The sequence below is a fragment of the Isoptericola maris genome (assembly GCF_048065335.1).
In the GTDB taxonomy this organism is placed as follows: Bacteria; Actinomycetota; Actinomycetes; order Actinomycetales; family Cellulomonadaceae; genus Isoptericola; species Isoptericola rhizosphaerae.
Genome location: NZ_JBLUNY010000011.1, coordinates 1 through 54,952, shown reverse-complemented (window position 1 = coordinate 54,952; position 54,952 = coordinate 1). Strand labels below are relative to the sequence as shown.

The 54,952-nt window shown below is 71.4% G+C and carries 53 protein-coding genes, 1 tRNA gene, 2 pseudogenes and 1 riboswitch (1 of these 57 cut by a window edge); of the genes and pseudogenes, 27 read left to right on the top strand and 29 right to left on the bottom strand.

Annotation, left to right across the window (positions count from 1 at the left end):
• Nucleotides 1–364, top strand: partial view of a 5-methylcytosine restriction system specificity protein McrC gene (locus ACH5HR_RS14870; RefSeq protein ID WP_416478570.1) — the end only. It extends 917 nt beyond the left edge of the window; 364 of the gene's 1,281 nt are visible here — the last part of the coding sequence; its start codon lies beyond the left edge, outside the window; the stop codon is at nucleotides 362–364.
• A 31-nt stretch (nucleotides 365–395) separates the two neighbouring features.
• Here the strand turns inward: ACH5HR_RS14870 and ACH5HR_RS14865 are convergent.
• Nucleotides 396–917, bottom strand: a pseudogene (locus ACH5HR_RS14865) (ISL3 family transposase); the annotation flags it as partial.
• Between the two features lie 91 nt (nucleotides 918–1,008).
• Between ACH5HR_RS14865 and ACH5HR_RS14860 the strand changes: the two are divergent.
• Nucleotides 1,009–1,263: a hypothetical protein gene (locus ACH5HR_RS14860; RefSeq protein ID WP_416478568.1), complete on the top strand. Its 255-nt coding sequence runs from the start codon at nucleotides 1,009–1,011 to the stop codon at nucleotides 1,261–1,263.
• Nucleotides 1,264–1,782: 519 nt separating this feature from the next.
• On the opposite strand, the gene ACH5HR_RS14855 is transcribed toward ACH5HR_RS14860, so the two are convergent.
• The 3 genes from ACH5HR_RS14855 to ACH5HR_RS14845 form a co-directional block, all read right to left on the bottom strand.
• A complete protein-coding gene (locus ACH5HR_RS14855; RefSeq protein ID WP_416478567.1) occupies nucleotides 1,783–2,286 on the bottom strand; it encodes a hypothetical protein in 504 nt (167 codons plus the stop codon).
• Nucleotides 2,287–2,469: 183 nt separating this feature from the next.
• Nucleotides 2,470–5,061 (bottom strand): rhamnogalacturonan lyase family protein, encoded by a 2,592-nt coding sequence (locus tag ACH5HR_RS14850; protein WP_416478565.1) that lies wholly within the window; start codon nucleotides 5,059–5,061, stop codon nucleotides 2,470–2,472.
• Nucleotides 5,062–5,325: 264 nt separating this feature from the next.
• Nucleotides 5,326–6,009: a haloacid dehalogenase type II gene (locus ACH5HR_RS14845; RefSeq protein WP_416478564.1), complete on the bottom strand. Its 684-nt coding sequence runs from the start codon at nucleotides 6,007–6,009 to the stop codon at nucleotides 5,326–5,328.
• A gap of 84 nt (nucleotides 6,010–6,093) precedes the next feature.
• On the opposite strand from ACH5HR_RS14845, the gene ACH5HR_RS14840 reads away from it, so the two are divergent.
• Nucleotides 6,094–6,615 (top strand): CGNR zinc finger domain-containing protein, encoded by a 522-nt coding sequence (locus tag ACH5HR_RS14840; protein ID WP_416478639.1) that lies wholly within the window; start codon nucleotides 6,094–6,096, stop codon nucleotides 6,613–6,615.
• Nucleotides 6,616–6,691: 76 nt separating this feature from the next.
• Here the strand turns inward: ACH5HR_RS14840 and ACH5HR_RS14835 are convergent, their stop codons facing one another.
• Entirely contained in the window at nucleotides 6,692–7,573 is an 882-nt protein-coding gene (locus tag ACH5HR_RS14835; protein WP_402374872.1) for a hypothetical protein, read from the bottom strand.
• 86 nt (nucleotides 7,574–7,659) lie between these two features.
• Between ACH5HR_RS14835 and ACH5HR_RS14830 the strand changes: the two genes are divergently transcribed.
• Both ACH5HR_RS14830 and ACH5HR_RS14825 read left to right on the top strand, forming a co-directional pair.
• Nucleotides 7,660–8,199, top strand: coding sequence for a peptidylprolyl isomerase (locus ACH5HR_RS14830; protein ID WP_402374870.1), 540 nt, complete (start codon nucleotides 7,660–7,662; stop codon nucleotides 8,197–8,199).
• A gap of 250 nt (nucleotides 8,200–8,449) precedes the next feature.
• Entirely contained in the window at nucleotides 8,450–9,088 is a 639-nt protein-coding gene (locus ACH5HR_RS14825; RefSeq protein ID WP_416478562.1) for a rhomboid family intramembrane serine protease, read from the top strand.
• A 77-nt stretch (nucleotides 9,089–9,165) separates the two neighbouring features.
• On the opposite strand, the gene ACH5HR_RS14820 is transcribed toward ACH5HR_RS14825, so the two are convergent.
• Complete coding sequence (locus ACH5HR_RS14820) at nucleotides 9,166–9,405, bottom strand: cell division protein CrgA (RefSeq protein ID WP_416478561.1); 240 nt, start codon at nucleotides 9,403–9,405, stop codon at nucleotides 9,166–9,168.
• A gap of 126 nt (nucleotides 9,406–9,531) precedes the next feature.
• Here ACH5HR_RS14820 and ACH5HR_RS14815 point away from each other — a divergent pair, with 126 nt between their 5' ends.
• From ACH5HR_RS14815 to ACH5HR_RS14800, 4 genes are read left to right on the top strand one after another with little or no spacing between them, the layout of a single operon-like run.
• Nucleotides 9,532–10,263 carry a DUF881 domain-containing protein gene (locus ACH5HR_RS14815; RefSeq protein WP_416478559.1) on the top strand — a complete coding sequence of 244 codons (732 nt, stop codon included), beginning with the start codon at nucleotides 9,532–9,534 and terminating at the stop codon, nucleotides 10,261–10,263.
• On the top strand, nucleotides 10,260–11,042 hold the full coding sequence (locus ACH5HR_RS14810) for a class E sortase (protein WP_402374862.1): 783 nt from the start codon (nucleotides 10,260–10,262) through the stop codon (nucleotides 11,040–11,042). Before ACH5HR_RS14815 ends, ACH5HR_RS14810 begins: the two co-directional genes overlap by 4 nt.
• Nucleotides 11,042–11,206: a hypothetical protein gene (locus tag ACH5HR_RS14805; protein WP_402374860.1), complete on the top strand. Its 165-nt coding sequence runs from the start codon at nucleotides 11,042–11,044 to the stop codon at nucleotides 11,204–11,206. Before ACH5HR_RS14810 ends, ACH5HR_RS14805 begins: the two co-directional genes overlap by 1 nt.
• Nucleotides 11,203–11,856: an aminodeoxychorismate/anthranilate synthase component II gene (locus ACH5HR_RS14800; protein WP_402374858.1), complete on the top strand. Its 654-nt coding sequence runs from the start codon at nucleotides 11,203–11,205 to the stop codon at nucleotides 11,854–11,856. The genes ACH5HR_RS14805 and ACH5HR_RS14800 overlap by 4 nt, the downstream gene beginning before the upstream one ends.
• Before the next feature lie 32 nt (nucleotides 11,857–11,888).
• Here ACH5HR_RS14800 and pknB read toward each other — a convergent pair whose 3' ends face one another.
• From pknB to ACH5HR_RS14765, 7 genes are read right to left on the bottom strand one after another with little or no spacing between them, the layout of a single operon-like run.
• A complete protein-coding gene (pknB, locus tag ACH5HR_RS14795) occupies nucleotides 11,889–13,946 on the bottom strand; it encodes a Stk1 family PASTA domain-containing Ser/Thr kinase (RefSeq protein ID WP_416478557.1) in 2,058 nt (685 codons plus the stop codon).
• On the bottom strand, nucleotides 13,947–15,398 hold the full coding sequence (locus tag ACH5HR_RS14790) for a serine/threonine-protein kinase (RefSeq protein WP_416478555.1): 1,452 nt from the start codon (nucleotides 15,396–15,398) through the stop codon (nucleotides 13,947–13,949).
• On the bottom strand, nucleotides 15,395–16,852 hold the full coding sequence (locus tag ACH5HR_RS14785; RefSeq protein ID WP_402374854.1) for a peptidoglycan D,D-transpeptidase FtsI family protein: 1,458 nt from the start codon (nucleotides 16,850–16,852) through the stop codon (nucleotides 15,395–15,397). The genes ACH5HR_RS14790 and ACH5HR_RS14785 overlap by 4 nt, the downstream gene beginning before the upstream one ends.
• Nucleotides 16,849–18,414 (bottom strand): FtsW/RodA/SpoVE family cell cycle protein, encoded by a 1,566-nt coding sequence (locus ACH5HR_RS14780; protein ID WP_416478553.1) that lies wholly within the window; start codon nucleotides 18,412–18,414, stop codon nucleotides 16,849–16,851. Before ACH5HR_RS14780 ends, ACH5HR_RS14785 begins: the two co-directional genes overlap by 4 nt.
• Before the next feature lie 17 nt (nucleotides 18,415–18,431).
• Nucleotides 18,432–19,760 (bottom strand): PP2C family protein-serine/threonine phosphatase, encoded by a 1,329-nt coding sequence (locus ACH5HR_RS14775; RefSeq protein ID WP_416478551.1) that lies wholly within the window; start codon nucleotides 19,758–19,760, stop codon nucleotides 18,432–18,434.
• 7 nt (nucleotides 19,761–19,767) lie between these two features.
• Entirely contained in the window at nucleotides 19,768–20,256 is a 489-nt protein-coding gene (locus tag ACH5HR_RS14770) for an FHA domain-containing protein FhaB/FipA (protein ID WP_416478549.1), read from the bottom strand.
• 10 nt (nucleotides 20,257–20,266) lie between these two features.
• Nucleotides 20,267–20,986: an FHA domain-containing protein gene (locus tag ACH5HR_RS14765; RefSeq protein ID WP_402374849.1), complete on the bottom strand. Its 720-nt coding sequence runs from the start codon at nucleotides 20,984–20,986 to the stop codon at nucleotides 20,267–20,269.
• Nucleotides 20,987–21,262: 276 nt separating this feature from the next.
• Between ACH5HR_RS14765 and ACH5HR_RS14760 the strand changes: the two genes are divergently transcribed.
• Nucleotides 21,263–21,346 (top strand) — tRNA-Leu (locus ACH5HR_RS14760).
• A 225-nt stretch (nucleotides 21,347–21,571) separates the two neighbouring features.
• Here ACH5HR_RS14760 and ACH5HR_RS14755 read toward each other — a convergent pair.
• Complete coding sequence (locus ACH5HR_RS14755; RefSeq protein ID WP_416478547.1) at nucleotides 21,572–22,033, bottom strand: hypothetical protein; 462 nt, start codon at nucleotides 22,031–22,033, stop codon at nucleotides 21,572–21,574.
• Between the two features lie 788 nt (nucleotides 22,034–22,821).
• On the bottom strand, nucleotides 22,822–23,436 hold the full coding sequence (locus ACH5HR_RS14750; protein ID WP_402374845.1) for a hypothetical protein: 615 nt from the start codon (nucleotides 23,434–23,436) through the stop codon (nucleotides 22,822–22,824).
• 678 nt (nucleotides 23,437–24,114) lie between these two features.
• Here ACH5HR_RS14750 and ACH5HR_RS14745 point away from each other — a divergent pair.
• Nucleotides 24,115–25,365: an ATP-binding protein gene (locus ACH5HR_RS14745; RefSeq protein WP_402374843.1), complete on the top strand. Its 1,251-nt coding sequence runs from the start codon at nucleotides 24,115–24,117 to the stop codon at nucleotides 25,363–25,365.
• 171 nt (nucleotides 25,366–25,536) lie between these two features.
• Here ACH5HR_RS14745 and ACH5HR_RS14740 read toward each other — a convergent pair.
• Nucleotides 25,537–26,854: pseudogene (locus tag ACH5HR_RS14740) on the bottom strand (ISL3 family transposase).
• 645 nt (nucleotides 26,855–27,499) lie between these two features.
• Nucleotides 27,500–28,114, bottom strand: coding sequence for a TetR/AcrR family transcriptional regulator (locus tag ACH5HR_RS14735; RefSeq protein WP_416478545.1), 615 nt, complete (start codon nucleotides 28,112–28,114; stop codon nucleotides 27,500–27,502).
• A gap of 117 nt (nucleotides 28,115–28,231) precedes the next feature.
• Between ACH5HR_RS14735 and ACH5HR_RS14730 the strand changes: the two genes are divergently transcribed.
• Nucleotides 28,232–29,176, top strand: coding sequence for an alpha/beta hydrolase family protein (locus tag ACH5HR_RS14730; protein WP_416478544.1), 945 nt, complete (start codon nucleotides 28,232–28,234; stop codon nucleotides 29,174–29,176).
• Nucleotides 29,177–29,224: 48 nt separating this feature from the next.
• Here ACH5HR_RS14730 and ACH5HR_RS14725 read toward each other — a convergent pair whose 3' ends face one another.
• From ACH5HR_RS14725 to ACH5HR_RS14715, 3 genes are read right to left on the bottom strand one after another with little or no spacing between them, the layout of a single operon-like run.
• A complete protein-coding gene (locus ACH5HR_RS14725) occupies nucleotides 29,225–29,767 on the bottom strand; it encodes a hypothetical protein (protein WP_402374831.1) in 543 nt (180 codons plus the stop codon).
• Nucleotides 29,757–30,263, bottom strand: a complete 507-nt coding sequence (locus tag ACH5HR_RS14720) for a pyruvoyl-dependent arginine decarboxylase (RefSeq protein WP_402374829.1) — start codon at nucleotides 30,261–30,263, stop codon at nucleotides 29,757–29,759. The genes ACH5HR_RS14725 and ACH5HR_RS14720 overlap by 11 nt, the downstream gene beginning before the upstream one ends.
• Nucleotides 30,163–33,222, bottom strand: coding sequence for a response regulator (locus ACH5HR_RS14715; protein WP_416478542.1), 3,060 nt, complete (start codon nucleotides 33,220–33,222; stop codon nucleotides 30,163–30,165). Before ACH5HR_RS14715 ends, ACH5HR_RS14720 begins: the two co-directional genes overlap by 101 nt.
• A 154-nt stretch (nucleotides 33,223–33,376) precedes the next feature.
• Between ACH5HR_RS14715 and ACH5HR_RS14710 the strand changes: the two genes are divergently transcribed.
• From ACH5HR_RS14710 to ACH5HR_RS14700, 3 genes are all read left to right on the top strand, one after another.
• Nucleotides 33,377–33,760, top strand: coding sequence for a response regulator (locus ACH5HR_RS14710; RefSeq protein WP_402374825.1), 384 nt, complete (start codon nucleotides 33,377–33,379; stop codon nucleotides 33,758–33,760).
• Nucleotides 33,757–34,086 (top strand): Hpt domain-containing protein, encoded by a 330-nt coding sequence (locus tag ACH5HR_RS14705; RefSeq protein ID WP_402374823.1) that lies wholly within the window; start codon nucleotides 33,757–33,759, stop codon nucleotides 34,084–34,086. Before ACH5HR_RS14710 ends, ACH5HR_RS14705 begins: the two co-directional genes overlap by 4 nt.
• Nucleotides 34,087–34,289: 203 nt before the next feature.
• Entirely contained in the window at nucleotides 34,290–34,676 is a 387-nt protein-coding gene (locus tag ACH5HR_RS14700; protein WP_402374821.1) for a hypothetical protein, read from the top strand.
• Here ACH5HR_RS14700 and ACH5HR_RS14695 read toward each other — a convergent pair.
• On the bottom strand, nucleotides 34,652–35,470 hold the full coding sequence (locus ACH5HR_RS14695) for a response regulator (RefSeq protein ID WP_416478540.1): 819 nt from the start codon (nucleotides 35,468–35,470) through the stop codon (nucleotides 34,652–34,654). The genes ACH5HR_RS14700 and ACH5HR_RS14695 overlap by 25 nt on opposite strands.
• A 341-nt stretch (nucleotides 35,471–35,811) precedes the next feature.
• Here ACH5HR_RS14695 and ACH5HR_RS14690 point away from each other — a divergent pair, with 341 nt between their 5' ends.
• The 3 genes from ACH5HR_RS14690 (at nucleotide 35,812) to ACH5HR_RS14680 (ending at nucleotide 39,845) form a co-directional block, all read left to right on the top strand.
• Nucleotides 35,812–38,535: a pectate lyase family protein gene (locus ACH5HR_RS14690; RefSeq protein WP_416478539.1), complete on the top strand. Its 2,724-nt coding sequence runs from the start codon at nucleotides 35,812–35,814 to the stop codon at nucleotides 38,533–38,535.
• 164 nt (nucleotides 38,536–38,699) lie between these two features.
• On the top strand, nucleotides 38,700–38,987 hold the full coding sequence (locus ACH5HR_RS14685) for a hypothetical protein (RefSeq protein WP_402374815.1): 288 nt from the start codon (nucleotides 38,700–38,702) through the stop codon (nucleotides 38,985–38,987).
• Nucleotides 38,988–39,203: 216 nt separating this feature from the next.
• Entirely contained in the window at nucleotides 39,204–39,845 is a 642-nt protein-coding gene (locus ACH5HR_RS14680; RefSeq protein WP_402374813.1) for a hypothetical protein, read from the top strand.
• A gap of 201 nt (nucleotides 39,846–40,046) precedes the next feature.
• On the opposite strand, the gene ACH5HR_RS14675 is transcribed toward ACH5HR_RS14680, so the two are convergent.
• Nucleotides 40,047–40,985, bottom strand: coding sequence for an SDR family oxidoreductase (locus ACH5HR_RS14675; RefSeq protein WP_402374811.1), 939 nt, complete (start codon nucleotides 40,983–40,985; stop codon nucleotides 40,047–40,049).
• Between the two features lie 126 nt (nucleotides 40,986–41,111).
• Here ACH5HR_RS14675 and ACH5HR_RS14670 point away from each other — a divergent pair, with 126 nt between their 5' ends.
• Nucleotides 41,112–41,627 carry a low molecular weight protein-tyrosine-phosphatase gene (locus ACH5HR_RS14670; protein WP_402375108.1) on the top strand — a complete coding sequence of 172 codons (516 nt, stop codon included), beginning with the start codon at nucleotides 41,112–41,114 and terminating at the stop codon, nucleotides 41,625–41,627.
• Here the strand turns inward: ACH5HR_RS14670 and ACH5HR_RS14665 are convergent, their stop codons facing one another.
• The 3 genes from ACH5HR_RS14665 to ACH5HR_RS14655 are packed head-to-tail and all read right to left on the bottom strand — an operon-like array spanning nucleotide 41,628 to nucleotide 44,081.
• Nucleotides 41,628–42,698: an alpha/beta hydrolase gene (locus tag ACH5HR_RS14665; protein ID WP_402374810.1), complete on the bottom strand. Its 1,071-nt coding sequence runs from the start codon at nucleotides 42,696–42,698 to the stop codon at nucleotides 41,628–41,630. It abuts the gene before it with no gap.
• Nucleotides 42,695–43,498 carry a Nif3-like dinuclear metal center hexameric protein gene (locus ACH5HR_RS14660; protein ID WP_416478537.1) on the bottom strand — a complete coding sequence of 268 codons (804 nt, stop codon included), beginning with the start codon at nucleotides 43,496–43,498 and terminating at the stop codon, nucleotides 42,695–42,697. Before ACH5HR_RS14660 ends, ACH5HR_RS14665 begins: the two co-directional genes overlap by 4 nt.
• Before the next feature lie 10 nt (nucleotides 43,499–43,508).
• Nucleotides 43,509–44,081 (bottom strand): DnaJ family domain-containing protein, encoded by a 573-nt coding sequence (locus ACH5HR_RS14655; protein WP_416478536.1) that lies wholly within the window; start codon nucleotides 44,079–44,081, stop codon nucleotides 43,509–43,511.
• Nucleotides 44,082–44,163: 82 nt separating this feature from the next.
• On the opposite strand from ACH5HR_RS14655, the gene ACH5HR_RS14650 reads away from it, so the two are divergent.
• A complete protein-coding gene (locus ACH5HR_RS14650; RefSeq protein WP_416478535.1) occupies nucleotides 44,164–45,333 on the top strand; it encodes a pyridoxal phosphate-dependent aminotransferase in 1,170 nt (389 codons plus the stop codon).
• Between the two features lie 4 nt (nucleotides 45,334–45,337).
• Here ACH5HR_RS14650 and ACH5HR_RS14645 read toward each other — a convergent pair whose 3' ends face one another.
• Nucleotides 45,338–45,745: a CBU_0592 family membrane protein gene (locus ACH5HR_RS14645; RefSeq protein WP_402374802.1), complete on the bottom strand. Its 408-nt coding sequence runs from the start codon at nucleotides 45,743–45,745 to the stop codon at nucleotides 45,338–45,340.
• Nucleotides 45,746–45,886: 141 nt separating this feature from the next.
• On the opposite strand from ACH5HR_RS14645, the gene ACH5HR_RS14640 reads away from it, so the two are divergent.
• From ACH5HR_RS14640 to ACH5HR_RS14615, 6 genes are all read left to right on the top strand, one after another.
• Nucleotides 45,887–46,795, top strand: a complete 909-nt coding sequence (locus ACH5HR_RS14640; RefSeq protein WP_416478534.1) for a LysR family transcriptional regulator — start codon at nucleotides 45,887–45,889, stop codon at nucleotides 46,793–46,795.
• A gap of 84 nt (nucleotides 46,796–46,879) precedes the next feature.
• Nucleotides 46,880–46,977: riboswitch (glycine riboswitch) on the top strand.
• Nucleotides 46,978–47,075: 98 nt separating this feature from the next.
• Complete coding sequence (gene gcvP, locus ACH5HR_RS14635; protein ID WP_416478532.1) at nucleotides 47,076–50,045, top strand: aminomethyl-transferring glycine dehydrogenase; 2,970 nt, start codon at nucleotides 47,076–47,078, stop codon at nucleotides 50,043–50,045.
• 7 nt (nucleotides 50,046–50,052) lie between these two features.
• Nucleotides 50,053–51,219: a glycine cleavage system aminomethyltransferase GcvT gene (gene gcvT / locus ACH5HR_RS14630; RefSeq protein ID WP_416478530.1), complete on the top strand. Its 1,167-nt coding sequence runs from the start codon at nucleotides 50,053–50,055 to the stop codon at nucleotides 51,217–51,219.
• Between the two features lie 75 nt (nucleotides 51,220–51,294).
• Nucleotides 51,295–51,663 carry a glycine cleavage system protein GcvH gene (gene gcvH, locus ACH5HR_RS14625; RefSeq protein ID WP_402374794.1) on the top strand — a complete coding sequence of 123 codons (369 nt, stop codon included), beginning with the start codon at nucleotides 51,295–51,297 and terminating at the stop codon, nucleotides 51,661–51,663.
• Nucleotides 51,664–51,909: 246 nt separating this feature from the next.
• Entirely contained in the window at nucleotides 51,910–52,143 is a 234-nt protein-coding gene (locus ACH5HR_RS14620; RefSeq protein WP_402374793.1) for a LuxR C-terminal-related transcriptional regulator, read from the top strand.
• A gap of 91 nt (nucleotides 52,144–52,234) precedes the next feature.
• Entirely contained in the window at nucleotides 52,235–52,648 is a 414-nt protein-coding gene (locus tag ACH5HR_RS14615) for a (deoxy)nucleoside triphosphate pyrophosphohydrolase (RefSeq protein ID WP_402374791.1), read from the top strand.
• Here ACH5HR_RS14615 and ACH5HR_RS14610 read toward each other — a convergent pair.
• On the bottom strand, nucleotides 52,645–53,229 hold the full coding sequence (locus ACH5HR_RS14610) for a P-loop NTPase family protein (RefSeq protein ID WP_402374789.1): 585 nt from the start codon (nucleotides 53,227–53,229) through the stop codon (nucleotides 52,645–52,647). The genes ACH5HR_RS14615 and ACH5HR_RS14610 overlap by 4 nt on opposite strands.
• Nucleotides 53,230–53,286: 57 nt before the next feature.
• Here ACH5HR_RS14610 and ACH5HR_RS14605 point away from each other — a divergent pair, with 57 nt between their 5' ends.
• Entirely contained in the window at nucleotides 53,287–53,505 is a 219-nt protein-coding gene (locus ACH5HR_RS14605; protein WP_402374787.1) for a hypothetical protein, read from the top strand.
• Between the two features lie 33 nt (nucleotides 53,506–53,538).
• On the opposite strand, the gene ACH5HR_RS14600 is transcribed toward ACH5HR_RS14605, so the two are convergent.
• Nucleotides 53,539–53,964, bottom strand: coding sequence for an Hsp20/alpha crystallin family protein (locus ACH5HR_RS14600; protein ID WP_402374785.1), 426 nt, complete (start codon nucleotides 53,962–53,964; stop codon nucleotides 53,539–53,541).
• Nucleotides 53,965–54,148: 184 nt separating this feature from the next.
• The gene (locus tag ACH5HR_RS14595; protein WP_416478528.1) at nucleotides 54,149–54,649 is read right to left on the bottom strand and encodes an FBP domain-containing protein; all 501 of its coding nucleotides are present in this window, start codon (nucleotides 54,647–54,649) and stop codon (nucleotides 54,149–54,151) included.
• Nucleotides 54,650–54,952: the final 303 nt, after the last annotated feature.

Below are 54,952 nucleotides of genomic sequence, written 5' to 3'. Positions count from 1 at the left end.
GTTCGGCGACGTCATCGCCGGGGAAGGCTCCCAACTGGAGACCACACCCGACGTCGTCTTCCGCGACACGCAGGGCAACGCAGTCGCTGTCACGGACTCCAAGTACAAGCGCCTCGGTACCCGGCCGAAGGCCGCTGACACCTACCAGGTGCTGACGGCGGGCCACGTCCTGGGCTGCCAGCGGGTCTCGCTCACCTATCCGGTCGCCACGAACCGCGAACCGACTGTGTGGCGAGTCAGCTCGGCGCTGGGCGGTCACGACATCGAGCTCACGGCACTGCCGCTGAACCTGATGTCGCTGAACCGCCCCGAGGGCCCTCAGGAGCTCATCGACACGATCGCCGACTGGCTCGACGGCGAATAGCGACCCACCTGCCCGTGCTGGCTTGTCTGGCTCATGGGACATCCGGTAGGGGCGTGGTGTCGAGTCCGCCGCCGGCGAGCAGCATCCGTAGCCGGTAGTTGTCGCGGTTGCGGTAGCCGCGGGCGAGGCGGCGGTGGAGTTCGATGATGCCGTTCATGGCCTCGGTGCCGCCGTTCGATGAGCGCCCGGTGGCGAAGTAGGCCAGGAACGCGGTGCGCCACTTGCGCAGGGTCCGGCCGAGGCGAGCGACTTCCGGGATCGGGCAAGCTTGGAACGAGGCGAGGGCTCTCTCGGCCAGTCGGCGGCCCTCGGCCAGGTCTCTGGCCTGGTAGGCGGCTCGTAGCTGCTGGGCGCACTGCCAGGCGACGAACACCTCTTCGTGCGCCTCGTCGGCTCCGATCGCGCGAGCCAGACGATCCTGCTGCTTCTCGGTCAGCTTCTCGGCGCCGGCGCGCAAAATGGTCTGGATGCCGAAGAGAGGGTCGCCCTTGCAGCCGCGGTGGCCGGTCGTGTCCTGCTGGACCCGGCGGGGCACCTCGTCCACGACCTGGGTGTACGGCCACCTCGCCCCGGCCGGGCTCGGCCCGCTGATGGCCTCCATCGACAAGTGATGGGCAAGCCGCGACCCGAGTAGTGTTGCGAGCATGACCAGCGACTTCATCTGCCCGCGGCCCGATTGCGGGCACCTCTGGAGCATGGAGGCCGACGAGGACGGTCTGTTCGACGGGTACGGCCTTCCGCCGTGCCCTGTCTGCGGGACCAACGGCTCCGACCCGAGCGATTACCGCGACTGGGAGTGCCCGGACGGCCACACATGGCGCTCGTACGGGAACGGGGGCCTGGTTCTCGGCATGGTGCCGACCTGCCCGGATCACGGGACCGCGCCCGTGAACGCCTAGCTCGGACGCGAGGTCGATGGCGACGTGCTCGTTGTCGGCGAAGAGGAGACCGAGGGTGGCCATGACGCGGTCCAGCGCGGCGATCATCTCCTCGCGGAGCACCTGCCGCCGGTCGACGTAACGCTGCGCGACCTTTGGGTCGCGCAGCGCGAGCAGCTTGAAGTCGAGCTCCATGATGGCGAGGTGCTGATCGGTGACGTTGGTGTGGGACGGGCCAGAACGTACAGACGCCGTCCGACGTCCCGTCGGCCGGCTTCAGCGGCGCGCCGAGGGATGTCGGTGCCTGCGCCATACTCAGCTCATGGCCTTGAAGATGATGAGGAGGGGCTCGGTGACCCGCCTGCCTAGTGTTGGCTTGTCTGGTGGCTTATCGCGTCCGACTTCGGCCGACGCCGAGCGACACTGAGCGTTGATTTTCCGCGGATCGCGCTGCATCGTCGCAGGGCCGATACGTTCGGCCCTGGTCTTTTTTGTGCGTCGAGGGTGCTGATCCTCACCGGGTGATGGTCCCGACGCAGGTCAGCTCTGACGCAGGGCTGACAGGACGATGCCCACCGGCACGCTCACCCCGAGGATCGCGAGGAGCAGCCGGTAGATCGCCAGGTGCCAGGAGTGCGTGCGCGGATGGCGGACCGCTGCCAGGAACAGCGCGAGCGCAAGGAGCAGCAGGGCACCACCAGCGACCACCACGGCCACCGAGCTGATCAGGGTGCCGAGAAGAACTGCGGTGTTGGCGGCGTTGTAGACGACGAGCTGCCAGGCACGGCGTCTTCCGGAGGGAGGGACCGCGGCGAGCAGCGCCTGCCCCACACCGAGACCGACCTGGGAGACGCCGGCGACCAGCACCAGGTACGCCGCGACCCAGGAGCCGTGGGTGAATCCGGTCGGTCCGGTGGCCGCAGCGACGAGCCCACCCGCGATCACGGCGATGACGCCGACGAGCGCGAAGCCGCTCATCGCGTGCCATCGCACGTCAGCGATCCGGCCCGGCATCTCACCCCCGCCGACAGGCGGCCTGGTCATGCTGATTCCTCTCGTCGGTCAGCGCGCGGGACAGGGCGCCGTGATCGCCGGGCTCCGCCCCACCCAGCGATGATCTCATCGCGGCGGCGCGCCGGTCTCGGCCACGCTCACACCCGCCGGCGCACGCGACGAAGGCCGCTGGCCCTCGGGTCAGCGGCCTTCGTCGCGGTGTGCGGTGTCCTGCTACGGGGTGCGCACGTCGGGCCATGGGTAGCTGCTGACCTCGCTCCCGATGTGGAAGCTGGGGTGCGGCGGCTGGTTGTAGGCCGTGTTCTGCCACGCGATCGCGACCCGGTACTGCGGGTCGTGCATGAGCGTGGGAATCCTCAGGTCCGTGGTGTACGGCGTGGCGTAGATGCGGAGCGCAGAGGAGTCGCTCGTCCGCCAGATGACCTCCTCGCGCCAGTCACCGAGCACGTCCCCCGAGAGAGCGGGATTCGACTTGGTGCCGTTGTTCGTTCCCACGCCGGACGCGGTGAGCAGGCGACCGTCGTCGTAGTCGTCGACGTGGGTGCCGTCGAGCAGCTCGCGTTCCCCGTCGTCGTCCCACCACGCCAAGAAGTTCGCCGAGCTCGGCTTGGAGCCGACGGTGTCCCCCGAGGCGTTGCGCAGCCCCGAGACGTTCGACGACCAGAACTCGGCGCCAGGGTTGCTGGTGGTGACGTTGGCGGCGACGCCGCGGCCGTTGTCGCCGTCGGGGCTGGTCTGGAACAGGACGGTGCCGTCCGAGCCGAGCAGGCTGGAGGACGGGGCGCTCCCGCTCTCGTGCGGCATGTACACCTCCTGCCCCGGACGGCCGGGCACGAAGTCGGAGACGTGGAGCGCGTCGCCGTGGCCCATGCGGGAGTTCCACAGCGGGTCGCCGTCCGAGCCGATCGCCATCGCGCCGTAGACGACGTCCTGGCGGCCGTCGCCGTCGAGGTCGGCGATGGAGAGGCTGTGGGCGCCCTGGCCGCGGTACTGGGAGCCGCGGTCGTCGGAGTCGAAGATCCACCGGGTGGACAGGTTCTGCCCGTCGAAGTCGACGGCCCAGATGACCGAGCGGGTGTAGTAGCCCCGCGCGAAGACCATGGAGGGGGTCGCACCGTCGAGATAGGCGGTCCCGGCCAGGAACCGGTCGACGCGGTTCCCGTAGTCGTCGCCCCAGCTCCCCACGTTCCCACGCGGTGGCTGATAGTCGACGGTGTCGATCGCCGCACCGGTGCGGCCGTCGAAGATGGTCAGGAACTCGGGTCCGGACAGGACGTACCCGCCGGAGTTCCGGTGGTCGGCGCTCGCGCTGCCGATCACGGTCCCCTGACCGTCCCGCGTGCCGTCGGCGGTCTTCATCGCGATCTCGGCGTCGCCGTCGCCGTCGTAGTCGAAGACCTGGAACTGCGTGTAGTGGGCGCCCGAGCGGATGTTGCGGCCCAGGTCGATCCGCCAGAGGCGGCTCCCGTCCAGGGTGTAGGCGTCGATGATCGTGTTGTCGGTGTGCCCGGACTGGGAATTGTCCTTCGCGTTGTCGGGGTACCACTTGACGACGTACTCGTAGTCGCCGTCGCCGTCCAGGTCACCGACGCTGGTGTCGTTCGCGGAGTAGTTGCCTCCCGGACGGTCGATCGGGATGTCGAGGTAGCCGCCCGAGGTGAACCGGGCCTCGGTGCCGGACGGCGAAGCCTCGGTCCCGCCGGTCACCGCCGCGACCGAGTACGTCGAGCTCGAGGAGCCACCGGTGTCCCGGTAGTTCGTGGCGCCCGTGATCGGTGAGGAGTTGAGCCTCTGTCCGTCGCGGTAGACGTTGAAGGCCACGTCCTGGTCGTCGGTGCCCAGCAGGCGCCAGCTCACGAGGTTGCCGCCGTCCGCCGGCCGGACGCTCACGCCCCGCGTCAGGGCCTCGACCTCGTAGGTGCCGTCGCCGCCGCCCGGTTCCTCGGAACCGCCGGTCGTGACGTCCAGGTAGTCGATGTTCGCCAGCCCGTCCCCACCGGTGGCCTGCAGGCGGACGGTGTTGACCCCGGACCCGAGCTCGGCGGTAACGGTCTGGGTCGACCAGCTCGTCCAGGCTCCGGTGGCGTAGAACTGCGCGGTCCGCACGGCGACGCCGTTGACGAGAAACTCGCCGGGCCTGCTGCTCGAGCCACCGTTGGCGTAGCCGACGTCGAGGGTCATGGTGCCCGCGGCCTCGGCGTCGACCGAGAACTCGATGCCGGCACCGACGGCGTTGTCCGTGTTGCAGAATCCGGCGCCCGAGTGGCCGGCGTGGTTGGAGTCGATCGTGCCCTCGCAGACGGCCGGGCCGTCCTCGGCCTCGAGGCGGCTCTGCGTCGGCGCGGCGGCGACGTCGGACTCGACGTAGTCGATGTTCGCCAGGCCGCCTCCGCTGGTCGCGGCCAGGCGGATCGTGGTGGAGCCGGCGGTGACAGGGGCGGTGACCGTGCTGGTGGCCCAGGAGTCCCACGCTCCCGTCGGGCCCAGCGGGACGGTGCCGACAGCGGTGCCGCCGACGACGACGTCGGCCGGTCGGTCGGTCGTCCCACCGTTGGCGTACCGGATGCCGACGGTGGCGGTGCCGTCGCTCTCGGCCTCGATCGTGAGGTCGAGCGTGGCGCCGACAGCGTTCTCCGTGTTGCAGAATCCGGTGCCCGAGTGGCCGGCGTGGTTGGAGTCGATCGTGCCGTCGCAGACGGCGGGGGCCGTCTCGGCCTCGTAGCGTGTCGGATCCGCGTGAGCGGTGTTCAGGGCGCCGACGCCCGTGGCGGCGACGGCGAGTCCGGAGACTGCGGCCACGAGCATGGCCCTGGTTCTTCTTTGCCTGGACATTCTTCACTCCTTCGTGAGATGGCACGGCCATGCCGGGCACGGCCGATGGTCTGGCGCGTCGCGGCGATGGCAGGGGGGTCGCACCGTCGCGACGTCCAACCGGCTTGAACCGATACATCCGGTGAGAACCGAGACTAGGGTAAGCGGTTCCCTGCCGTCACCGGCGGGGCCGCGCTTAAACGGTTCATCGGCGTACCGGGCGCGACGCCGCGCCCTACGGACGCGAACGCCCGAAGCTCACAGCGCGGCCACCAGCTGGGCGAGGCTGCCGACCTGCGCATCGAGGACGTCGTCAGGCCGGGGCGGGTCGCCACCCGGTCGGTGGACATACGCGGTGCGCATCCCCGCGGCCTGTGCTCCACGGAGGTCCCACGTGTGCGCCGCCACCATGACGGAGTCCTCAGGGCGGCCGCCCGCGACCTCGACCGCCCGCGCGTAGAGGCGCGGATCCGGCTTGTAGGCGCGAACGTCGTCGCTGGACACGGCGTGATGCCAGCGCAGGCCCGCGTACCGACGCAGAGAATCGAGGTCTGCCGCGCCGGCGTTGGACAGCGCGACGACCGTGACGCGGTGGGCGAGGCGGGTCAGGGCATCGACGGTGTCCGTCCAGGCCGGGAGCCGGCGGCGGGCGGTAGCCAGGCGGTGCACCGCCCGCGGGTCGGCGATCCCGGCCCGCGACGCCACGAGCGCGGCCGCCTCGGCATCCAGAGCACTGGCGTCGATGTAGCTCCGCCGACCTTCGACGACGCGCTGCTGCTGGTCCGTGACGTGCTCCTGCCACGTCGTGGCCAGCCGGGCGACGAACGCCCCGTCCGCCCTCGGCGCGGCGAACGAGATCTCGGCGTGCAGGCCGGTGCGTTCGTCAACCAGGGTGCCGAGCACGTCGACGACCACTGTCCGCGTCCGGTCGAGACCGCGCACCGCGTCTTCCCTTCGTCACTGGTTCAGATACTGACGACCTTGCCATCGCCGTGCGTCACTGGTCAAGATGATGACGTGGAGATCATGTTCGTCAGCGGAAACCCCGCACTCGACCTCACCGGTACCGTGCTCCGGCGGCACGACGACCCGGTCGACCTCTTGACGACCCCGGCTGACCTGGTCCGGTGGACGGCACGGTGCGACGAGGTGCCGACCGTCGACGTCGACGCCGACGCGTTCACCGACGCCCTGTCGCTGCGTGAGGCCGTCTACCGGCTCGCGCAGGACCACTGCCACGACCGGCCGTTCGATCGCCGGAGCCTCGACGTCGTGAACACGGTCGCGGCCGGGCCGACGCCGTCGATCACCCTCGACGACGAGGGCGTGCACCGCGCGGGCGACGTCCGCGCGGTGCTGTCGTTCATCGCGCGCCGCGGGATGGTCGTGCTCGCGGACCGCTCCGCCCGGATCAAGGAGTGCGGGCGGGAGGGTTGCACCCGCCTCTACCTGGACCGGTCCCGCGGGGCACGGAGGACATGGTGCGGCATGGCCGCGTGCGGCAACCGCGTCAACGCCGCGGCGTACCGGGCGCGACGACGTTCCTGACCCCGTCGACAGCACGAGCCCCCGTCCTGATCAGGACGGGGGCTCGTGTCGTTCCGGCGACGCGACGTCGCGCGGACTACTTCTTGTCGTCGTCCGTCTTGTCGACGGCCTCGTCGGCTGCTTCCACAGCCTCGTCGGCCTTCTTCTGGGCGGCGTCGGTGGCCTTCTTGGCGCCGGCTGCGGCGTCGTCCACCGCATCCTTGGTCGTGCTCGCCGCCGACTTGCGGGTCCGGGAGGTCCGGGAAGCCGACTTCTCCTTCGCCTCCTCCTTGGCCTCCGAAGCCCTGCTCGAGAGCTTCTCGGTGGCCTCCTTGCCCTTGGCGACGGCCGCACCGGCGGCCTCGCCCACCGCCTCGGCCGCGTCACCGACGACGTGGCGCGCGTCGCGCGCGACGCCGTCGAAGTCGGGTGCGGTGGACTGTTCCCAGGGCTCGGCCCACGGGTCGTTCTGCGGCTGTGCACGGCGGTAGAACGCGTAGCCCGCGGCGGCGGCACCACCGAGCACCACCGTCCACACGAACGTCTTGCGACGACGCGACCTGCGTTGGGCCTTGCGCGCCGACCTCTCGGCCGCCTTCGCGGCCTTCTTGGCAACCTTGGCCGCCTCCTCGGTCGTCATCGCCGCCCGGCTGGCAGCGTCGTTGAACACGTCGACGAGCTTGGGCAGGTACTCGTCCACGATCTTGTCGTGAGCACTGTCGACGAGCGGGCCGGTCCTGCCGGCGGCCTGCTCGACACGCGGCGCGGCGGCCTGAACACTCTCGTTCCACGCCTGCTCGACGCGTGGCCGGAGCCACTCGACGAACGAGTCCACACGTGGGGAGGCCCATTGTCTGGCCTGGCCCGCGGCGTCCTTGGCGCTGTCCGCGGCACGGGATCCCGCGCCGACGAGCGCGGCCGTGACCTCCGCGGCGGAGTCCTTGACCTTGGCGGAGTCGATCTTCGGGGTCTGCACCATGCGACCACTGTGCCACTCGTCGCGTCGGGTCGCACCGCTACACGCCCGGTGGCGTTCATCGGGGTCACCGGTGCGATGATGGAGCAATGTTCGCAACTCTCCACACCTCTGCCGGTGACATCCGCCTCGAGCTCTTCCCGAACCACGCGCCGAAGACGGTCGCGAACTTCGTCGGCCTGGCCCAGGGCACGAAGGTCTGGACCGACCCGCGCACGGGCGCCGAGCGCACCGACCCGCTCTACGACGGCGTGATCTTCCACCGGGTCATCGACAACTTCATGATCCAGGGCGGCGACCCGCTGGGCACCGGCACGGGCGACCCGGGCTACACCTTCGAGGACGAGATCCACCCCGAGCTCTCCTTCGACCAGAAGTACCTCCTCGCGATGGCGAACGCCGGCAAGCGCCGCAACCCCGTCACCGGCGAGGTCGAGGGCACCAACGGCTCGCAGTTCTTCATCACCACGACGGTCACCTCGTGGCTGAACGGCAAGCACACGATCTTCGGCAAGGTCGCGGACGACGAGTCGCGCGCCGTCGTCGACGCCATCGGTGCGACCAAGGTGCGCCCCGGTGACCGTCCGGTCGAGGACATCGTCATCGAGCACGTCACGATCGAGGACTGAGGGCCCCACCATCAGCACCCCGCAGCAGCCGCCGGACGGGCGGCCGGGCGAGGCACCGCCGGTCTGCCCGCGGCACCCTGACAGGGTCGCGTACGTGCGGTGTCAGCGCTGCGGCCGACCGACCTGCCCGGAGTGCCAACGCCCCGCCCCCGTGGGGGTCCAGTGCGTCGACTGCGTGGCGCAGACGGCGAAGGCCGCTCGGGGCACCAGGACGGTCTTCGGCGGAGCGGTCCGCGGCGGGCGTCCCGTCGTGACCCTGACGATCATGGGGCTGTGCGTCGTGAGCTGGATCCTGCAGCTCACGACGGGTGGCGCCTGGACGCAGCAGTGGGCGTTCTCCGCCGCGATCGGCGAGGTGGAACCGTGGCGCTTCCTCACAGCCGCGTTCCTGCACTCCACGAGCCCGTTGCACATCCTGTTCAACATGTACGCGCTGTGGCTCGTGGGACCGTTCCTCGAGCAGGCCTTCGGGCGCGGCCGGTACCTCGCGCTCTACGTGCTCGCGGCCGTGGGCGGCTCGGTGGGCGTGCTCCTGCTGGCCGACCCGCTGGGCGCGAGCTGGTACACCGCGGCGGTCGGGGCGTCGGGGGCCGTCTTCGGTCTGTTCGGCGCGATCATCCCGGTGCTGCGTCGCATGGGACGCGACGCCGGTCAGATCGTGGTCCTCATCGCGATCAACATGGCGCTGCCGTTGTTCGTGGACAACATCGCCTGGGAGGCACACGTCGGCGGGCTCGTCGTCGGGCTCGCTGTCGGTGCCGGCTACGCCGCTGCGCCGAGGGAACGGCAGAAGCTCGTGGGCTGGGTGCTCCCGGCCGCGGTCGGCGTCGTCCTCGTCGCCCTCACGGTGTGGAAGTACTCGGCCGTCGCGTCCCTGCCGATGCTCTGACGGCAGGGACCGTACGAGTTATCCCCAGAGATATGCACAGGTGTGGAATCACACCTGTGGAACTTGTACAGCCCAGGTCACTTCCAGCGTGTGGTCAGGGAGAACCCGGCGATGATGAGGGCGAAGCCGACCAGGAGGTTCCAGTTGCCGAGCTGCGGCACCGGCAGCCCGAGGTTCTGGCTCGTCAGGTAGTAGGTGACGATCCACACGAGTCCGGCGAGCATCAGTCCGAGCATCGTGGGGACGAGCCAGCGGGGATTGGCCGAAGACTTCCGGGGCACGGGATCGAACTTCTTCTCGGGCTTGGGCTCGGACACGGGGTGCACTCCTGTGAGGGTGTTCTGCGACGTTCGAGACGAATTCTCGACCGCCGACGACGGGATTTTCGTCTAGCGTAGTGGCCAGCCGCACCAGGACCGGCAACACGAGGGAGGAGGCCCGCGATGTCACCACGGATCCGCTCCGCGATCTCCGTCGCGGGCGTGCTCGCGCTGTCCGGCGTGCTCTTCACCGCCAGCGCCCAGCTCGCCGACGAGCGGGACAGCCGCCACGGCGACGACCTCGCGTCGGTGATCGCCGCCGAGTCGGCCCGTGTGGAGGAGCTGAGCGAGCAGGCGAGCCGCCTGGACGAGGAGGTGGACCGGCTCGGTGACGCGGTCGACGTCGACGCCCCTCGGCGTGATCCCGCTCTGCGTGCCCAGGAGGCGGTGGTCTCCGGCGCCTGGCCGGTGTCCGGGCGGGGCCTGAGCGTCGCGCTCGAGGACGCGCCGTCGTCGTCCCTGGAGATCCCCGACGTGCGGCCCGACGACCTGGTGGTGCACCAGCAGGACGTGCAGCACGTCGTCAACGCGCTCTGGGCCGGGGGTGCCGAGGCGATGACGCTGCAGGGTGAGCGCGTCACGTCGACCAGCGCCTTCCGGTGCTCGGGCAACATCCTGCTGCTGCACGGCAAGGTCTTCTCCCCGCCGTACGTCATCGAGGTCATCGGCGAGCCGGACGATCTGCGGGCCGCCCTCGAGGCCTCCCCGGGCGTCGCCACCTACAAGCAGTACGTGGACTGGATCGGGCTCGGCTACCGGGTCCAGGAGCTCGACGGCGTCGAGATGCCCGCCTACACCGGGGGCCAGGAGCTGCAGCACGCCACCGTGCCCGAAGGCACGGACGTGTTCTCGTGAGGCACGCGCGCGGGCGCCGGGGCGGCGCCCTCAGCGCGACGATCGGCGTCGTCGGCGAGCTCCTCATCACCGCCGGGGTGTTCCTCGGGCTGTTCGTCGTGTGGCAGCTGTGGTGGACCGACGTCCAGGCCGGGCGCATCCACACCCAGGTGCTCGCCGAGCTCGAGTGGCCCGAGCCGCCCCCGCTCCAGGTCGACGACGGCCCGGCGATCGCGAGCGAGCACCGGGACGAACCGCCCGTCATGGAGGAGCCCGCGGACGAGACGGTCTTCGCCGAGCTGTACGTGCCCCGGTGGGGCGACGACTTCGTGACCCCCGTCGCCCAGGGCGTGGACAAGGCGCGGGTGCTCGACCGGCTCGGGGCGGGCCACTACCCGGGCACGGCGATGCCCGGCGACCTCGGCAACTTCGCCACGGCCGGTCACCGCACCACGTACGGCAAGCCGTACCACCAGGTCGCGGACCTGAAGGAGGGCGACCCGCTCGTCTTCCGCACGGAGGACACCTGGTACGTGTACCGCACGACGACGCACGAGATCGTGTGGCCCCACGAGGTGGAGGTCATCGCACCCGTGCCCGGCCTGCAGGCCGGTGACCCGGTGCCGGAGCTGACCGAGCGCCTCCTCACCCTGACCGCGTGCCACCCGATGTACTCGGCGGCCCAGCGGTACATCGTCCACGCTGAGCTGGACTACTGGGCTCCCGTCGAGGAGGGCACACCCATCGAGCTCGTCGAGGCCGGCGTCCAGGTGCGCGGTATCGATGACGGGGAGGCGTGATGTACGGCGCGTTGTGGCGTATCCTCCCTGGACCCGCGTGGTTCCGGGTGCTGCTGCTGCTCGTGGTGTTCGTGGCCCTCGTGTGGGCCTGCTTCGAGTGGGTCTTCCCCTGGCTGTCCGCGTACGTCCCCATCAACGACAACACCGTCGAGGCGCACCCATGACCTCCATCCTCGTCGTCGACAACTACGACTCCTTCGTCTACACGATCGTCGGCTACCTCGACCAGCTCGGGGCGCGCACCACCGTCGTGCGCAACGACGCCGTGCCGGAGCCCGACGCGGACGGCCGCTTCTGGCACGACGACGGCACGCCCTTCGACGGCGTCCTCGTCTCGCCCGGGCCGGGCACGCCCCAGGAGGCGGGCTCGTCGGAGGACGTGATCCGCGCCTGCGCCCGCTCCCGGACGCCGATGCTGGGTGTCTGCCTGGGCCACCAGGCGCTGGCCGAGGTCTACGGGGCGACCGTGTCGCACGCCGCCGAGCTGATGCACGGCAAGACGAGCGAGGTGGAGCACGAGGGCCACGGGGTGCTCGACGGCCTGGGCTCACCCTTCACCGCGACGCGCTACCACTCCCTCGCGGTGGAGCCGCGCACGGTGCCGGCCGAGCTCGAGGTCACGTGCACGACGGCGACCGGGGTCGTCATGGGCGTGCAGCACCGCGACCTGCCGCTGCACGGGGTGCAGTTCCACCCCGAGTCGGTGCTGACCGAGGGTGGTCACCGCCTGCTCGCCAACTGGCTCGCGGTGTGCGGCGACCCGGCGGCCGTGGAGCGGTCCGCCGGGATGGCGCCGCTCGTCCACCAGGGCTGAGCGGCGCCACCTCCGGTCGCGTCCGGGCTGGGTCAGTCGTCGCCGAGCCCCAGGCCGGGGCCGTCGTCGTCCTCGGGCGGTGCCGGGGTCGCCTCGCCGGCGCTGCAGTCCTGGCCCTCGGCGCCCGTCGAGACGATGATCGTCACGTCGGACCCCACCTCCCGCTCGGTCCCGGCCGGCGGGTCCTGGTTGGCCACGAAGCCCGGGCAGTAGTCGGCCGACGACTCGGTCCGCTGGATCGGGTTGAGGTTGGCCTGGCCGCCCAGCGCGCCCTCGGCCTCCTCGGCCGTCATGCCGACGACGTCCGGGACGCTGACGGTCTCGGCCTCGGGCTCCTCGCCGATGGTCAGCTCCACGGTGGTGTCCTGACCGACGGTGCCCGCCTGGGGCGACTGGTTGACGACCTTGCCGACGTCGTTCGGGTCCTGCACGGGCTCGCTGGTGATGCGTGAGCTGAGCCCGAGGTCTGCCAGGGCCGCCTCGGCATCGTCCTGGTTCTGCCCGAAGAGATCAGGGAGCTCGACCTGTCCGTTGGACCAGACGATGTCCACGGAGTCGCCGGGGTTGACGGCGGCGCCGGGCGACGGGTCCGTCGAGATGACGTCCCCCTCGTCCACGCTCGAGCTGGCCTGCTCCTCGACCTCGCCGACCTCCAGGCCGGCATCGGCGATCTCCTGCTTCGCCTGCTCGAGAGTCCTGCCCGTCACGTCGGGCATCGAGAAGGTCTCTGGCCCGCCGGAGAAGTACACGAGCACCTGCGAGCCCTCCGGGACCTCCTCGCCGCTGGTCGGGTCGGAGCGGGTCAGGGTGTTCTCCGGCTCGTCGGACTCCTCGTCGACGCGTTCCGAGTACACGAGGCCGGCGCCCTCCACGAGCCGCTGCGCCTCAGTCGGGCTCATGTTCGCGGTCAGCTCGGGCACGGTGGCGAGCGTCGGTTCGTCCTCGCCGCTGCTGAGCCAGAAGAAGAGGATCGCGGCGAGGGCCAGGACGCCGACGCCGATGAGCGTCCACATCAGCCACTTGCGGTTGCCCTTCTCCTCCTCCTCGCCGGGAGGGACGGCGGTACCGGCCGCCGTCTGGTCGACGGGCAGCCCGGTCTGGCCCCAGGGCGCGGGCCCGCCGGTGGGCGACATGACCTGCGTGCCCTGGGGGTCGCCGAGCACCTGCGTCGCCCCGTAGGCGGCTGCGGCACCGGCCGCCGCGGCGCCGAGCGCCGGGGCCATGATGTTGCCCCCGCGCACGGCCGACTCGAGGTCGGAGCGGAACTCCCCTGCCGAGGAGTAGCGGTCGTTGCGGTCCTTGGCCAGCGAGCTGAGGGCGATGCGGTCCAGGACCTCGGGCACGTCGTTGGCGATCTCGCTGGGCCGCTGCGGCTGCTGACCCACGTGCTGGTAGGCGAGCGCGACCGGCGAGTCGCCCACGAACGGCGGGCGCCCGGTGAGCAGCTCGAAGAGCACGCAGCCGGTGGAGTAGAGGTCGCTGCGGGCGTCGACCTGCTCGCCGCGCGCCTGCTCGGGCGACAGGTACTGGGCGGTGCCGATGACGGCCTGCCCCTGCGTCATGGTCGCGGCGGAGTCCGCCATCGCGCGCGCGATGCCGAAGTCCATGACCTTGACGGCGCCCGTGGGCGTGATCATGACGTTGGCGGGCTTGATGTCGCGGTGCACGATCCCGGCGTGGTGGGAGTACTCCAGCGCGCTGAGGATGCCGACCGTGATCTCGACGGCCTCCTCGATGGGCACGGCAGCGCCGTCGGCGAGGATGTCGCGGACCGTGTGGCCCTCGACGTACTCCATGACGATGAACGGGATGTGGACCTGCTGCCCCGCCGCGTCGGTGGAGGTGTCCTCCCCGGTGTCGTACACGGCGACGATCGCCGGGTGGTTGAGGGCGGCGGCCGACTGCGCCTCGCGTCGGAACCGGGCGAGGAACGACGGGTCGCGTGCGAGGTCGGACCGCAGCACCTTGATCGCGACGGTGCGACCGAGGCGGGTGTCGTGGCCGATGTGCACCTCGGCCATGCCACCGCGGCCGATGAGCTCACCGACCTCGTACCGGCCCGCGAGTACTCGGGGCGTGTTGTCCACCACTCAGACGTCCTTCTGGGTCGTTGTCGCACCGGCGGGGTGCGACGGGTCCTGGAGCATCATCCCAGAACCGGGGTCGGTCATCGTCCGCAATCTCGCGGGGCGTGTCACCAGCGCGCCGCCGGCGAGGAGCGGCAGGGCGGCAGCATCGCCGTCACCCCCGCCGAAGATTCCGCTCAGGAGCGTGGCCAGGAGGAGCACACCGAGCAGTCCGAGGAGGGCGAGCAGCGGCCAGGAGAGCCGGCCGAGCGGCCCGAGACGTTGTCCCGTCGTCGTCGAGCTGCGCACCGGGCGCCCCGACGACCGGTTCGACGACCGGGACGCAGGGGTGCGCGTCGGGCCGCTGCGGGTCGCGGCGCGGCCGGGTGGGCCGCCGCGCGGTGGCGTGGGGCGGGACGGCGGGTTCGTGCGCAGGTCGCGGCGCGCCGGGTAGCTGCGCGGCGCCCCGGGGTCGGGCAGGTCCGGGGTGGACGCCGTCGGCGCGGCCGTGGGGCGCTCCGCGGGTGTCGCCGGGTCGAGCGAGCGTGCCGACGTCGGTGCGTCGTCGGGCCGCGCGTGCCGGACAGGTGCGGGGCGGCCGGTGCGGGCGGCGCGGCGGGCGGCCCGGGACCGCGCTCCGAGGGGGTCCTCGGCGATCTCCTGGGCGAGCGCGTCCAGCTCGTCGGCCAGTGCGGCGCCGGAGGCGGGCCGCTTGTTCGGGTCCTTGGCGAGCATCCGCATGATGACGTCGTCGAGGCCCGGGTGGACGCTGGACGACAGGGGCGGCACGGCACTGTTCACGTGCGCGACAGCGATGTCCACCGGTGTCGACCCGGTGAAGGGGCGTCGGCCGGCGGTCGCCTCGTAGGCCACGATGCCGAGCGCGTAGAGGTCGGAGGCCGCCGTCGCGGGCTGTCCCACGGCCTGCTCGGGCGAGAGGTACTGGGCGGTGCCCATGACCATGCCCGTCGCGGTCATCGTGGCCTGGTTGGCGGCCAGGGAGACGCCGAAGTCCGTGATCTTGACGTTCCGGGTGTCGTGCTCGAGCAGGATGTTCCCCGGCTTGACGTCCCGGTGGACCACCTTGGCCCGGTGGGCGTGGTGCAGCCCGCGAGCGGTCGCGGAGAGGATCGGCAGCAGCTTGCGCGGCGCGACGACGGGCTCGCGCTCGAGCAGGTCGGCGAGGGGTTCGCCGAGCACGAGCTCCATGACGAGGTAGCCGGCGCCGTCCTGCTCGCCGTAGTCGTACATCTGCGCGATGTTCGGGTGCGAGAGCGCGGCGCTGTTGCGCGCCTCGGTGCGCAGCCGCTTGAGAAAGTCCTCGTTGCCGGTGAACTCCTCGCGCAGCACCTTCACGGCGACGTCGCGGCCGAGGTAGCTGTCGTCGGCGACCCAGACCTCGCCCATGCCGCCGACGGCGATCTGGCGGGTCAGGTGGTAGCGCTCGCCCAGCGAGAGCCCGATGGAGGGCCTCATCCGTTCAGCACCGCCTCGACGACGGCCTTGGCGATCGGGGCGGCCACGCGGCCACCCGTCGCCTCGGAGCCCATGGAGCCACCCTGCTCGACGACCACCGCGACCGCGACCTGCGGGTCGTCCGCGGGGGCGAACCCGGTGAACCAGGCGTGCGGGGAGACGTCCCGCGAGGTCTGGGCGGTGCCCGTCTTGCCGGCCACCGTGACGCCCGAGATCTGCGCCGCGGTGCCGGAACCGTCCTCGACGACGGAGACCATCATGTCCCGCAGCTGGGAAGCCGTGGACTCGGACACGGAGCGGCCCATGCTCGACGGTCGCGTCTCGGAGACCACCTCGAGCTCGGCGTCACGCACCGTCTCGACGGAGAACGGCTCCATCAGCTCGCCGCCGTTCGCGATCGCCGAGGTGATCATGGCGACCTGCAGGGGCGTGACGACGTCGTCGCCCTGCCCGATCGCGGACAGCGCGACCCTGTCGGGAGTCAGCGAGTCGGGGTCCGGGTACCGGCTGGCCACCGCGGGGAACGGGACGTCGACCGTCTCGCCGAACCCGAAGTCGGCGGACTGCTCGGCCAGCGCGTCGGCACCGAGGTCGACGCCGAGCTTCGCGAAGGCGGTGTTGCAGGAGATCCGCAGCGCGTCCGCCAGGCTCTGCTCGCCGCTCGGGGAGCACGCCGTGCCACCGTAGTTCGGCAGGTCGGTCCGCGTGCCGGGCAGCGTGTACGTGACCGGCGCGTCGATGACCGTGCTCTCGTCGTAGTCCCCGCTCTCGAGCGCCGCAGCGGCGGTCACCAGCTTGAACGTGGAGCCGGGAGGGTAGTGCGTCCCCGTGGCCCGGCTGATCAGCGGCTTGTCCTCGTCGTTCAGCAGGTCCAGGTAAGCCTTGTTGGCCTTGCCGGTGTCGTGGGTGGCGAGGTCGTTCGGGTTGAACGTCGGCTTCGCGACCATCGCCAGGATCTTGCCGGTGGACGGCTCGATCGCCACCACGGCGCCGCGCTGGTCACCCAGGGCGTCCCAGGCGGCGCGCTGCGCGGCAGGGTCGATCGTCAGCTCGACGGACGAACCCTGCGGGTCGGAGCCCGTCAGCACGTTCTGCACCCGCTCCACCCACAGGGCGTCGGCCGACCCGGCGAGGAAGTCGTTCTCGGCCTGCTCGATCCCGGACGTGCCGCTGACCAACGAGTAGTAGCCCGTCAGCGGAGCGTAGAGCCGGCCCTTGGCGTACTCCCGCTGGTAGTTCCACTCGTCGTCCGAGGGCACCGAGCTGGCGATCGCGTCGCCGCCCACCACGATCGGGCCGCGGTCGGTGCCGAACTGCGCGTAGAGCGCGCGGGCGTTGCGCGGATCGTTGTTCAGCGTGTCTGCCGCGAAGAACTGGATCCACGTCGTGGAGACGAGGAGCGCGAGGAACATGACCATGACGATCCCGGCCAGACGACGCGTGGTCGTGTTCACGATCTCTCACCTCCTCGATGCTCGGGCGGGACGTCGGTGCCGATGTGCTCGGTGGGGGCCGCGTCGCCCGGGCTGCCGTGGGGGTCGCGGTCGGTGACCCGTCGTCGCGGCAGGTTGCTGCCTGCCGGGGGCGTCACGTCGGCCGGGGTGCCGCCGTCCGACCCGGACGAGCCGACGAGGATCGGTTCCGGTTCCGCAGCCGGGGCGCCGGCCGAGACCTGCCCGCGCACCGGCAGGTCGGAGGGCCGCCGGGCGCTGTCCGATATCCGTAGCAGCAGGGCGATCACGATCCAGTTGGCGAGCAGGGAGGAACCGCCCTGCGCCATGAACGGCAGCGTCAGGCCCGTGAGCGGGATGATGCGCGTGATGCCGCCGATCACCACGAAGACCTGCAGGGCCATCGCGAACGCCAGGCCGCCGGCGAGCAGCTTGCCGAAGCCGTCGCGCACGCTGAGGGCCGACTTCAGGCCGCGCTGCACGACGAGCAGGTAGAGCAGGACGATCGCTGTGAGGCCCGTCAGGCCGAGCTCCTCGCCGAGAGCCGCGTAGATGAAGTCCGAGAACGCGTACGGGATCTGGAAGGGGCGGCCCTCGCCCCACCCGGTGCCGAACAGCCCACCGTTCGCCATCGAGAACTGCCCCTGGACGAGCTGGTACGACCCGCCGGGGTCCCTCTCGTACTGCGACGCGTCGAACGGGTGCAGCCAGACGTCGATGCGGGCCCCCACGTGCGGGAACAGCCGCGCCGCGGTGAGCGCGCCCGCCCCGAACAGCGTGAGGCCCAGGACGATCCAGCTCGACCGGGCCGTCGCCTGGTACAGCATCGCGACGAAGAGCCCGAAGAACAGCAGGGACGTACCGAGGTCGCGCTGCAGGACCAGGACGGCGAGGGACGCCGCCCACACGAGCAGGATCGGGCCCAGGTCACGCAGCCGCGGGAGCTGCAGGCCGAAGACCTTGGGACCGGCGAGCGCGAGCGTGTCACGGTTGGTGACCAGGTAGCCGGCGAAGAACACGGCGAACGCGATCTTGGCGAACTCGGCGGGCTGCAGGGAGAAGCCGCCGACGTTGATCCAGATCCTCGCGCCGTTGATCTCCTGGCCGACGCCCGGGATCAGCGGCAGCGCGATGAGCAGCAGGCCCACGACCATCGCCGTGTACGTGTAGCGCCGCAGCCAGCGGTGGTCCTTGAGGACCCAGAGCAGGGCGAAGGCGACGATGGCGCCCAGCAACGTCGCCTGCATGTTGCCAGCCGCGTCGGCGGGAGCCATGCCGGTGGCGTCGGAGATCTCGAGGCGCCAGATCATCGACAGGCCGATGCCGTTGAGCAGCACCACCGCGGGCAGGATGACCTGGTCGGCCCACGGTGCACGCAGGCGGAGCACGACGTGCGCGACGAGTGCCGTCACGGCGAGCAGCATGCTGCGGAACCAGAACTGGTCGGGCAGCTCTCCACGGATCGACAGCCCGACCATCGCGAAGCCGCCGATACCGCCGCCCAGGGCGAGGACCAGGAGGAACACCTCGGCGATGCGCAACGGCCGGCGCTGCCTGGGTTCCACCGTGAGGTTCTGGGACGTCACGCCTCGGCCCCCTCGTCCCGCGCCGCCGGGCTGGACCCGGACGCGGGGCTCGACGACGGCGACGGGCTGCCGCTCGGCTCAGAGCTGGGACTGGTGCTGGGGCTCGGAGTGGGGGTGGGCAGCGCGTCGTCGATGAGGCGCTCGGCGCGTTCGAGGGCCTCGGCCTCCGACGACGCGCGGATCGTGCCGTCGAGCCGGTCGCTCCAGTAGGCGGGCAGCTCGTCGACGGGCGTGCCCGTCAGCCGCACCGGCTGGGAGAGGGTCAGAGGGCCGGCGCTCTGCGGGATGCCGCGGTACACGGCGACCTGCCCGTCCGCGACGCCGACGTAGAACTGCTCCTGGGTCCAGCCGTACGCCCACCAGGCGCCGTATCCGAGGCCACCCAGCACCGCGAGGATCACGAGGACGCCGATCCAGGGGCGTCGCTTCGGTGCCGGGCGTGCGTCGTCGTCCTCGTCGTCCTCCTCGTCGTCGTCATGACGGCGCGAGGCGTCCTCGGCCGCATCCGGCGCGGGCCGGGCCAGCTCGGGCGACATCTCCGAGGCCGCGGCACCGACCACCTGGGTCGAGGTGGACACCCACGAGGCGTCGACGTCGTCCGGGTCGACGACGTCGGCGACCACCACGGTGATGTTGTCGGTGCTCGCGGCGGTCATCGCGAGGGTGATGAGCAGGTCCGCGGCCTCCTCGGGAGACTCGCACTCCGCGAGCACCTGCGTGATCTGCTCGAGGGGGACGAACCCCGACAGGCCGTCCGAGCAGAGCAGCCAGCGGTCGCCCGGACGTGCCTCCCGCACCGACATGTCGGGCGTGAGGTCCACGTCGAAGTCGCCCAGCACGCGCATGACGACGTTGCGCTGGGGGTGGGTCTCCGCCTCGTCCGGGGAGATGCGCCCGGTGTCCACCAGGTGCTGGACGAACGTGTGGTCCACGGTCACCTGGTTGAGCGCCCCGTCGCGCAGCAGGTAGGCGCGCGAATCGCCCAGGTGGGCCATCGCGAGGGTGTTGCCGGACCGCAGGAGCGCGGTCACCGTGGTGCCCATGCCGGCGAGGTCCGGATCCACCTCGGAGGCGTGCACCAGGTCCTGACGCGCCTGCTCGACCGTCCGCTCCAGGTCGGCCAGCGCCTCCTGCGGGCCGTGCTCCGTCTCGTCCAGCGGCGCCAGGGCGGCGATCGCGAGGCTGGACGCGATGTCGCCGCCGGCGTGACCGCCCATGCCGTCGGCCACCACCAGCAGGTTCGGCCCCGCATAGGCGGAGTCCTGGTTGTTCTGCCGCACGAGCCCGACGTCGGAGCGCGCGGCATACCTCAGGGCGAGGGTCACGAAGGCGTCACCCCTGCAGCTCGACGACGGAGCGGCCGATCTGCACGCCGACCCCCGGTGCGAGGGGGGTCGGCGAGGTGACCTGCTGGTCGCCGATGAACGTGCCGTTCGTGGAGCCCAGGTCCTCGACGTACCACTGGTCCCCCTGCGGGAAGATGCGGGCGTGACGCGACGAAGAGTAGTCGTCGTCGAGCACCAGCGTGCAGCTCGGTGCGCGGCCGAGCAGGATCGACGACGTCGACAGCGGCAGGGTGGTCCCGCTCAGCGGACCCGCCGTGACCACCAGCCGTTGCGGACCGGAGCTGCGCGCAGGGGCCGGGCTGCTCGCCACCGCGGCCGGTGCGGCGGCCGGTGCACCGCCGTCGTCGGCACGCTTGCGCGAACGCGGAGAACGCAGGGCGAGGTCGCGGCGCAGCACCGCGACCGCCGAGAGCACGAACACCCAGAGCAGCACCAGGTATCCCAGCCGCAGCAGGGTGAACGTCAGCTCGCTCATCCTCGGTCGATCACCAGTCCTCGTTCGATCGGCCGGCCGACGTACCTGTCCAAAACATGATCCGGGTCCGGCCGATGGTCATGGTGTTGCCGTCCAGCAGCGTCGCCGCCGGGACCTGGTGCCCCTCGACGAAGAGGCCGTTGGTGGAACCGAGGTCCGTCGCGACCACGCCCTCGGGCGCGACGCGGATCTCGAGGTGCCGGCGGGAGACGCCCGGGTCGTCGACCACGATGTCCGCCTCGGCGTCGCGGCCGATCACCGTGACCGGGCCGGTCAGCAGGTAGCGCTGCCCGTCGATGTCGATGAGCGGGTGCCGGGTGCTCGGAGCCGGGTTCGTCGCCGGTGCCACGTTGCCGCGCACCGTGGCCGAGCGGAGCTGGAAGCGGCCGCCGGTGAGCTCCTCGTGGTTCTCGAAGGACACGCTCACGGGGCCGACGAAGGCATAGTGCTGCGACGCCGCGTACTCGGTCAGGTTCGTCGCGAGCTCGTCGGCGAGCGTCTCCGCGCCCCACGACTGCACCTGCGCGAAGTCGGCAGGGCTCAGCTCGATGGTGAACTCGTTCGGCGCGACCGTCCGGTCACGGCCCACGACGGCGGCACGGTCGTCGATCTCGCGTCGCAGCCGGCTCGCCAGCTCCACCGCCTTGACCTCGCCGCCACGCCCGACCTTGGCGAACGCGTTGTTCATCAGCCGCTCGACGCTCTTTTCGAAGCGGTCCAGCGCTCCCATGCCACCTCCTCTCGTCCACCCGTGCCTGTCGCGGGCAGACTATCCAGATCGTAGGCAGGGGTGAACCACCCGCGCCCGTAAACCTGTGGATTTCGTGCGAATCCCTCGGGTAGACCCGCGTGCCGAGGTCACGAGCGTGTCACGGTGCGCAGGCCGGGGCGCGCCGGGCCGGAGCGGGCGCCGTCTCCCGTGCCGCCGGTGTGACACAGGTCCCTGCCGGGTGGGCCCGATCGGGTTGGGAACCGGGGGCCGCCGCGTGCTAATCTCCTACGGCACGCGCGAGTGGCGGAATAGGCAGACGCGCACGGTTCAGGTCCGTGTGCCCGAGAGGGCGTGGGGGTTCAACTCCCCCCTCGCGCACGTGAGGGTAGTTCCCGAATCAGGGAGCCACCCGTTCCCGAAACCCTCGGCCGGTTGATCCGGTCGGGGGTTTCGTCGTTCTTGCCCGACGGCGGTGGCCCGGTTTCGGGAGTGGGCCCTGCGCTCGCGGCTCGTCTGGGCGTGGCCGACGGTCTCTTTGACCTGTTCAGCGGCCGTCAGGGCCTGTTCAGGGCATGACAGGGCGTGGTCTGACGGCCAGGGCCTTTAGTGTTCTTTAGTCTTCGTGTCGGCGTCGTCGACGACTGGTGGTGCTCGGCGTCCGCGGGTGCGGGTGTAGCGGTCCAGCGGCCGGTTGTCGGCGACTTCGCGCAGGTGCTGCTGCCACGGGTCGGGCCGATGGCGGCTGGTGTGCCAGGCGTGCAGGTGGACGGCGTTGTAGCCGGCGAGCTGGGCCGCGAGGAGCCATGCAGTGGCCGCGAGGCCGCGCATGCGGATGAAGCCGCGGTCGATCTTCAGCTTCTGGTAGCGGATCTGGCCGTTGAGTCCTTCGATGAGGGTGCGGCGGTTGTAGTCCAGGGCCCAGGCGTTGGACTGCCACGGGTGGGGCTGGCGGATGTTCTCGCAGGCGCTGTCGTCGACGGTGACGGTGATGCCGCAGCCGCACGTTGAGCCGGGGGTGCAGGTTGTGGTGGGCAGCGCGGCATCCAGGCGCATGGAGGCGGGCACGTTCGGGCAGCGTAGGTGGCCCGCCAGCGCGGGACCCTTGAAGCGCTGGGTGCCGCGGCGGTCGTCGTGCCGGGCGTGGGGGATGAACCGGTAGGGCTCGCGGGCATCGAATCTGTGCGCCTCCGGGAAGTGGCCGTCCGCTTGACCCAGTCCGCGTCCGGGTCGGCGTTGATCCTCCCGTCGGCGCGGAGCGCGTCGGGTCGGAAGGCGGGGTAGGAGGACTCGACGTCGGTCCCATCAGGGCGTTTCAGGCGTCCTCGCCGAGCACCGCGCGACCTGGTGGTCGCCATCCTCGGCGCGGTCCGGCTGTCAACATAGCGGGCATGAGTACAACATCGAAGGGCCGTCGCAATTCTGCGGGAGGTGCGGTGGGACGATGAGAAGTCGAACCCGGTTCAACCTCCCACCGCCCCACGGGGCGTGCGTTCGTCAGGTGACTTTGAACGCACCCTCGTCGAGATGGCCCATTGTCGTCGTAACGATCCGGGCCTCGCGTCCGATCTCCGCCTGTTCTCGCACGGACCTGCGCGCGTCCTGGAGTCGATCATAAGCCGCAATGGCGACAGGATCACCGGGGTCGCGGCTGACCACAACATGGACGGATTCACCTTCTTCGGTGGCCCGGTGCCAGGGCACGTCACCCTCGAACCCGTACGGAATCCTGCCGTAGTTGGAGTAGATCTCTTGTTGCAGCCGCTCGAGGTGTCGTGACCCTGAAGGTATTACTCCTGCGAAGACCTCTGCCCCTAGCGGAGTGTATCCAAAGACGGCAATACAGGTAGAAGTCACTATACTCGGCACCCAAACCGTGCCGGAGAAGTGTAGACGCGTGAGTAGTACGACTTCCCCTTGTAGACGATCTTTCCAAGGGTTGTCCCCCTAAAATTCGTGCCAGTAGTGCCGGTGCAAAAGTGTTCGACGTTCTTCTGAGTGTAATTCTTCTGGTTGTAGTTTCCGCCGGTCTTCTTCTTCGCGACCTTCCATGTGAGGTAATGCTGGTATCGCAGTTCCGTCGTGTGGTGAATCCTGCTCACTGGCACCGTGCATCGAGTGTACGGCTTTTGGCCGATGGATTTGTTGCCCGACGACGTTCGCCAGTGGATCGTTGATGGGTGGAGAGTGCAGGGTCCGAAGCTCACAGCTCGGGTGGTGATTTCATCTGCTTGTTGAGATTCCAGTTCGTCGAGTAGCGCGATCGCCTCTTCTGGGCTGGCTGCAAGTATGTACGGCGTGGCGGTGGTCGCTTCTGTTTCGTCGGTAGCCTCTGAGCCTTCCGTATCGAGGTCTGCGACGATGTCTTCAGTGCCAGTGTGGCCAGGTGTGGCGCTGGCGCCACTGATGGGCGAGCCAAGGATGACCAGGGCGGCCACAAGGCTGGAAGCGGTAACGCGCAGTGACTTCATTTCGACTCTTTCGGTCGTGAAGGGCTGGATGCTTTCATGCAATCGGCTGACACTACGAGTCTGTAGCAGGCAGCCAGTTGCTCAATATATGCAGGCGAATCTAGTGTCGCGTGCTGGGTGCGCATACTTGATGAACTGTTGAGCATCAGCCTCAACTCGTCAGCCAGGCCATGCAGGACAGTTCGCTGACCGGGTGGTGCCGCTCTGTGGTGTGCGGCGCGTGCCGGTGTTGGCTCACATGGCCCGATGGTCCGGTTGTGGGCTCCGGAGCGCACGAGCAGGGCACCCCATCGCCGATGCGGGAGTGGGGGTATCATGGCGACGTCGTTCGGCGTGGAACGTGCTCATTCCGCATCCTCCAGGGGTGTGCATGCTGCGGCTTCGGCTAGTCCGGGCCGTCGTGATGTTCATTGCCGGCACAGCCCTGTTTGCTACAGGCGCTGAGCATCCCCGGAGGATCCCGGCGGCCGGCGGACACCACCGTACGGACGGGGGACTGCTGCACGGGTAGGTGACGGTCAGTCTGCGGCCGCAAGGCACCGAGAGGATGTCGATGGCCGTGGTTGCGATCCCGATCGGCAGGCTCCGAGGTTGAGCGACGGCAGGATCCGACTTTCCGGGGCGGCAGATTCCGACTTCGGGTAGCGGCAGGTTCCGACATGGAGCTACGTTGGGGTTGTGACCAGCCTGATCGCACGACGACTGACCCGAGTGGTCCGCCACCGCTCGGCGACGACGCCGGTGCTCCTTCTCGAAGGGCCCCGCGGAGTGGGCAAGTCGACGCTGCTGGATGGGCTGGCAGCCGACACGAATGCCGTAGTGATCGACCTGGATCGGGAGGACTACCTTCAGCTCGCGCTGAACAGTCCGGCGGCAGTCGTCGCAGAAGACACACCAGTGCTCGTCGACGAGTACCAGAAGGCTCCGTCGCTGCTGGACGCGATCAAGGCTCGGCTCAACCGTGAGACGAGGCCGGGCATGTTTGTCCTCGCAGGCTCGGCCAGCTACGACTCCTTGCCGCGAGGCACGCAAGCTCTGACGGGGCGCATCCAGCGGCTACCGGTTATGCCCTTGACGCAAGCCGAACTCGACGCGACCGCCAACGACCTCATCGCGCGCGCCTTTGAGGGAGACGTCGAACACCATGCCCGGGCCGCGACCACGTCCAGGGACGAGTACGTCGATCGTGTGATGCGGGGCGGAATGCCCCTTGCGCTCGCGCAACCCACCGCGGCGGACAGGTCCCGCTGGTTCGAGGCACACGTGGGACAGTCGATCCAACGAGACGCCGGCGAGCTGCGACGTATAGGCAGAAGATCCGACCTGAGGGACGTGCTCACGCGCACCGTCGGCCAGACGGCAAGCGTCCTCAACGTCTCGAAGGTCGCCAATGATGTGGCTCCGTCGTGGGACACGACCTCCGCGTACATCGAACTCCTCGAGTCGCTGTTCCTCGTCCGTCGGCTCCCTGCCTGGGGCGTGACCGTCCTGCCCAGGAGTATCGAGTCTCCCAAGATTCACGTTGTCGACTCTGGGATCGGCGCCCACCTCCTGCGACTGAGCGCCGCGAAGATGAAGCGACTTGACCCAGCCTCCCTCACAGAGTTCGGCCACCTGCTTGAGTCCTTCGTCGTCCAGGAGGCGATCCGGCAGACGACATGGATGGATGACCCTGTCTCGGCCGGGTACTGGCGCACCCGCGACAGCCTCGAGGTCGACCTGGTCCTGGAGCGGCATGACGGTGCGGTCGTCGCCATCGAGGTCAAGGCAGGGGACGTCGTCAAGCGGACGCAACTCTCGCCGCTGGTCGCCCTGCGGGATCGCCTGGGATCCTCCTTCGTCGCCGGGATCACGTTCTACACGGGCGCGACGGGATACGAGGTAGACGACCGGATCCACGTGCTCCCGATCGAGCGCCTCTGGACCTGACCCCTCTGCGACGATCGCGGCGGCACGCGCGAAGCGGGTGTGCCTGGCCGTCCCCTCGAGGTGTGCCTGGACTCTCCTTGGTGGTCGCTCCGGTGCTGGTCAACGAGTTTCCGGAACCACCCACGTGAGGCCGTTCTCGGTTTCGAGAGCGGTGCAGTTTCGAAAAGTGGCTCAACGCAGATGAGGGTGTAGCCGCGGTCTGAAGCCGCCGGCCTCCAGGAGTGATCGGGCGATGTAGTGGGTCAGGTTGCGAAAGCCCAGGGCGGAGCCTCGGAGGTGTTCGAGTCGGCCGTTGATCGCCTCCGTCGGGCCGTTGCTCGAGCCTGGTAGGTCGAAGAACGCCAGCACGTCGGCGGCGCGCTTGGTCAGGGTGCGGCCGAGGGTGACCAGCTCGGTCAGCGCGGCCGGAACGCCGCGGGCCACCGAGTCGATGACGGCGACCATCAGGGCGCGGCCGTGTGCGCGGTCGGGGTGGCGGTAGGCGGTGATCATGCGCTGATAGATGCCCCAGGTCGCCTCGACCTCGACGTGCTCCTCGATCGCGAACAGGGCCTCGATCCTGGTCGTCTGCTTGTCGGTGAGCAGGTCGGCGCCGGTGTGCAGGGTCCGCCGGGCACGATAGAGCGGATCCTTGGCACGGCCGCGGTGGCCGTGCAGATCCAGCTGGACCCGGCGTCGGCAGCGATCCAGGGCATCGCCCGCCAGGCGCACGACGTGGAACGGGTCCATCACCGCGGTCGCGTCGGGCAGCTCTTCGGCAGTGGCGGTCTTGAACCCGGTGAAGCCGTCCATCGCGACGACCTCCACCTGATCTCGCCAGGTCTTCGGGCGGGTGGCGAGCCACTGCTTGAAGGCCTGCTTGGAGCGCCCCTCGACCATGTCGAGCAACCGGACGGATCCGGTGCCGTCGCGGATCGGGGTCAGGTCGATGACCACGGTGACGTACTTCTCGCCGCGGCGGGTGTGCCGCCACACGTGCTCGTCGACTCCGATGACGGCCACGCCGTCGAACCGGGCCTCGTCATCGATCAGCACCCGCCGACCTTCGGCCAGGACAGCGTCGTTGGCGGTGTGCCACGCGATCGCGAGGGCCTCGGCCACCCGCGCCACTGTCAGGTGCTGAACCACGATCCCGACCAGGGGCCCAGCGCACCGCCGCCCGCGAGAGCTTCGCCCGCGGATCCGCAGCCGCCGTGGTGTCCTGCCGCCACACCCGCCCGCAGCTCTCGCAGCGGTAGCGGCGCACCCGCACCAGCAGCGTCGTCGGCCGCCACCCGAACGGCTCATGCGCCAGCCACCGAGACACCGTCCCACGCGGCGTGCCCTCGGCCCCGCACTGTCTGCAGAACGCGTCGTCATCGCGCGCGACCACGCAGCACTCGAGCACCGCCCGGTCAGGCTCCAGATGCTGCCCGACCACGACGAGACCGAGCTCGTCCAGGCGGCAGAACGTCGTCAGGTCAGGTGTGCAGAAGGTAGCGTCGTCCACGTCGAGGTCTTCCAGATGGGCAGAGTGAGAACTCCCATCCTGGGGGACCTCGACCCATCCCCGGCCAGATCAGCCAGCCAGCGCTACACCCTCATCTGCGTTGAGCCCGAAAAGTCCCGGCCGGGGTCACCCGGCCGGGGCTTTTGTCGTTTCTGGGTGGTTCGCGCAGCGTGGCGCCGGCTGGTGCTGGGTCGGGCGCCCGGTGGGCCGGTCGTCCGACGGCGGTGGTGGTGTCGGGCGGTGGCCCTGCGGTGGCCGCGGCGTGGTTCAGGACCTGTTCGGGACGTGCTCGTCCGGTCGGCGGTGCCGGTGGGTCAGGTAGTCGGGTTGTGGCTGGTGCTGCTGGCCTGGCCGGGTGGTGTAGCCGACAGGGCGCTCGTCGGGTGGTGTAGCGGGTCTGCTGAACAGATAGGTGACAGCGGTTCTCAGGCGGCGAGTGCGACCTGAGTGGTGATGATGGCTTCGGGTCTGCTGCACGGATAGGGGCGGGGTGACGGGCAGCGCTGCTCTTCACCGGATCGACGAAGAGCCGGTTTCGCCGTTCCCGGAGATCGGTGCCGCGCTCGTGGCCACGATCACGCCCGCTGGACTCTCTGGGCAGCCGGACGGTCCGAGATGACGTGTTCGATGTTCTGCCGTCCGAGATCAGCTCGTGGGCTCAGGGACGTCGTGGGAGAGCGCTCCGCTGATCAGCATCTGTACGAGCATGTCGGCATCGTGCCGCTGGTCGGCCGCTGCCCCGATGCACAGGTTGCCGATGCCCTTGAGCACGGTGTAGGCGTCGACCGGGAGGGCGTCGTGGCCGGACGCCGCCCGGGCAGCGTCCAGGAGTGCGCCGCAGACAGGCACGAGCCGGTCGATGAAGTACCGGTGCAACGCGTCCGGTTCCGCGTCCTGGCCGTGCAGGGCGCCTGCGAGCCCGTGCTTGGTGACCAGGAACTCGACGAACAGCGCCACCCACGCGCGCAGCGCCGCCTCGGGTGTCGGGCTCTCCGCGAGCAGCCGCGGCCCTGCCTCGGCGCAGGCCTCGACCTGGTGGCGGTACACCGCCACGACGAGCTCCGCGCGGGTCGGGAAGTGTCGATAGATGGTCCCGACACCGACCCCGGCCTTCGCCGCGATCTCCCGTACCGGGGCGTCCACGCCGGAGGTGACGAACACTGCCGCTGCTGCCTGCAGGAGGTCCTGCTGGTTCCGGCGTGGGCGCCCCGCCGGCCTGGGCTGCGCGGCAGGCCGCTGCTCGGGTCCGCTCCGAGCCATGGGTCCTCCTCGGGGTCGACGACGCAGGCTTGCGTTTCGGAACAGTGCTCCGTATTGTGGCGGAACAGCGTTCCGATACCAGTATCGCAGAGCGCACCCCTCAGGAAGGAATCTGTCATGACGACATCGATCGTCGACTCACTGGACGGCATCGTCGGCACCGGCACCCCGGTCGTCTCCGTCGCTCCGCTCGAGCTGTCGGCCCCGGGCCGACCCCTGCCGCTGGAGGTGCGCGTCTCCGCCCCGGCGACGGGCACCGACCTCCCCGTCGTGGTGTTCTCCCACGGCAACGGGTGGAACCTCGACGGGTACGCGCCGGTGACGGCGTTCTGGGCCTCCCGCGGCTTCGTCGTGGTCCAGCCCACGCACCTGGACTCGCGCCGCCACGGCTACGGGTTCGACCATCCCGTCTTCCCGACGATCTGGACCGAGCGGATCGCCGACCTCACGCGCATCCTCGATCAGCTCGACACCGTCGAGGCCGCCGTGCCGGGCCTCGCCGGCCGGGTCGACCGGAGCCGCGTCGCCGCTGCCGGTCACTCCTGGGGCGCGCAGTCGGTCCAGTCGCTCCTCGGTGCGCGGATCCTCGACGAGTCCGGCCAGGTCGGTGAGGACATGGCCGACAGCCGCATCACCGCGGGCATCCTGTTCGCCGCCACCGGACTCGGAGGCGACGAGCTCCACCCCTTCGCGCAGGCGAACTTCCCGTTCATGCGCCCCTCGTTCGAGGAGCTGACCACCCCGACGCTCGTCGTGGCCGGCGACCGTGACCAGTCGGCGATGTCCAGCCGTGGACCCGACTGGTTCACCGACGCCTACCGGCACAGCCCTGGCGCCACCGATCTCCTCACGCTCTACGGCGCGGAGCACGCGCTCGGCGGGATCGTCGGGTACGAGGTGGCCGAGACCACCGACGAGAACCCGGAGCGCGTCGCCGTCGTCCAGCGTCTGAGCACCGCGTACCTGCGGACCGCGCTCCAGGTGGACGACGGCGCCTGGCCCGCCGCGCGAGCCGCGTTCAGCGGCAGCGCCGAGCCGATCGGACGGGTCGACAGCCGATGAGCCATGACGGCACGCCTCTCACCGGGCGCCGTGAGCCCGCGAGGACCCTCAGTGGAACGTCGTCGCGTAGTACGTCTGCCGGTCCACCTCTTCGACGGTGACGTCGCGCGTCCGCTCGAGGTGGCGGCGCAGGTTGTCCGCGAACCGCAGCCCGTCGTCGTTGAAGCGGGAGACGTCGTAGGCGCAGACCACCCGGTGCTCCGCGAGATGGGCGACGAGCGCGTCGATCATGTCCATGAAGGTGCGGGTCGCCCGCCGGCCGGGGTGCGCGAGCGTGTAGCCGATGTACCAGACGGCCCCGCGCGCCGCGTGCTCCGGGTACCGGGCGGCGAAGTACTCGGGGCTGACCCAGGGCACGGCGGCGAGGTCGGTCGCCAGGGTGGTCATCCCGACCGCGTCGCCGGTCTCGTCGTGCGCCAGGAGCTTGAGGACGCGGGGGTCGGCCATCTCCTCGTCGAACTCCTCGCGGTGCAGCACGTGCCGCGCTGCCGCCCGGGTCCGCAGGGGCTCGAAGGCCTCCAGGTACAGCTGCCAGAAGCGTTCGGCCACCGGACCGCTCAGCGTCGGTTCGAACGTGACGTCAGTGGCCATCGGCGGCCTCCGCCCAGCCGGCCCGCCGGAACGTCGCCACGACGACGGCGCACACGGGCAGCGTCTCGCACGTGATGCCGGTGATCCGGCGGCCCTGCGGGTGGTAGACGCCGCCGCGTGACGCGGACAGGTCCTCCAGGCTGTGGCCGAGGTCCGTGGCGACCTGCTCGTAGGAAGGGCCCTCGTGCTCGACGAACAGACCGGCTCCGCTGCCGTCGTCGCGCACCGACCAGGCGACCCCGGCCCACGCCTCGTGCCCCGGCAACGAGGCGTGCGCCTCGGCGTAGACGCAGTAGAGGGCGTCCCCGTGGTCCCCGGAGATGCCGTCCTGCGGCTCCACCTTGAGGATCGTGCTGCCAGGTGGGACGACGGAGCTCAGCCGGATCAGGTTGAAGTCACCGACCCCGGCGGCGACCAGGGCGGCGTCGAAGGCCGCGAGGGTCGTCCGTCCGGTGCCGGTGCCCTTGCTGATGCGGATCGTCAGGTTGTCGCTCATCAGTTCCTCGGAGGTCGGGTGGAGGGTTGTCCGTGCCGGTCGTCCGGCCGGCGACGGCGTCAAGGAGGTCCAGCACCGGCCGCAGCAGGGTGTCGGGTGCGGTGCGTTCCTTGGCGAGAAAGACGGTACGGCCCAGTCTCAGGTCCGCACGGTCGTGCAGTGCCACCGGGCTGCCCGTGTAGACCACGAGCGGCACCTGCCCCAGCCGTCCATCCTCGCGCAGGTCGGCCACGAGGGCCTGCCCGGTGCCGTCGGGCAAGGAGAGGTCCAGCACGAGCAGGTCCGGCTCGGCCGTGGCGAGGGCGGTCCGGGCCTCGCCGACCGAGCGCGCCTGGGTGACGGTGAGCCCGCCGTGCTCGAGCACGGCGGCCACGACCTCGCGCAGCTCGTCGTCGTCCTCCACGACGAGGACGCGTTCGTGGCGTGGATGCCGGCGGACGACGTCGCGCACGGTCGCGACGAGTCGCCCCGGGTCGACCGGCTTGACCAGCCACCCGTCGGCGAGGTCCGCGCTCGCACCGGCCTCGGTCGGCTCGGTCCCGGAGACCACCACCACCGGGACCCGAGCCGTCGCGGCGGTGTGGCGCAGCCGCGACAGCACCTCGGCGCCGTCGGTGCCGGGCATGGCCAGGTCCAGCACGATCGCCGCCGGGTGCTCCGCGGCGACGAGGTCGAGCGCGGCCTCTCCGTCGGTCACGCCGATGACCGCGAACCCGCGTTCCTCGAGGATGGTGCTCAGCACGTCGACCACGTAGGGGTCGTCGTCCACGACGACGACGCGCGGCGTGCCCGCGTCGTCGTCGCCCGTGCTGCGCGGGTCCGTGCCCGACGGCGGAGCGTGCGTGAGGCCCGCAGGCTCGCCGTCGGCGGCGTACGGGCCGGTCGGCGTGCGGTGCGCGTCGACACGCCGCAGGGTGAACCGGATGCTCGTCCCCGTGCCGTCGCCCTCGCTGACGGCCCACATCTTGCCTCCGTGGCCCTCGACGATGCCGCGGGCGATCGGCAGCCCGAGACCGGTCCCGCCGCGCTCGCGGGCGTCGGAGGCGTCGACCTGCTCGAACCGGCGGAAGACGGCCTCCAGCTTGGCGGGCGGGATCCCGCGTCCGTCGTCGTCGACGCGCAGCTCGACCATGTCGCCGGCCGGCAGGGCGCTGGTGCGCACCGTGCTGCCCCGCACGGAGAACCTCACCGCGTTCGACAGCACGTTCACGAGGGTCTGCACGATGCGATCGGCGTCCGCCCGGACGACCTCCGGGGACGGTCTGTGCTCGAGGGTGACACCTGCCAGGTCCGCGAGGACGGCGACCTGCTCCTGCGCTGCCACGACGAGGGCGTCGACCGGCTGCTCCGCCAGCTCCAGGGAGGTCGAGCCCGCCGCCATGCGCTCGAAGTCGAGGATGTCGTCCACGAGCCGCCCGAGCCGGTCGCCGCTGGTCAGCGCGATGTGCACCATGCGCCGCGCCCGTGCGGGGTCGTCGCCCAGGACGCCGCTGTCGAGGAGGCCCAGCGCGCCACGGATCGACGTGAGCGGCGTGCGCAGCTCGTGGCTGACCACCGAGACGAACTCGTCCTTCAGGCGCTCGATCTCGCGGCGCTCGGTGACGTCGCGGAAGACGACGACCGCCCCGCGGATCCTGCTGTCGTCGCGCAGCGGGCTCGCGGTGACCTCGACCGGCACGTTCCTGCCGTCGAGCCGGCGGTAGACGTCCTGCTCCGCCGTGGCGGTGACGCCGTCGCGCACCGCCTCGGTGATGTAGCAGCTCTCCACCGGGAACGGGGAGCCGTCCTCCCTGGAGGCGTGGAACGTGGTGTGCGCGTCACGTCCCACGAGATCGTCCGGTGTCGCACCGAGCGCCCGGCACGCGGCCGCGTTGACGAAGGTCAGGCGACCCTCGGCATCGACGCCGTAGATGCCGTCGGCGACGGACTCGAGCGTGCGCTCGCGCTCGGCGGCCAGGGCGCGGAGCTGCGCCGTCCGCTGCTCGACCCGTCGCTCCAGGCCGTGGAGAAGCGACTCGTTGTCGACCACCACGAGGATCTGCCGGGCCACCACCGCCACGAGCACCACGATCCAGAGGGCGTCCGCCACCCACGGGATCTCCTCGCCCGACCCGACCACCCGGACCAGGGCCGCAGCGAGGAAGAGGGCGAACGTCACGACCGTGCCGAGCACGGGCGACCCGTCGCGGCGCCGGCTGTCGACGGGGCTCCCGGACGCCGCAGGGTGTCGCGCGGCGACGGCGATGGCCGCGTATCCCCCGATCCAGCCCAGGTCGGCGGGGCTGCCGAAGGTGAACTCGTTCTCGGCCGCGAAGAACGCGAACGTGACGTCCGCGACGGCGTAGAGGACGAACCCGCTGCCGACGAGCACCAGCGGTACCCGCTCCGCGGCGCTCGACCGGGTCATCACGAGGACGGCCAGGGTGGCGAGCAGCGCGTCGGCGACGGGCAGCACGTAGGCGCTCACAGCGGGCTGGCCGGTCACGTCGCGGCCGCTGAGGACGACGGCGAAGACGGCGATGTACAGCACGGACCCGCCGACGACGATGCTGTCGAGCAGCATCCGCGGGATCTCGAGGCCGCGGCGGCGGACGGTGGGGAACGACGCGAGCCCGACGACGCCGAGCGTGAGGGCGAGGATGTAGGCGACGTCGCCCGTCGCCGGGTCGTCCACGACGGTGGCGTACACGTTGCCCAGGAGGCCGACCGCCCCACCGAGGCTCAGGGCGCCCCACGCCCGCCGCCGTCGTCCGGCAGAGCGGACGGCACGCCGACCGCAGCTGGCCCAGGCGAACACGGCGGCAGCGGCGAGCGCCGCCTGGGACGCGACCTCCCGCACGGCCGGGTCGAACGGGCCCGCGAGCACGACGGCGACCACGAGCACGGTCCCGCCGGCAGCCCAGGACCACCCCAGGAACTGCCTGTGCGCCCGTGCCGCTGCGCGGCGCGCCTCGTCCATGGCCCGAGGGTAGGTGAACGCGGTCGGCGCCGCCCGACCGACCGGCGCCGCCCGACCGACCGACGGCTCTGGGTGCGACGGACGGCGCGTGCCGCGCGTGGCGGGTCGTGAGACGGTAGCGTCGTCGAGGTCCGGGCACCGGGGGGCGGAACAGGTGGGAACCAGGCGTGTCGTGGTGGTCGTCGACGACGACTCGTCGATCCGCGAGGTCGCGGCGCTGTCGCTGTCCGCCGTCGGAGGCCACGAGGTGCACTCGGCGGGCGACGGGGTGGGTGGCGTCAGGCTCGCGCGCGAGGTCCGTCCGGACGTGATCCTCCTGGACGTCATGATGCCGACGCTCGACGGCCCGACCGTGCTGGCCCGGATGCGGGCCGTCGACGCGCTGCGGGACGTCCCGGTGGTGTTCCTGACCGCGAAGATCGGCTCGCACGACATCGGCCGGCTCGACGGTCTCGGTGCGGCGGGAGTGATCACCAAGCCGTTCGACCCGCTCGCCCTGCCGCAGATCCTCGCCGACATGCTCGGGTGGCCAGCGTGAACGGATCGCCCGGGCGCGCCGCCGGGGACGACGGGCTGGACGGTGCGGTCGCCCGGATCGGCCGCAGCGCTCGGCAGCGCAACCTCGCCCGGGCGGACCGGGTGCTCGAGCTGTTGGTACGCCGCAGGGGACCGCTCGGCGCCACGGACCGGAGCGAAGCCGCACGGCTGTGCCACGCGATCGCGGGCTCGGCGGGGACCTTCGGCGACGACGAGCTGGCCGATGCCGCCCGGCACGTCGAGGCCGCGCTGCGGGACGGGCGCCCGGACCGTGTCGCGCCGGCGCGCGACGTGCTCCACGAGACGGTGCGCGTCCTGCGCCGCTGACCTGCCCCGGCGGGCCCCGATCTTGAGGTGATCCTGAGCGGATCCTGATCACGTCGGGAGTCGCGCATGAGGTCGGATGCTCACCATCGGAGGGTGTCGACGCCCATCTACCTCGCAGAACCGGACATGACCGTGCAGCTCGCGCTCGCGGCGGTCACGACGGCCGACGACGCCGGACGCACCAGGACGCCCGGGGGGCGCGCATGACCACGATCGATCCGTCCGCCGCCGTTGCGCGGGCCTGGCAGGACCTGATCGACCAGCTGGAGGGCAACGGGCCTGCGGTCGACCGGTTCGCGACGATCTGGCTGGAGCTGCTGCCGCGCCGTCTGACGTCCTGTCGCCGGGCGCTGGTCCGCGGTGACGGAGACCTGGCCAGGACGCGGCTCCTCAGCCTCCATGGCTCGGCGGTGATGCTGGGCCTGGAGGACCTCGCCTATTCCACCGCGCGCTGCCGAGCAGCTCTGGACGCGGGTGACGACGGGTTGGAGTCGGCGCGCGTGCTGGCGCGGGAGGTCATGATCGACGCGCAGATGGCCGCAGCGCTGGTGTCGACCGCTCTCGCTCAGTGCCGCTGGTCGAAGCGGTAGCCCACGCCGCGGACCGTGCTGATCCACCGGGGCGAGGCCGGGTCGTCCCCGATCTTGCGCCGCAGGTTGGCCATGTGGACCTCGACGCCGCGCCGGTCGGCAGAGGTGACCGGCGTGCCGGTGTCGTACTCGCCTCCCCACAGCACCCGGACCAGCGCGTCCTTGGACAGCACGCGGCCGGGCGCGCCGGCGAGCGCGGAGAGCAGGTCGAACTCGCTGCGGGTGAGGTGGACCTCGACGTCCTCCACGTGGACGGTGCGGCCGGCCCGGTCGACCAGGAGCCCGTCGGCGGTCGTCGTCGCGACCGGGGCGACGCCGTCGGGCGGGTGCACTCCCGGTGGGGCGGTGGCGGGCGTCACCGGGGCGGCGCCCGGGGGGAGGTCGCGGTGCTGCCGGCGCAGGATCGCCTCGATGCGTGCCCTCAGCTCGCGCGGCCGGAACGGCTTGGTCTGGTAGTCGTCCGCGCCGGCGTCGAGGCCCATCAGTGCGTCGATCTCGTCCGTCCGCGCGGTGAGCATCACGACGTAGGTGTTCGAGACGGTACGGATCTGCCGGCACACCTCGATCCCGTCGATGTCCGGCAGGCTGATGTCGAGCGTGGTCAGCAGCGGGTCGATCCGTGTCACGAGCTCGACCCCGCTGCGGCCGTCGACAGCGGTGTACGTCTGGAAGCCGGCCTGCTTGAGGACCTCCTCGAGGAGCGCGCTGATCTCGGCGTCGTCCTCGACGATGACCGCGGTGCGAGCGGGACCGGACCCGTCACGGGGGCGGCTCGGGATGGGGCCAGCGGTCATGGCGCCACGTTAGTGGCCGGTTGCTCGGAGCGCACGGGTGCCACGTCGGAGTCGCCCCCGCGGATGTCCGAGGGCCGGAAGTTATCACGCGCGGGTTGTCGTATCGGGTGAAGCTGCGGGTGAACTTGCGTTCTGGGAAACCGATCTCTAGCATGAGAAACCGGTTCCTGATGGGAACGGTCTCATCCGGGTGTCAGTTCCAACGCCGGAGTCAGGCGCGACAAGGGCTCCTCGATGAGGCAACGCGTCACCACGGGCGGAGCTGCCCGACGGCGGACCGTCCGCCCGCGACGCGTCGCACCACACGCAATGCCCGATTTCGATGACGAAGTGAGGCAATGATGAGAAGAACAGCCGCAAGACGGCTCACCGCGGCAGGGGCCACGATGGCCCTCGCGGGGACGATGGGCATCACCGCCCTGTGGATGGCCGACGCGCAGGCCGCCACCGGCACCGCCACCGGATTCGCGACCGGGACCACCGGCGGGGCCGGCGGGCAGACCGTCCGGGCCAGCACGGGCACCGAGATCCACGAGGCCCTCTGCACCCGATCCAGCAGCGACACCCCGATCATCATCGAGGTCGAGGGCACCATCAACCACGGCAACACCAGCAAGGTGTCCGGGGACAGCTGCAACACCGCCGACGACAAGATCGAGCTCAAGGAGATCAGCAACGTCACGCTGGTCGGTGTGGGCAGCGGTGCGCTCTTCGACCAGCTCGGCATCCACGTGCGCTCGTCCGAGAACATCATCCTGCAGAACCTGCACGTGCGGAACGTCAAGAAGTCCGGCTCGCCCACCTCCAACGGCGGTGACGCCATCGGCATGGAGAGCGACGTCAGCAACGTGTGGGCCGACCACCTCACGCTCGAGGCCTCCGGCGGCGAGTCGTCCGGGTACGACGCGCTGTTCGACATGAAGGCCGACACGACGGACGTGACGCTGTCCTACAGCATCCTGCGCAACTCCGGTCGTGGCGGGCTCGTCGGGTCCAGCGACGGCGACACCGGCAACGGTCCCGTCACCTACCACCACAACCTGTACGAGAACATCGACTCCCGCACGCCGCTCCTGCGTGCCGGCACGGCGCACTCCTACAACAACCACTTCGTGGGCCTGGTCAAGTCGGGGATCAACTCCCGGCTGGGCGCGAAGGCGCTGGTCGAGAACAACTACTTCGAGGACTCCAAGGACCCGCTCGGCACGTTCTACACGGACGACATGGGCTCCTGGGAGGTCAGCGGAAACATCTGGGACAACATCACCTGGTCCTCGGACGGCGGCGACAACCACCCGGCCGGCCCGAACCCGACGTCGACGGCGTCGATCTCCGTGCCGTACTCGTACGAGCTCGACGACGCCGAGTGCGTGCCGAACCTGCTCGCCGAGACGGCGGGGGCGAACAAGGGCCTCCAGGTCTCGGACGGTTCCTGCAACCCGCAGACGCCGGACCCGACCGACCCGACCGACCCGGACCCGGAGCCGACGGACCCCACGGACCCGGACCCGGAGCCGACGGACCCCACGGACCCGGACCCGACCGACCCGCCGAGCGGCGAGAACCTCAGCATCGGCGCGGGCTCGGACGGCTCGTCGAAGGCCAGCGGCACGAGCTACGGCGACGTGCGTGACGGCGACATGAGCAGCTACTGGTCGCCGTCGAGCTCCACCGGCCGGATCTCCATCAAGTGGGGCGGCGACACCACGGTCTCGTCCATCAACATCCGCGAGGCCTCGGGTGCCGAGGGCAACATCGGCTCGTGGCAGGTCGTCAACCACGACACCGATCAGGTGCTGGCCACGGGCAGCGGTGCCGGCGTCATCGACATCCCGACGACGTCGCTGCGCAAGATCAACTTCGAGATCACCGGCTCGAACGGCACACCCCGGGTGGCCGAGTTCGAGACCTACGCCGGCGACCCGGGCACCGACCCGACGCCGGACCCGACGGACCCGACCGACCCCGACCCGGAGCCGGACCCCGACGAGCCCCAGCCGGGAGCCGACACCATCTACGTGGCGCCGGGCGGGTCCGACGGCGCAGCCGGCACGGAGAGCGACCCCACCACCCTCACCTCGGCGATCGACCGGGTGAACGCCGGCGGCGAGGTCTTCCTGCGCGGCGGCACGTACGACCTGGCCGACACGGTGACGATCGAGCCCGGCAACGACGGCACCTCGGGTGACCGCACGCTGCTCTCCGCCTACCCGGGCGAGACGCCGGTGCTCGACTTCTCCGCACAGTCCGAGGACTCCTCGAACCGTGGTCTCGCCATCGGCGGCGACTACTGGCACGTCTACGGCCTGGTGGTGCAGCACGCCGGTGACAACGGCATCCTGCTCGGCGGTGACCACAACATCATCGAGCGTGTGGTGACCCGCTACAACCACGACACCGGCCTGCAGCTCTCCCGTCTGATCGCGGGAGCGCCGTCGAGCGAGTGGCCGTCGCACAACCTGGTCGTGTCCAGCGAGTCGCACGACAACGCCGACTCCGACGGTGAGGACGCCGACGGCTTCGCCGCGAAGCTCACCTCCGGTCCGGGGAACGTCTTCCGCGACACGGTGGCGCACCACAACATCGACGACGGCTGGGACCTCTACACGAAGTCCTCGACCGGAGCGATCGGCGAGGTGACCATCGAGAACTCGCTCGCCTACTCCAACGGGACGCTGTCGGACGGTACGCAGAACGACGACGGTGACCGGAACGGGTTCAAGCTCGGCGGCGAGGACATCGCCGTCGACCACGTCATCAAGGACAGCTACGCGGTCGACAACGGCAAGCACGGGTTCACGTACAACCGGAACCCCGGGTCGATGGCGGTCTCGGGCAACGTGAGCATCGGCAACGAGGAGCGGAACTTCAACTTCGACGGCGGTTCCTCGGTGTTCAGCGGCAACGTCTCCTGCGACAGCGGGTCCACCGACCGCTACCGCGGCACGGACGCGGGTGGCAACTCGTTCTGGGACGGCTCGAACGGGTCCGCCTGCGGTCAGTACGCCGGCTCCCTGAACTGGTCGTTCGCGGCCGACGGGTCGCTCGACGTCACGTTCGGGTAGCAGAAGCGGCAGCAGCGTGAAGGTCGGGCGGGGGTACGAGGGGTCCAGCAGCGGGCTCCTCGGGCCCTCGCCCACCTGCGCGAGCCCAGGAGCCCATGATGCCGAGCCGTCGACGCCGCCTCGAGGACGGTAGGACGGCCCGACCGGCGCTCTATGCTCGCGGGATGAACACCAACCAGACGCCCGCCGGCAAGGCCATGGCACGCAGCTTCCTGAAGATCGCCATGGTCGAGGGGGCCGTCCTGGTGACGGCCGTGGTCCTGCTCTCGCTCGACGTCATCCCGTTCGGGGTGTTCATCGCGGTCGTGGCCGTGTGCGTCGCGGCGTCGGGGATCGCGATCCTGCGGGTCTCGCAGCGCCACCGCCCCAAGCCGGACGGCGGGACCGCGGAGCCCGCCGCGTCTGCCGGCCCGGGCTCGACGATCGACCCGGCGAACCCGTTCACGCGTTGATGATGCGCATCATCACGTCGAGCTGAGTCGCCGGGACCCAGAAGACTGCCGGTGGTGATCCCGGTGCCGGCCGCGCTCCTCGCGACCCAGCGGCTCGCGCCCTGCGGGCCTGAAGGGTTGAACCGGTGGCGGACGCCGCCCTGATGCCGAATCGTTGTGGTTCTGCGACGATTTCATCCTGTCAAGAAGCGCTTTCCATCCGGTAGGTTGCGGCGCGTGAGGCGCAACGGAGCGAGAACCAGGACCAACGGTCGGCGGCTGGCAGCAGCGACCGCCGTCAGCACCGCCCTGCTGCTGGCGGGCTGTGCCGGCGCGGACGACCCCGGAACCGGTCCGGCCTCGGCGAGTCCCGCGGCCGAGACGGCGCCCGCCGCGGAGAGCACCTGCGGCGGCGGCGTGCTGGTCGAGTGGGACGGCACCCCTGAGTCCCAGGACATGTACACGGCCGTGACGGTGGTGCGGCTGTCCGGCGACGGTGACTCCACCGTGCGCAGCGAGTGGAGCCGGGGCGAGGCGGCCGGGGCGCGCGCCGCGTCCGGGGCGACCGACGACCAGGAGGCCATGGTGCGCGACGCCGTCGGGGGCGGCCTGCTCGCGGCGACGGAGGCCCCCGCCATCGCGGAGCCAGACGCGCTGCTGGTGGGAGCGGACAAGGGCACCTACGTGATCTACGCCTATGCCGAGCGCACGACGGGCAGCGCGACCGTCACCTGTGGCGACGGGAGCAACGCGGTGGACGTCGACGTGACGTCGTTCGACGAGATCGAGACCGACCTCGTCGACTGCGACGCCACGCCCGACCCCGTCACGGAGTACATCGCGGCCGACGCCATCACCGACAACTGCGGCCGGGCGTAGCCCGCCCGGAGGGTACGAGAGAACCCGCGGGGCGGAGAGGTCTCCCGCCGTGCTGGACGATGGCACGGCACCCGCGGGTCCCGGTGGTCACGGGACTCAGCCCGTGACCACCTCGCTGGTCCGAAGAGTCTTCACTTCTCGGATCACCTCCTTTCGTCGTAGGACCGACGCTATGCCCGACGGCGCCGTCCGCCTAGGTATTTAGCGGGACTGGTCGGTCGGCCCGGCGGTCGGGCGGCGCAGCAGGTCCTCCCACTCGACCGGGTAGTCGTCCAGCCACTGCTCGAAGGAGCGCGCCGGGCGGCCCACCAGCCGCGAGACGTCCGGGGAGACGTGCGCCAGCTCGCCGGCCGCGATCGCCGTGTACGAGGAGACCCAGCCGGCCAGCTCCGCGTCCGAGACCCCCAGACCGGCACGGGACGCGTGCGCCTCCTCCACCGTCTCGGCGTGGTAGGTGATGCGGCGGCCGGTCGCGGACGACAGCAGCTCCGCGACCTGCGCGAGGCTCAGCGCGATCGGTCCCGTGACGTCGTACGTGACGCCGTCGTGCCGGGTGGGCGCCTCGTCGAGCAGGACGGCGGTCGCGACGTCCGCGACGTCGTCGTGCGCCACGGACGCCACCCGCCCTTCGCCTGCCGGGCCACGGATGACGTCGTCCTGACCCACGAAGCTCGCCAGTTCCTGGTGATACAGGTTGTCGCGCAGCACGGTCCAGCGCAGGCCGCTGCGGCGCAGGTGCTGCTCCGTCGCCCAGTGGTCCCGCGCGAGCGTGAACACGGCGTTCGGTGCAGCGCTCACGAACGAGATGTACACCAGCCGCTCCACCCCGGCGGCGACAGCCGCGTCGATGGTCGCGGTGTGCAGGGCGACGCGGTCGGCGGACTCCCGGGCGCTGACCAGGAAGACCGTCCGCACGCCGTCGAACGCGGCGCGCATCCCGGCGGCGTCCGCATAGCCGTCGGCGACCGCGACCTCGCACTCGGGCAGAGCGCGGCCGTCGGCCAACCGCGGCACCCGCGAGGGGTCGCGGACCACCAGCCGCTGGTGCGCACCCTCGGCGGCCAGCCGGAACGCGAGGCGCGAGCCCAGCCGCCCGGAGGCCCCCGTCACTGCGATCAAGCCGTCTGCGGACCACCTCATGCGGCAACGTTACGTGCGGGCACGCCCCACCGCGCGGCCTGCGGGTCCCACCGCGCGGCCTGCGCACCGTGGTCCGAGGGCCGGTCTGCCACCATGGAGCCCGTGACCTCCAGGACCTACCGCGTGATGATCGTCTGCACCGGCAACATCTGCCGGTCCCCCATGGCGCAGATCGTGCTGCACGAGCGCCTCCGGGACGCCGGCCTCGACGACCGGGTCGTGGTCGACTCGACGGGCGTCAGCGACGAGGAGGCCGGCAATCCCGTGGACCCGCGGGCGCGGCAGGTGCTCTCGGCGCACGGCTACCCGGCCGGGGACGGGCACCGGGCGCGGCAGGTCCGCGCCGACCTGCTCGCCGAGCGGGACCTGGTGCTGGCCATGACCACCCGGCACGCCCGCGCGCTGCGCACGGTGGCGGACGGTACAGACGTGGACATCCGGATGTACAGGTCCTTCGACCCTGCGGCCCCCGATGTCCCGGCAGGCGGCAGCGAGTCCGTCCTGGACGTCGAGGACCCCTGGTACGGCGACCTGGACGGCTTCGAGACCTGCCTCGCGCAGGTCGAGGCGGCCGCCGACGGCATCGTGGAGCACGCCCGCGCGGCGCTCGACGGGCGGCACCCCGAGCGCGTCGAGGGCTGACTACCGCCGGAGCCAGGAGAACCAGCGCCGCCACCCGCGCGGCTCCGGCTCCGGGGCCGGAGCCCGCGGGACGTAGGCGCGGAACCAGCGCTCGGTCTCGAACCACACCACGTCGCGCACCTCCGGCGCCGACAGGGTGACGTCGTGCAGCGCGCCCTCGATCCGCGCGAGCGTGGAGACCCGGCCGAGCTGGGGCGTCCGGGCGGCGACGCCGACCACGTCGAGCACCGTGTCGGTGCGGTTCATCTCCTCCGACCACCGCACCGGCGGGGTCGAGCGCGCCGACAGCAGCACCAGGATCGGCACGTCGATCGACAGACCCCGCGCGACCCGGTCGTGGCCCGCGAAGATCGCCGCCAGCCACGCGGGCGTGGCACGCCACCCGGCGTCCGGACGCCAGGCCGGGTCGAGCTCCCACGCGCCCTCGTGCCGCGACGAGATCGTGCGGACGTAGAACCCCAGGTCCACGTTCGCCAGCTGGCTGCGCGGGGCGATCGCCGCCTGGGCGCGGATGCTCGGCTCCAGGACGAGCCGACCCACCTTGCGGGTCTGGAACTCCAGCCACGGGCTGTTCAGCACCAGCGCGTCCGCCCGACCCGGTCGGTGGTGCGCCCACAGGCTGACCACGAGCCCGCCCGTCGAGTGCCCCATGACGACCAACCGACGCCCCGTGCCGCCGTCGGCCCCGTGCCCCATCGCCGACAGCGCGGCCTCGATGTCCTCGTCGTACGTGCGGAGCTGCGTGACGAAGCCCGGCGTGTGGTGCGGGCGCAGGCTCCGGCCGTACTTGCGCAGGTCGACGGCGTGAAAACGGACGCCGAGGCCCTCCCAGAAGTCGGCGAGGTGCGTCTGGAAGAAGTAGTCGATCCAGCCGTGGACGTACAGCAGGTCGACGCCCGCGTCGCCCCGCAGCGGACCGTCGTGCCGCCGCCGGACCAGCGTCGCGACGACCTCCCCCTCGAAGTCCGGGGCGAGCTCGAGCGTGCGCTGCTCGAACCCGTCCAGGACGTCGGGCACCCAGCCGTCCTCCGGCACGGGCCCCGGCGGTGGGTCCGGGAGCGGGATGCTCATGTCCCGGCCAGCAGGTCGGGCGTCGACAGGAACGTCACCGGCACCTCCGGCACCGTGCCGTGCAACCAGTCCGCGAACAGGCTCATGCCCGCCTGCTCGCTCGGGACGTGACCCGCGACGACGAACCCCGTGCCGTCGAGGTGGGCGAGGTCCGCCGCGTACGACGCGACCTCCCACTCGTGCGCCTCCCCCACGACGACGGCGTCCACCTCGGCCGCGCGCAGGAGGGCACGGTTGCGCGCGAACCCGCGGAAGCCCAGGTCGAGACCCACCCGGCGGACCGTCCGGTGCGGGTCGCCCGCGAACCGCGTCTGGGTCGAGCCGAGCGCGGCGGCGACGTGCCGGGCCAGCTCGCCGACCGTCGTCGGGCGCACGTCGCTCCAGGCGACGCCGCGGGCCGCCGCGTCCGCGTCCAACGTCCAGCCGAGCGCGGCGGCCGCGCCCGCGTCGATGCCGTCGGGGCGCCGGTCGTGCCACGCGTCGTGCATCCGCCACACGGCGAGCCCGTGCTCGCGGACGAACGCCGACTTGGCGGCGTGCACCGGGTCCGCCTCGCGGACCAGCTCCGCCGTCGCGGCGCCCTGGTGGTCGTAGAAGAGCGGCTCGTGCGTCACGACGACGTTCGCGCCGACCGCGACCGCCCGCTCGAGCACCGCCAGCGTGGCGAGGGTCGTCACGGCGACGCCGCGCACGACGGCGGAGGGGTCGCCCGCGTCGAGGCCGTCGACGGTGGTGCGCCGCGCGGGGACGTCGAGCGCCGCCGCGGTGCGCGCCATCAGCTGCGCGACGGTGCAGGTCATGGGCGCGAGACTACCGGCGCCGCTGACGCCATCGAGAGACCTCGCGCTCGACGTCGCGGGTCGGGGTGACGACGGGCGGACCGCCCGTGAGCTGCCGACGCGCGTCGATCACCCGGGCGTTGAAGTCGCCGACGATCTCCCGGACGCGACGCTCCTCGTGCTCCCGGTCCAGCGTCTCGTCGAGGGCGGAGTGCTCGGCGCGGAGCTGTGCGGCCGGCAGGACGCCGGAGATCCGCTCCCGCTCGACCAGGCTCTTCAACCACCAGTCCGGGTCGTGCGTCCCGCCGATGCCCGGCAGCGGCTTGCCCTGCAGGGGCAGGTCGTCGAACTCGCCGCGGCGGATCGCCTGGTCCACCACCGTGTCCACCCAGCGGGCGCGGTCGTCCATGCGGTGGCGCGGCGGGGCGGTCTCCTCGGCGGGCTCGGCACCTGCCCGGTCGTCCTGCCCGCTGAGCTGCTGCTCGGTGAGGTCGTGGGCGACCTCACGGTCGACGCGATACTGCGCGGCCCGGCGCGCGGGGTCGGGCGCGGCGGCGTACCCGTCGCGCTGACGGTCCTCAGGGTCTCGTCGGTGGGCGCCCACACGGCCACGGTACCGATCCCGGGCAGCCCGAACATCCCGAGAGCGACGACCCGCCCGGCTCGCGCCGGGCATGATGGGCGCCATGAAGGTCTCGCGCCGCAGCCAGGTCCCGCCGTTCGCCGTCATGGAGGTGCTCGCCGCCGCCAACGCCCGCCGGGCCGCGGGCAACGACGTGCTCAACCTGTGCGCCGGCGAACCCTCGGCCGGTGCCGCCGACGTCGTGCGGGAGCGGGCGGCGGACCTCCTGCGCCGCGCGGACCTCGGGTACACCGAGGCGCTGGGCGTGCCCGCGCTGCGCACGGAGATCGCCGGGCACTACCGCCGCTGGTACGACGTCGAGGTCGACCCGGCCCGCATCGCCGTCACCACCGGATCGAGCGGCGGGTTCCTGCTCGCCTTCCTCGCGGCGTTCGACGTCGGTGACCGCGTCGCGCTCGCGCGCCCCGGCTATCCGGCGTACAAGAACATCCTGACGGCGCTCGGGTGCGAGGTCGTCGAGCTCGACTGCGGCCCCGAGACCCGTTACCAGCCCACCGTCTCCCAGCTCATGGAGACGTACTACGGCGGCGGGCTCGACGGGCTGGTCGTCGCCTCACCGGCGAACCCGACCGGGACGATGATCGCCCCGGCCGAGCTCGACGCCGTCTCCCGCTGGTGCGCCGAGCACGAGGTGCGCCTCATCAGCGACGAGATCTATCACGGCATCGCCTACAGCCAGGACGTCCAGCAGGCGACGGCCGCCACGTCCACCGACCGGGGCGCCGTCGTCGTGAACTCGTTCTCGAAGTACTGGGCGATGACGGGCTGGCGCCTCGGGTGGCTGGTGCTGCCCGACGAGCTGGTCGGTCCCGTCGACGCGCTCGCCGGGAACGTCGCCCTGTCTCCCCCGGCGCTCGCCCAGCATGCCGGGATCGCGGCGTTCTCCGCCGAGGGCTATGCGGCCGCGGCCGCGAACGTCGAGCGATATGCGGCGTCGCGCACCGCGCTGCTCGACCGTGTGGACGAGCTCGGGTGGCGACCGGTGGCCCCGGCCGACGGCGCCTTCTACCTGTACGGGAACGTCGCCCGCTTCGGTCTGGACGCCGTGACGTACTGCTCGCGCCTGCTGGCGGAGGCGGACGTCGCGATCACGCCGGGCACGGACTTCGACGGCGAGCGGGGTCGGGACTGGGTGCGGTTGTCCTTCGCCGCGGCCCCCGACGTCGTCGCCCGCGCCGTCGACCGGATCGTGGCCTGGCAGGCCACCCTCTAGCTCGTCAGCGGATGGCGAGCGGCGTCGGCACCGCGAGGTGGTCGACGAGGGGCTCCGCCGGTGCGCCGGCCTCGGCGAAGACCGTCTCCGTGCCGGCCTCGCTGTACGTCGGCTCGGCGTAGGCCCGCTCGGCGTACTCCGCATTGCGGCGGGCGTCGCGGCGTGCGCGGACGATCATGAGGACGGCCTGCGTCCCGATGATCATCCAGGCGATGTTCGCGGCGACCGACGGCCACACGCCGTGCACGGCGGCGACGAGGAACAGCATGGAGGTCGCGCAGAGGTTGGCGGCCTGGAACTGGATCGAGTTGGGCGCCCAGCGCCCCCGCGACACCTGGAAGTAGGCGACGAGGCCGACGATGGCGCCGACCCAACCAAGAGCGGTGACCACGGACAACAGGTACGGCAACATACGAGCCTCCTCACGAGGGTTTCAGGGGGGGACGGCGCCCGCCTCCGACCACTGACTCGTCGGGCGCCGAAAACAATTTTGCGGCACGAAACCCGTTCAGCACAATTGAATCTTTCTGCAGATGCCGGTTAGCATCACTACATGGCCACCGACCCACGAAGGCTTGCCTTCCTCCTTGCAGTGCACCGTGCCGGCGGCGTCCTCGCCGCAGCAGATCTTTTGCATGTGACCCCTTCTGCCGTCTCTCAGCAAATCGCTCGTCTGGAGGCCGAGGAAGGCTTCGCGGTGCTGGACCGAGGGCCGCGAGGCGTCACCCTGACACCCGCCGGCCGGGTCCTCGCCGACGTGGCCGAACGCATCGAGGCCGAGCTCCTCGAGGCACGCCAGGAGATCGCCAACCTCGGCGAGGGCGTCACCGGCACCGTCAAGGTCGGCGCGTTCCAGTCGGCGATCCGCGCGGTCGTCGCTCCCCTGCTCGGCCCGCTCGCCGAGGAGCACCCAGGCGTCACCATCGACGTCCGCGAGCACGAGCCCGCCGAGTCCGTCCGGATGCTGCGCGCCGGCGACCTCGACGTCGTCCTCCTCGAGCACGACGGAGACGTCGACGCCCCCGCCCCCCGCGGCGCGCACGACGTGCCGCTGCTCGACGAGCCCTGGCGGCTCGTGGTGCCGGCGTCGCTGCCCACGCCCGAACGCCTCGACGACCTGCGCGACCTGCCCTGGGTCGGCGCGCTCAGCGGGACCGCAGCCGACCGCGCGCTGCGTCGGCTCGGTCGCACCCTCGGCACCACCATCGAGGCGCGGCACGCCTACTTCGACTTCGACACCGCGCTCGCGCTCGTGGCCGCCGGCCAGGGGATCGCCATGCTGCCGGCGCTCGCGGTCGAGAGCGGCGAGGTGCCCGACGGCGTCGAGCGCGTCGCGATGCCCGGGCTCGGATCGCGCCGCGTCATCGTGCGCCACCGGGCGACGCGGCACGAGCCGGGGCCGGCGGTGCGCGCCGTCGTCGACGCGATGGTGGACGTGGCCCGAGGCCTCGAGCTCACCTGACCCCGGCCGAGGTACTACCTCGACGACGGCGGTACGACCTCGGCGGTAGACTGCCCGGGACAACAGCACGACCGCACAGCCGCTCGAACCGTGACGGGAGAGCACGGCCCCAGCCAGGGGTCGGCGCCGAAGGAGCAAACCCTCCCCGGGAATCTCTCAGGCCCCAGTACCGTCACGGCGAGGCAACTCTGAAAAGCGGTCCGGCGTCTCGACGCGGGGCCCACCGACGGTGCAAGCCGGCGCGCCCCGTACAGGCGGACCGGCCAAACTCTCAGGTCCCATGACAGAGCGGGGAGGGTCCTCGTCCACCGACACCCTCGGAGCACTCCTCGTGACCCACTCCCCCTTCGACCCGGACGTCTTCGCGGACCGGCACATCGGCCCGCGCGGGCGCGAGACGACGGCGATGCTCGACCAGCTCGGGTACGCCGATCTCGACGCGCTGGTCGACGCCGCCGTCCCGGCCGCGATCCGCGAGCAGGAGCCGCTGGACCTGCCGCCCGCCCGCAGCGAGGCGCAGGTGCTCGACGACCTGCGCGCGGTCGCCGCGAAGAACCAGGTCAAGCGGCAGATGATCGGGCTGGGTTACTACCCGACGATCACTCCCCCGGTCATCCGGCGCAACGTTCTCGAGGCGCCCGCCTGGTACACCGCGTACACCCCGTACCAGCCGGAGATCTCCCAGGGCCGGCTGGAGGCGCTGCTCAACTTCCAGCAGGTGGTCGAGGACCTCACCGGGCTGGAGATCGCCGGGGCGTCGCTGCTGGACGAGGCCACCGCCGTCGCCGAGGCAGTCGCCCTCATGTGGCGGGCCTCGCGCGCGAAGCAGGGCTACGTGGTGCTCGACGCCGACCTGTTCGGCCAGTCGCTCGCCGTGACGCAGGGCCGCGCGGAGGCGGTCGGGCTGCCCGTCGTCGTCGTGTCGCTCGAGGACGGACTCGACGCCGGCCTCGCCGCGTTCGAGGCCGACGGCGGCACGCTCCCCGCGGGTGACCTCGTCGGCGTCGTGGTCCAGCAGACGGGCGCCTCCGGGCGCGTGCTCGACGTCCGTTCCGTCATCGGGGAGGCGAAGGACCGCGGTGCCCTGGTGACCATGGCCACCGATCTCCTCGCGCTCACGATGCTGGTCTCCCCCGGCGAGCTCGGGGCCGACGTCGCGGTCGGTTCCGCACAGCGCTTCGGCGTCCCGCTGTTCTACGGCGGCCCGCACGCCGCCTACATGTCGGTGCGCAAGGGTCTGGAGCGTCAGCTCCCGGGCCGCCTGGTCGGCGTGTCGGTGGACGCCGACGGCGCGGTCGGGTACCGCCTGGCCCTCGCCACGCGGGAGCAGCACATCCGCCGTGAGCGGGCGACGTCGAACATCTGCACCGCGCAGGCGCTGCTCGCCGTGGTCGCCTCGATGTACGCCGTCTACCACGGTCCCGAGGGCCTGCGGGCGATCGGCGAGCGGGTGCACGGCCGGGCGCTCGCGCTCGCGGGCGGTCTTCGCGCGGCGGGCGTCGAGGTGGTGCACGGCGCGTTCTTCGACACCGTGCGCGTCGCGGTGCCAGGCCGCGCCACCTCGGTCGGCGCTGCCGCCGTCGCGGCGGGCTACAACCTGTACGTCTCCGATAGTGACCACGTACAGATCGCGTGCGACGAGACGACCACCGAGGCCGACGTCGAGGCGCTGCTCGGGCTGTTCGACGCCACTCCCGCCGACACGCCCGCCGACGCGGCCGAGGGCGTCGGGCTCGACGAGGTGCTGCTGCGCGGCACGGCGTTCCTGCAGCACCCAGTGTTCCACCGGCACCGGTCCGAGACGGCCATGCTGCGCTACCTGCGCCTCCTCAGCGACAAGGACCTGGCGCTGGACCGCACGATGATCCCGCTCGGCTCCTGCACGATGAAGCTCAACGCCACCGCGGAGATGGAGCCGATCAGCTGGCCGGGCTTCGCCGACCTGCACCCCTACGTGCCGGCCGACCAGGCGCTCGGATACGGCGAGCTGATCGCCGACCTCGAAGACCGGCTCGCCCGGATCACCGGGTACGCCGCGGTGTCGGTGCAGCCCAACGCCGGTTCGCAGGGCGAGCTGGCGGGCCTGCTGGCGATCCGCGCGTTCCACGCGTCCCGCGGCGAGGAGCACCGCGACATCGTGCTCATCCCGGCGTCGGCGCACGGCACCAACGCCGCGTCGGCCGCGCTGGCCGGTCTGCGGGTCGCCGTGGTGGCCACGGCCGACGACGGCGAGATCGACCTCGCGGACCTGCACGCCAAGCTGGAGCAGCACGGCGGCCACGTGGCAGGGATCATGATCACCTACCCGTCCACGCACGGCGTCTACGAGGAGCATGTCCGCGAGGTCTGCGGCGCTGTACATGATGCGGGCGGTCAGGTGTACATCGACGGTGCGAACCTCAACGCGCTGGTCGGCCTCGCCCGACCCGGCCGGTTCGGCGGCGACGTCTCCCACCTGAACCTGCACAAGACGTTCTGCATCCCGCACGGCGGTGGCGGCCCGGGCGTGGGCCCGGTCGCGGTGGCCGAGCACCTGGTGCCGTTCCTCCCGGGCGACCCCACGCCGTCGGGCAGCACGGCCCGGGAGGTGGGAGTGCCGCCGGTCTCCGCGGCCCCGCACGGGTCGGCCGGCATCCTGCCGATCTCGTACGCCTACCTCGCGATGATGGGGCCCGAGGGCCTCACGGCGGCGACCCAGAACGCCGTGCTGACCGCCAACTACGTCGCCTCACGGCTCGGGGGCCACTACCCGGTGCTCTACACGGGCGCCCACGGTCTCGTGGCGCACGAGTGCATCCTGGACCTGCGCCAGATCACGGCCGAGACCGGCGTCACCGTCGACGACGTCGCCAAGCGGCTGGTCGACTTCGGCTTCCACGCGCCCACGATGGCCTTCCCCGTCCCGGGGACCCTCATGGTCGAGCCGACGGAGTCCGAGGACCTCGGCGAGCTGGACCGGTTCGTCGAGGCGATGATCGCCATCCGCGGCGAGATCGACGCCGTCGCGAGCGGGCGTTGGGCCCTCGAGGACTCCCCGCTGCGGCACGCACCGCACACCGCGGCCACCCTGCTGGGCGCGGAGTGGGACCGCCCGTACACGCGCGAGGAGGCGGCGTTCCCCGTCGCCGGCCTGCGCGCCGCCAAGTACTGGCCGCCCGTCCGCCGCATCGACCAGGCGCACGGCGACCGCAACCTGCAGTGCTCCTGCCCGCCGATCGACGCCTACGCCGAGCCGCTCGGCCAGAACTGAGGACGCCATGACGGAGAAGAAGACGCCGCTGCACGCCGAGCACGAGGCGCTCGGCGCGACGATGACGGACTTCGGCGGCTGGATGATGCCGCTGCGATACACCTCTGACCTCGCCGAGCACCGCGCGGTGCGCGAGGCCGCCGGCCTGTTCGACCTGTCGCACATGGGCGGCATCGCGGTGACCGGCCCGGACGCCGGGGCGTTCCTCGACCACGCCCTGGTGGGGAACCTGTCGAAGCTTCGCCACGCGGGCGCCCGGTACACGATGCTCTGCGCCGAGGACGGGGGAGTGCTCGACGACCTGATCGTCTACCGCACCGGTGACGACGAGTACTTCGTGGTCGCCAACGCCGCGAACGCGGAGACGGTGCTGGTCGCCCTCCTGGAGCGTGCGGCCGGGTTCGACGCCGAGGTGCGCGACATCTCCGCGAGCCAGGCGCTGATCGCCGTGCAGGGCCCGCGCGCCGCGCAGATCGTGACGGAGGTGCTCACCGAGGACCCCGAGAACTCCGGCGGCACCGCGTTCGACGAGCTGCGGTACTACGCCAGCCTCGGCATGCGGTTCGGTGACGAGGCCGTGCTCGTGGCCCGCACCGGCTACACGGGCGAGGACGGGTTCGAGGTCTGGGTCGCCACGCAGCACGCCGTGGCGCTGTGGCGGGCGCTGCTCGCGGCGGGGGAGCCGCACGGGCTCGTGCCCGCCGGGCTGGCGGCCCGTGACTCCCTGCGCCTCGAGGCCGGGATGCCGCTGTACGGCCACGAGCTCGACACGACGACCACGCCGTACGACGCCGGAGTGGGCCGCATCGTCAAGCTCGACAAGGTGTCCGACGACGGCACACCGGTCGAGTTCGTGGGCCGCGCCGCGCTCGCCGACCGGCACGACGACGCACCGGAGCGGGTCCTGGTGGGCCTGCGCGGTACCGGACGGCGCCCTGCCCGCGCGGGGTACGCCGTCGTGCAGCGTGACGCCTCGGACGCCGGCTCTCTCGGCTCGCGGGTCGGGACGGTGACGTCGGGGGCTCCGTCGCCCACGCTGGGCCACCCGGTCGCGATGGCGTACGTGACGCCGGAGGTCTCCGCGGAGGGGACCGAGCTGGCCGTCGACGTGCGGGGGAGGGCGGAGCCCTTCGTCGTCGTGCCGATGCCGTTCTACCGCCGCGAGCGCGGCTGAGCGTCCGCACCCGGCGCGCCGCGCCGTCGTCCGACACAATCTAGCCAGCCCTACCCCACGACAGGAGTCCTTCCCATGGCCGACTTTCCCGCGAACCTGCGCTACTCCGTCGAGCACGAGTGGGTCGACGACGCGACCCCCGCGACGGTGGGCGTCACGTCCGTCGCCGCCGACGCGCTCGGTGACGTGGTCTACCTCGAGCTGCCGGAGGTGGGCGCCACCATCGAGGCGGGCACCGTCATCGGCGAGATCGAGTCCACCAAGTCCGTGTCCGAGCTCTACTCGCCGGTCTCCGGCACCATCGTCGAGGTCAACCAGGCCGCGATCGACGACCCGGCGGTGGTCAACTCGGAGCCGTTCGGCGCGGGGTGGCTCTTCAAGGTCGAGGTGACCGGTGCGGGCCAGCTCCTCAGCGCGGAGGAGTACGCACAGCACGCTGGATAGGCAACCGTGACCTGATTGTGATAATGAGGTTTCCGTTGCTCCGCGCAACCGGAAGAAATGCCCCTGGCCTGCGGAGATATCGCGCAGAAGGCGCCCCGACAGCCACCGTGGGAACGCTCCGACCCCGCTTGCGCACATAGCCGCTCTGTGGTGCGCGTCATGAACCGCGCGCTGCACGCTCTCCTCCTGTGACGGCAGATCCCCAAGTCGATCGTGGCGATCGGCGGCCGTCGTGGAGGAAGAACGATGAGTGCAATCGAGATGGACCGTCTGGTCCTCGACCCTGGTCTGACGGTCCGTGAACAGGTCGTGCTGTCGAACCTGTCCGAGGAAGTCACGCTCGAGCAGATTGCGAGCAAGCTGTTCGTCACGCGCAACACGGTGAAGTCGCAGGTACGCAGCGTCTACCGCAAGCTCGGGGTCTCGACCCGGGCCGACGCCGTGGCCTGGGCTCGCACCGCAGGTTTGCGCACGCCCTGATCGGTTGGACGACGTCTGGCCCCGCTACCACTCGGGGGATGCTGGTAGCGGGGCACACGTCTGTCCAGCGGCGGATGGCAGACTCGCGGCCATGACCCGTCGCCTCGTCGTCGCCGCCGCCATCGTCGACTCGCTCGAACGACCGGCGCGTCTGCTCGCCGCCCGCCGGTCCCGGCCCGCGAGGCTCGCCCGCCGGTGGGAGTTCCCCGGCGGCAAGGCGGAACCGGGGGAGCAGCCGCACGAGGCGCTGCACCGTGAGCTCCACGAGGAGCTCGGCGTCACCGTCACCCTCGGGACCGAGCTGACGGGGCCCGACGACGGTGCCTGGATCATCACCGACCGGCACGTGCTGCGGCTGTGGTTCGCCGCGCTCGCCGGAGGTGAGCCGGCACCGCTCGTGGAGCACGACGAGCTGCGCTGGCTGGACGCGGGCAGCCTGTGGGACGTCGACTGGCTCGACGGGGACGTGCGGATCGTCGAGACGCTCGCCCGCAGGCTCTCCTAGGTCGACCCGACGACGCCGGGTGGCGCCGGGACGGGACGCTCCGCGCGGTTCGCGGTGCGTCCCACCCACCGTTCGACCTCCGCGCGGCTGCGGAGCCGCACCACCTCGAGGTGCGGCGCCTGCACCGCCAGCCGCTCGTCGAGGTGGTCGAGCGAGCGGCGGGTGCGCCACGCCCACCGCACGATGTGGTCGGCGTCGGTGAGGAACGTCCGCAGGGGAGGTTCGACGTTGCCGTTCCACAGCACGGTGCGACGGCGCCGCCGGCCCAGGGTGCGCCGCACCACCTGGTCCATGCGGACCTGGACCGGCAGATCGAGCCAGACCAGCAGCTCGGCCCGCTCGAGCAGGAGCGGTCGCACGGCCCGGTACTGCCACTCGGTGACCCAGGCGTCGCTCGCCACCAGTGCCCGGACGTCGTCGCGGAACTCGGGCCGGGGTGTCCACCGCGGGCCGTGGAAGAGGCCGTCCAGCTCCGTGTGGGGGACGTCGAGGATCTCTGCCAGGCGGGCGGCCAGCGTCGTCTTGCCCGCCCCGGAGGTCCCGGCGACCAGGACGCGGCGGGGGAGTCCGGGTCGAGGCATCCGGAGATCGTACCGGGCTCCGTCGTGCGCCGGACGGCGCCGGGCTAGGCTGGCCCCATGAGCGACTTCAAGGTGAACCCCGCCCCGCAGAACGACGCCCCGGGCGCGATGCTCGGGCGCGTGATCGTCTCGTTCGTGCTGTTCCTCGGCGGTCTGGTCCTCATCGGGGTCGGCGCGACGGCCGACCCGTCCATCGCCCCGTACGTGTTCACCGGAGGCATCCTCGCCACGGGGCTCGCGTTCGGGCTGCCGATGATCGGCGCCAGCAAGGGCTGAGCCCTCACCGGCGCCGACCTCCGGCTGTCGCGATCAGCTCTTGCGGGCCTCGATGGTCTCGCGGTCGGACTCGTGGCTGACCTCGATCCGGCGCGGCTTCGCGTCCTCGGCCACCGGGATGGTCAGCGTCAGCACCCCGTCGGCGTAGTTCGCCGAGATGTTGTCGAGCGCCAGTCCGCGGCCCAGGGTGAGCTGCCGCGCGACCGTGCCGGACGTCCGCTCCCGCACGAGCCACTGACCCTCGCCGGACCGAGGCGTGCGCTCGGCGCGGATGGTCAGGGTGCGGTCCTCGCACGAGACGTCGATGCTGCCGGGGTCGATGCCGGGCAGGTCGACGGCGAGGACGTAGTGGTCGCCCTCGCGGAACAGGTCCATCGGCATCGCCGGAGCGTTCCTCGACGTGGCGAGCGACCCGAAGAGTCGGTCCATCTCCTGGAACGGGTCCCAGTAGGTAGCCATCGCGCATCACCTCCTCGACGAGGGCCGCACGGTGCGGCCCCGACCGCGATCAGCGCGCCGGTCCGTCCGGCGTCGCCTGGCTACACCTCATGATTTAGCACTCTCACCCCGAGAGTGCCAAGAGGTGTCTGTTCGCTCTCGGCGAACATCCATCGAGGTGCAGCCAGGCGCCGTCGCACGCCGGTCAGGCGGTGCTGCGCACCTCCTGGAGGAACCGGCGGGTACGTTCGCGCAAGCCCTCGATGCGCCGCTCGACGACGACGGCGCGCGCCCCGTCGTCGTCGGCCCCGGACTCGGCGAGGGTGGGCCGCCGCCGTACGTTGCGCGAGCAGCGGAAGTCGGTGCAGATCAGCGTGCCGATCGTGCTGCCCTTGCGGCCGGGCGCTCCGCCGCGGCGTGCGACGTAGAGGGACGTGTCGCTGTTGTCGGCGACGTCCTCGCACCACGCGCACATGGCGGCGCGGCGGCTGCTGGTCTCCGGGGCGCGCAGGATGATGCCGACCGGCTCGCCGTCCATCTCGGTGATCGCGTACGCGGCGAGCGGCTGCTTGCGGTCCCGCCACCCGAGGTAGTCGAGGCGGTCCCAGCGGAGCTGCGCGAGGTCGGGGAGGATCATCCGCTGCCGCTCGCTGCGCGTGGCGTTGACGAGGCTGGCGCGGATCTGCTGTTCGGTGAAGGGAGTCATGGGTCGGCTTTCGGGGAGCAGGGCCCACCCGGGGCGCCACGGCACGGATCGACGGATCGTCGTGTCGAGGGCTCGGCGGGCCGGGTGGAGGAGGGCAGGACTGAGCCAGGCGCCTCCGCACGGGCCCCGTGGGGTCAGCGGCAGGCGGCCTGGGTCGACGGGTTGACCGAGCAGGCCTCGAGGGCCACCCCGATCTCCGCGACGACGCGCTGCATCTCTCGCTCCTCGTGCCGATCCGGTCCGTCCGTGCGACGAGACCATCACCATCGTGGCACACGGCGGTGGGGGCGGGGGGGGGGGGGG

Bases quoted from the DNA above. Each gene is read 5' to 3' on its own strand.
- ACH5HR_RS14730 (WP_416478544.1), top strand. From the start codon at position 28,232: ATGACGACATCGATCGTCGACTCACTGGACGGCATCGTCGGCACCGGC.
- ACH5HR_RS14615 (WP_402374791.1), top strand. From the start codon at position 52,235: ATGACCCGTCGCCTCGTCGTCGCCGCCGCCATCGTCGACTCGCTCGAA.
- ACH5HR_RS14685 (WP_402374815.1), top strand. From the start codon at position 38,700: ATGAACACCAACCAGACGCCCGCCGGCAAGGCCATGGCACGCAGCTTC.
- ACH5HR_RS14665 (WP_402374810.1), bottom strand. From the start codon at position 42,698: ATGAGCATCCCGCTCCCGGACCCACCGCCGGGGCCCGTGCCGGAGGAC.
- ACH5HR_RS14770 (WP_416478549.1), bottom strand. From the start codon at position 20,256: ATGAGCGAGCTGACGTTCACCCTGCTGCGGCTGGGATACCTGGTGCTG.
- ACH5HR_RS14660 (WP_416478537.1), bottom strand. From the start codon at position 43,498: ATGACCTGCACCGTCGCGCAGCTGATGGCGCGCACCGCGGCGGCGCTC.
- ACH5HR_RS14645 (WP_402374802.1), bottom strand. From the start codon at position 45,745: ATGTTGCCGTACCTGTTGTCCGTGGTCACCGCTCTTGGTTGGGTCGGC.
- ACH5HR_RS14855 (WP_416478567.1), bottom strand. From the start codon at position 2,286: ATGACCAGGCCGCCTGTCGGCGGGGGTGAGATGCCGGGCCGGATCGCT.
- ACH5HR_RS14605 (WP_402374787.1), top strand. From the start codon at position 53,287: ATGAGCGACTTCAAGGTGAACCCCGCCCCGCAGAACGACGCCCCGGGC.
- ACH5HR_RS14675 (WP_402374811.1), bottom strand. From the start codon at position 40,985: ATGAGGTGGTCCGCAGACGGCTTGATCGCAGTGACGGGGGCCTCCGGG.
- ACH5HR_RS14725 (WP_402374831.1), bottom strand. From the start codon at position 29,767: ATGGCCACTGACGTCACGTTCGAACCGACGCTGAGCGGTCCGGTGGCC.
- ACH5HR_RS14640 (WP_416478534.1), top strand. From the start codon at position 45,887: ATGGCCACCGACCCACGAAGGCTTGCCTTCCTCCTTGCAGTGCACCGT.
- ACH5HR_RS14835 (WP_402374872.1), bottom strand. From the start codon at position 7,573: ATGGTGCAGACCCCGAAGATCGACTCCGCCAAGGTCAAGGACTCCGCC.
- ACH5HR_RS14600 (WP_402374785.1), bottom strand. From the start codon at position 53,964: ATGGCTACCTACTGGGACCCGTTCCAGGAGATGGACCGACTCTTCGGG.
- ACH5HR_RS14735 (WP_416478545.1), bottom strand. From the start codon at position 28,114: ATGGCTCGGAGCGGACCCGAGCAGCGGCCTGCCGCGCAGCCCAGGCCG.
- ACH5HR_RS14830 (WP_402374870.1), top strand. From the start codon at position 7,660: ATGTTCGCAACTCTCCACACCTCTGCCGGTGACATCCGCCTCGAGCTC.
- ACH5HR_RS14595 (WP_416478528.1), bottom strand. From the start codon at position 54,649: ATGACTCCCTTCACCGAACAGCAGATCCGCGCCAGCCTCGTCAACGCC.
- ACH5HR_RS14840 (WP_416478639.1), top strand. From the start codon at position 6,094: ATGTTCGTCAGCGGAAACCCCGCACTCGACCTCACCGGTACCGTGCTC.
- ACH5HR_RS14650 (WP_416478535.1), top strand. From the start codon at position 44,164: ATGAAGGTCTCGCGCCGCAGCCAGGTCCCGCCGTTCGCCGTCATGGAG.
- gcvT (WP_416478530.1), top strand. From the start codon at position 50,053: ATGACGGAGAAGAAGACGCCGCTGCACGCCGAGCACGAGGCGCTCGGC.
- ACH5HR_RS14800 (WP_402374858.1), top strand. From the start codon at position 11,203: ATGACCTCCATCCTCGTCGTCGACAACTACGACTCCTTCGTCTACACG.
- ACH5HR_RS14715 (WP_416478542.1), bottom strand. From the start codon at position 33,222: ATGGACGAGGCGCGCCGCGCAGCGGCACGGGCGCACAGGCAGTTCCTG.
- ACH5HR_RS14610 (WP_402374789.1), bottom strand. From the start codon at position 53,229: ATGCCTCGACCCGGACTCCCCCGCCGCGTCCTGGTCGCCGGGACCTCC.
- ACH5HR_RS14765 (WP_402374849.1), bottom strand. From the start codon at position 20,986: ATGGGAGCGCTGGACCGCTTCGAAAAGAGCGTCGAGCGGCTGATGAAC.
- gcvP (WP_416478532.1), top strand. From the start codon at position 47,076: ATGACAGAGCGGGGAGGGTCCTCGTCCACCGACACCCTCGGAGCACTC.
- ACH5HR_RS14670 (WP_402375108.1), top strand. From the start codon at position 41,112: ATGATCGTCTGCACCGGCAACATCTGCCGGTCCCCCATGGCGCAGATC.
- ACH5HR_RS14750 (WP_402374845.1), bottom strand. From the start codon at position 23,436: ATGAAGTCACTGCGCGTTACCGCTTCCAGCCTTGTGGCCGCCCTGGTC.
- ACH5HR_RS14720 (WP_402374829.1), bottom strand. From the start codon at position 30,263: ATGAGCGACAACCTGACGATCCGCATCAGCAAGGGCACCGGCACCGGA.
- ACH5HR_RS14695 (WP_416478540.1), bottom strand. From the start codon at position 35,470: ATGACCGCTGGCCCCATCCCGAGCCGCCCCCGTGACGGGTCCGGTCCC.
- ACH5HR_RS14815 (WP_416478559.1), top strand. From the start codon at position 9,532: ATGTCACCACGGATCCGCTCCGCGATCTCCGTCGCGGGCGTGCTCGCG.
- ACH5HR_RS14690 (WP_416478539.1), top strand. From the start codon at position 35,812: ATGAGAAGAACAGCCGCAAGACGGCTCACCGCGGCAGGGGCCACGATG.
- ACH5HR_RS14860 (WP_416478568.1), top strand. From the start codon at position 1,009: ATGACCAGCGACTTCATCTGCCCGCGGCCCGATTGCGGGCACCTCTGG.
- ACH5HR_RS14790 (WP_416478555.1), bottom strand. From the start codon at position 15,398: ATGAGGCCCTCCATCGGGCTCTCGCTGGGCGAGCGCTACCACCTGACC.
- ACH5HR_RS14620 (WP_402374793.1), top strand. From the start codon at position 51,910: ATGAGTGCAATCGAGATGGACCGTCTGGTCCTCGACCCTGGTCTGACG.
- ACH5HR_RS14805 (WP_402374860.1), top strand. From the start codon at position 11,042: ATGTACGGCGCGTTGTGGCGTATCCTCCCTGGACCCGCGTGGTTCCGG.
- gcvH (WP_402374794.1), top strand. From the start codon at position 51,295: ATGGCCGACTTTCCCGCGAACCTGCGCTACTCCGTCGAGCACGAGTGG.
- ACH5HR_RS14700 (WP_402374821.1), top strand. From the start codon at position 34,290: ATGACCACGATCGATCCGTCCGCCGCCGTTGCGCGGGCCTGGCAGGAC.
- ACH5HR_RS14850 (WP_416478565.1), bottom strand. From the start codon at position 5,061: ATGCTCGTGGCCGCAGTCTCCGGACTCGCCGTCGCCGCCACGGGCGTC.